The following is a 56,216-nucleotide window of genomic DNA, read 5'->3' on the forward strand; positions in this document are numbered from 1 at the left end:
CCTTCGGGGTGGGTCTGGGCGCGCTTGCGGGTGCTGCGGCGCTGCGGCACTTCAGGCGCCGCGCTTGATGCCCGCGAGCCTGTCAACAGGCGATTTCCCGGCCATTGCTCCCATGTGAACCCCGTGTTACCTGGTGTTCGTGTGGCGCGATTCACGAGGTGAGCGGCCACGCAAAGTCGACAGGGCGACATCCCGTGCGGACGGCGGCGCGGGGCGGGCGGCTCGTATGCGATGGGATTGCCCGGCGGCCCCGCACGTACGCGGGCCCTGCCACTCGTGGCCGCGAGTGGCAGGGCCCATGACACGTACGACGTCGGCTACCCGAGCGTCACCCCACCTTCTCGATCAGCGCACGGCGGATCAGGAACTTGCCGGGCTCGCGGACCTGCTCGAAGGCGGCGTTGTTCAGCAGCGCGCAGCTACCGGAGACCGAGGTGACCTCCACCGTCGTGGACTTGTTGTTGTCCAGGTTGGTCACCTTCAGCTTGGTGCCGGCCGGGAACTGGTTGCTGGACGCGGCCGGAGCCCCGCCCTCGCCGGAGAGCGTGACCGTGGAGCCGTTGCAGACCTGCTGCCCGGAGGCCGCGCCACCACCGGCGTTGCCCGCGTTCCCGGCGTCACCCGCGTTCTGGTCGCCCCCGGCGTTGCCGGTGTTCCCGGCTCCCGCGTTCCCGGCTCCCGCGTTTCCGGCTCCCGCGTTTCCGGCGTTGCCCGCGGGGGCGCTCGGCTGCGCGGCCTGGGAGTCCTGAGCCGACTCCCCGGCAACACAACCGGACGCTTCCTGCTGCACCTTGATCTGCGCGATGACCGCCTCGCGGTTGGCGATCCGGGCCGCGGACTGGGCGTCGGGATTAGCCTTCTGCCCGTCGATGAACTTCTGGTTGTTGCCGAGGGCGGTGGCCAGTCCCTGGCAGACGGTCGAGTCCGCGGCGGACTTGACCGTCGGCGCCTGCGAGGCGTTCGAGGTGCTCGCCATGACGAAGGCGCCGCCACCCGCCACCGTCGCCGCACTGACCAGCAGAGCGATCTTCTTCTTCGTGCCGAGAGTTCTCCTGCGCGACATGCGCGCCTCCTGAGCGGTAGGGGAGCGTACGCCGCTATGTACGAGATACCGAACGGAGTTACTCAGCGGTCACGGGAGTCGCTGAAGTAACGTACGTCACACCGCCCCTGACGGGCACTCAGCTCTTGCGGGACAGGGCGTCCTGGACGGCCTCGTCGGTGCGTCCGACGACGGCCGTACCGTCGTCCGCGGTGATGATCGGCCGCTGGATCAGCTTCGGGTGCTCGGCCAGCGCCTTCACCCACCGGTCGCGCGAACTCGCCTCCCGCGCCCAGTCCTTGATGCCGAGCTCCTTGGCGACGGCCTCCTGGGTGCGGGTGATGTCCCACGGTTCGAGTCCCAGCCGGTCCAGCACCCGGCGGATCTCGTCCTCGCTCGGGACGTCCTCCAGATAGCGGCGCACGGTGTAGTCCGCCCCCTCGGCGTCGAGCAGGGTGAGGGCACTGCGGCACTTGGAACAGGCCGGATTGATCCAGATCTCCATACGGCCCACGGTATCCCGCACCCCCGGGGAACCCTCCGTCGTCCCGGGCTCACGGCATGCCTCCGAAGGGCTCTGTTCGAATTCTCCGCCGCCTCTCGCGCCCCTCTCGGATCGCGGGTGACGAGGTGACAGTTTCGTTGCTGACCTGGGGATTTCATGGCCGTATCAGGTTCGTCGATTGTCAGTGGCGGGCAGTAAACTGTAAGCAGTGTTCGAGAGTGTCGCCGGGCCACCCGGCCGGCGCTCGACCGCGACAGGAGGATGCCTGTGCCCGCTGCCGCACTGAAGCAGAAGCCGATCCGCAAGCCGCTGCCCACCCAGTCCACCGCGAAGCACCCGGTGCTGCTCGACCTGCCGTACGCGCCGGTGGAGAAGCGACCGCTGCCGCCGGGACGCCCGCGCGAGTGGTACGTCACCCACAACCGCCGTCTGAAGGCCATGCGCCTGGCGATAGCGCTGCTCGACTCGGGCGTCTACATGCCGAACCAGGCACGCAACGAGACGATCCGCAGCGCCGCGGAGACGATCGGCGTCCACCCGCCGTCGGAAACGACATGCCACATGGTCCGGGCGCTCATGAGGTACTCGAGGTAGGCCGGAGGCCGGGTGCGCCGCGAGTCGTCGGGCGCGCCCGGTCTCCGCACGGTGAGGGCCGGCTCCGTGCCGAGGGCGCCCGGCGCCCCGCCCTCACCCGACGGCCCTCCTCAGGCCGACAGCTCCTTCTCGACCGGGGTCCGGAACCGAGGCGTCACCCGAGCCGCCCCCACCCACCCGCGCAACCGCTCGGCCTCCACCGCGACGGCCGCCTCGGCCGCGTGCCGTTCGCCGCCGCCGAGTTCCTCCAGCAGCCGCCAGACGATCTCGCCGTCCCCGCGCTGGGCCCAGCCGCCCACGACACGGCCGTTCCACCACACCGTCGGGCCGACGTTGCCGCTCCGGTCGAACAGCGAGGGCCTCAGCTCCGGCGCCAGATACCAGTCGCGCTGCTGCCAGCCCATCGCCGTGGGGTCGAGGCCGGGCAGCAGCGCCGCCCACGGCTCCGCGGGGGAGTCCACCGCAGCGGCGTCCCCCTCGACGACGTACCCCGTCCCCTCGTCCAGCGAGACCGCCTCGGCCCCGATCGCCGTGAGCGCCCGGCGGACCTCCGTCACCTTCCACCCCGTCCACCACTTCAGGTCCGCCTCTGTCGCCGGCCCGCACACACTGAGCCAGCGCCGCAGGAGCCCGGCCTGGGCGCCGGCCGCGTCCAGCTCGGGATGGGCCGGCGCGAGGGCCCAGCGGAACTGGGAGGACGTCCAGGAGCCCAGCGGCCGGCCCCGCACCACCTTTCCCTCGACGCCCAGCACCCGGAGCAGCCGCGTCGAGACGGTGTGCACGCCCTGGTAGCTCTTCCCGGCCGCGTACACGAACTGCTCGCGCAACCGCGGCTCGTCCTGCGCGAGTTCGGCCGCCGTGGCCTGTCCGCGCCGGGCGAGCGCGGCGAGCGCCGAGTCCTCGACGTCCGCCAGCCAGGCCGCGTCCGGCGCCCCGGCCTTCGCCATGTCCTTGATCAGCGAGGCACGCTCCCGGGCGGCGACCGCGAGACCGGTGGAGGCGTGCACCACCGCGGTCAGCTCCGTGGGGAAGACGAACACGGTGTGCCGCATGCCGTGCATCCGGACCAGCGCCCGGTCCTCGTACAGCGCCCGCTCGGTCACGGCGACGGTCTTCGCGGGATCGGCCAGCCGCGCGCCGACGGCCAGGTACACGGTCGCCGGGTCGGAGCCGTGCAGCGCGACCAGCGCGTCGGCGATACCCTCCGGTCCCTCGGCCCGCGCCACGCCGGCCAGCCGGTGCCGCAGCCCCAGCCGGGCCCGCCGCTCCGCCACCCCGATGTACCGCACCCCGTCACCCATCCCGGCCTCCACCCGTCCCACCGTCGCGCCCGCACACCACTGTCCGCATCTTCCCGGACCCCACTGACAACGACCCGTTGCCGCACCCTCCCGTACCGTCCCGTCCGCACGCTCCGCCGTCACCCGAAACGCCTCCCCGACGTGCGATCACTCCCCGCACCGCTTTCACTGCGATCAGGAGGTGGCGGACCGCGCCCCCAACGGGCTGCGCGGCAGCGGGAGGTGCGATGGGCGGACGCGGCGGGCGACAGCCTCAGTACACCTCGGTCGGGCACGGGGCCCTCACCTCATGACGAGCCCGACCACTCCCGCCGACCGGTTCCTGCGGGGCAAGGCCGCCCGCAAGCGCGCCCCGCGTTCCGCGCACGCCGCCTGGATCCCGTCCCTCGACCGCGCCGACCCCGTCGCCGTGCTGGAGCGCCAGGGCCGCGACCGGCTGCCGGAGCTGCTGCCGATCAGATACGGGCGCATGGCGGCGTCCCCGTTCGCCTTCCTGCGCGGCGCCGCCGCCGTGATGGCCGGCGACCTCGCCGCCGCCCCGCACACCGGCCTCACCGTGCAGCTGTGCGGCGACGCCCACCTGCTCAACTTCAGCCTGTACGCCTCCCCGGAACGCGCGCTGCTCTTCGACCTGAACAACTTCGACGAGACGTACCCCGGCCCCTTCGAGTGGGACGTCAAACGGCTCGCCACCTCCGTCGCCGTCGCGGCCCGCGAGAACGGCCACCCCGATCCCAAGGCCGCCCGCGCCGCCCGGGAGGCCGCCGCCGGATACCGCGCCGCGATGCGCCGGCTGGCCCGGCGCGGCGAGCTCGACGTCTGGTACACCCGGATCGAGGCCGAGCAACTGCTGCCCCTGCTCCGCTCCACCCGCCGCCACCACGGCGGCGACGCCAGCCTCGGCCGGGCGCGCCGCCGCACCAGCCTGCGGGCCTTCGGCAAGCTGACCGAGACCGTCGACGGGCGCCGACGCCTCATCCACGACCCGCCGCTCCTCGAACGCGCCGGCACCTCCGACATGGCTGCCCTGCGCAAGACCTTCAGCGACTACCGCTCGACCCTGTCCGAGGAGCGCCGCCTGCTCCTGGACCGCTACCGCTTCGCCGACGCCGCCCGCAAGGTCGTCGGCGTCGGCAGCGTCGGCCTGCGCTGCTTCATCGTGCTGCTCGCCGGACGCGACGCCGGCGACCCGCTGTTCCTCCAGATCAAGGAGGCCCGGCAGTCCGTCCTGGAGGAGCACCTGCCGAGCGGGCCGTACGTCCACCCCGGGCATCGCGTCGTCGCCGGACAGCGGCTGCTGCAGGCCACCGGCGACATCTTCCTCGGCTGGATGTCGGGGCCGCAGGGGCGCGCGTTCTACTGGCGCCAGCTGCGCGAGACCAAGGGCTCCGCGGACGTCTCCTCGATGGGCCCGGACGACCTGTGCCGCTACGCCCGCCTGTGCGGCACCGCCCTGGCCCGGGCCCACGCCCGCTCCGGCGACCGCATCGCCATCGCCGGCTATCTCGGCGGCGCCGACACCTTCGACCGCGCGGTGGCCGACTTCGCGCTCGCCTACGCCGACCAGACCACCAACGACCACACCGCGCTGAGCGCCGCCGTGGAGGCGGGCGTGGTCAGGGCCGTACCGGGCGCCTGACCGGGCTCGGCCGTCCGGCGCAGGACGGCCGGACCCCTCGCGCACGGCGCCGTCGTCAGCCGTACGACCTCGGTGGCAGCCTCGTCGCTCAGCCGCCGGCCACGGGGGTGGCCGCCGGCGGGCCGGCCAGGACGGCTGTCACGAACTCCCTCCGGTCCTCGGGGTGTTCGGAGAACCACCACCCCAGCATGTGCTCCGCGCCGGGCACGTCGAACCGGGTGAACCGCGCGCGAGCGGACAGGGCATCCTGCACCGCCCGCGTCACCTCCGGCGGGATGATCGCGTCCGTCTCCGGCACCGCGAGCACCGCCCGCCCCTCGTACCCCCGCAGCACCTCCAGCGCGGGCGCCCCGCGCCAGCCGTCCGGCCTGCGGATGATCTCGCTGAACCGGCCGTCCCCCTCGCCGAAGGGCACGTCCCACGCCTCCTCGGCGTACACGGCGGGCGCGCACAGCCCCACCGCCGCCACGCGCCCGCCGTAGTGCCCGACGAGATCCGTCACCGTCTGTCCGCTCATGCTGAAGCCGACGACGATCAGCGGCCCGTCCGCCGGCACCCGGGCGTCGATCACCGCGACCGCCTGCTCGAAACGCCGGCGCAGACTCAACTCCCGCAGCTCGCCGCTGCTCTCGCCGTGCCCCGAGAAGTCGAAGGCGAGCCCGCCACAGCCCCGGGAAGCGAACTCGGCGAGCATCGGGAGCAGGCGTTCCTTGCTGCCGATGCCCGCGCCGTGCAGCAGAACGGCGGTGGCCGTACCCGGGTCGGCGGCGCCGCATCCGACCCCGCTGAGGAGTTCGCCGTCGTGGGCGTACGTGAAGGAGGAGAGCTCGGTCATGCCGTCCATTCATTCACACCGGACACCGGCCGAACTCCCGCCCCCGGAAAAGGAGATGCACACGCAGTGACGGGATCCCTACCCTGGACGTGCGTAACGGAGCTGTTCACGCCGCTTCCCGCAGGGAAGGCGTCACCCTGCGGACTCGGTACTACTCTCTACGCACCGACGGACGGTCGCTCCTCCCCCAGCGCCCCGTCGGGGACGTACACGCACCGCTCAGTACCGACCCACGCTCACGGAGGCCCGTGATGGGCACCATCGTCATGTCCGGGACTGTCGTCCTGGTGATCCTCGGATTCGGAAACCACGTCTACTGGCTGGCCGCGGTCGCTGTCCTCTTCCTCTACCTCCAGTACGGCCGGAGCTCCTCCGCGCCGAGCGGCAGGCCCGGGGGAGGGGCCGGCGCAGGGGGCTCGTCCGGGGGCTCCATGCCCGCGGACTACCGCTCCTACCGCGACCGGCGTGACATGCAGGCCAAGTGGGAGCGCCGCTACCGCCGCGAGCGCCCCCTGGAGTCCCGTCGTCAGGAGCGCGAGAAGAGCAAGTGAGACCACCTGGGGTGGTGACCCGAGGTGGAGGGTGCCCCCGGTCACAGGCCGGGGGCGCCCCACACCGGGAACCAGCGGTTCAGGTCCTGCTCGATCCGCAGGTCGTCCCCCAGCGCGGCCTTCACCCGCAGCTCCAGCGGGTTGTCACGCCGCTCCGTCGCGCCGGGCAGCGGCGCGAAGGGGTAGAAGGTGCCGCGCTTGTAGAGATAGACGAGCGCGAGCCGCTGCTCCCTGTCGTCCTCGAACCCCACCAGCGAGCACAGCAGCTGCGGGCCGAAGCCGTTGACCTCCATCGCGCTGTTCACCGCGTGCAGGTCGTTGACCAGGTCCGGCAGTTGATCGGGCGAGCGCCGGGAGACCAGCCACGAGTAGCCGTAGTCGTCCCGCGCGAGACGCACCGGCCGGCCCTCGCGTGCGGCGTCCGCGTCGAGCAGGGCCTGCACCTCGCGGTGCGTCTGGTCGAAGGCGGCGCCCTCGACCGTGGCGAAGCACACCGCCCCGCTGCCCGTCGGGCGGAACCCGGCCGCCGCCTCCAGCGTCACCGCCGCCGACGGCAGCGCGAAGAGCCGGTCGAGATCGGGCGCGACCGGCTTGGTACGGCCCAGCAGGATGTCGAGCAGCCCCATCTCACGCCCCTCCGGGAGTCGCGGCCTCGCCCAGCTCGGCGGAGATCCGCCCCAGCTGGTCGAGCCGCTGCTCCAGGCTCGGGTGGGTGGAGAAGAGCTGCGCGATGCCGGGGTCACGGCCCAGCGCCGGGGTGAAGTAGAAGGCGTTGAAGGCCTGCGCCGTCCGCAGGTCCTTGGTCGGGATCCGGGCGATGTCGCCGGACACCTTGGTCAGCGCCGACGCCAGGGCCGAGGGCCGCCCGGTGAGCAGCGCCGCGGCCCGGTCGGCGGCGAGCTCCCGGTACCGGGACAGGGCCCGGATCAGCAGGAAGCTGATCGCGTACACGGCCGCCGACACCCCGAGCACCATGGCGAAGATCGCGGCGGTGTTCTGGTCCCGGCGCCCGCCCCCGAACAGCTGACTGTAGAAGGCGAACCGCACGATCAGCCCCGCGATCACTCCGAGGAACGAGGCGACGGTGATCACTGCGACGTCCTTGTGCGCCACGTGCGACAGCTCGTGCGCGAGCACACCCTCCAGCTCGTCCGGCTCCAGTCGCCGCAGCAGCCCCGTGGTCACACAGACCACGGCGTGATCGGCGTTGCGCCCCGTCGCGAACGCGTTCGGCATATCCATGTCCGACACGGCGACGACGGGCTTCGGCATGTCGGCGATGGCGCACAGCCGGTCCACGACGCCGTGCAGCTCGGGATACTCCTCCCGCTCCACGACCCGCCCGTGCATCGCGAACAGCGCGACCCGGTCGGAGAACCAGTACTGGGCACCCAGCAGCCCGGCCGCCACGACCACCACGAGCACCCAGGACTTCAGCAGCACGATCAGCGCGGCGACGAACCCCACGTACAACAACCCGAGCAGAAACAGCGTGACCCCCATACGAGCGGTCAACCGCCGGTCACTCCGGAAGCGGCTCTGCATCTTGCACCACCCCGCACTCAGGCACTCGTCCCACTGCCAGTGTGCATCCGCCGAGCCCCATGAAGCGGTCCCGAAGGTCCCCAGGAGCGGCAAAGGGTTGCTATGGATCGGGCCGGGCCGGCGGCTAGTGGGCCGCCCGGAAGTTGATGTACCCCAGCAGCACGATCAGCGCGGCGACGCAGCCGAGGACCAGTGTCGTGGACACCCACGAAGAGCGGCGGCGGGATCCGACGTGCTCCGGGCCGGCGCGGAAGGGCTGCGGCTCGGGCGGGTTCTCCTTCCAGCGGGCGGCGAGCATACGGGCCCGTGCCGAGGGCTCCTTGTGCTCGGCGTTGTCGGCCCACCTCAGATCGAACTCGCGCTCGTGATCGTCCTGTTCGCGCTCAGGCATCCCGTCCACCCCCGTGTCGTCCCACCCGAAGAATAGAACATACGCCCGTGCCCCCGCCGTCGGTACGACAGCGGGGGCACGGGCGCGGTTGCCGCGGTCAGGCGCCGATCACACGTCGAAGTAGAGCTCGAACTCGTGCGGGTGCGGACGCAGCTGCAGCGGCGCGATCTCGTTGGTGCGCTTGTAGTCGATCCACGTCTCGATCAGGTCCGGCGTGAAGACGTCACCCTGGAGGAGGAACTCGTGGTCGGCCTCGAGACGGTCCAGGACCGCCGGGAGGGAGGTCGGGACCTGGGCGACGCCCGCGTGCTCCTCGGGAGCCAGCTCGTAGAGGTCCTTGTCGATCGGCTCGGCCGGCTCGATCTTGTTCTTGATGCCGTCCAGACCCGCGAGGAGCAGGGCCGAGAAGGCCAGGTACGGGTTGCCGGAGGAGTCGGGCGCGCGGAACTCGACGCGCTTGGCCTTCGGGTTGGAGCCCGTGATCGGGATACGCATCGCGGCGGAGCGGTTGCGCTGCGAGTACACCAGGTTGATCGGCGCCTCGAAGCCCGGCACCAGACGGTGGTACGAGTTCACCGTCGGGTTGGTGAAGGCGAGCAGCGACGGAGCGTGCTTGAGGATGCCGCCGATGTAGTAGCGGGCGGTGTCCGACAGGCCCGCGTAACCGGCCTCGTCGTAGAAGAGCGGCTGGCCGCCGGTCCACAGCGACTGGTGGACGTGCATGCCCGAGCCGTTGTCACCGAAGATCGGCTTCGGCATGAAGGTCGCGGTCTTGCCGTTGCGCCAGGCGACGTTCTTCACGATGTACTTGAAGAGCATCAGGTCGTCGGCCGCGGCGAGCAGCGTGTTGAACTTGTAGTTGATCTCGGCCTGGCCGGCGGTGCCCACCTCGTGGTGCTGGCGCTCGACCTGCAGGCCCTGGCGGTCCAGCTCCAGGGAGATCTCGGCGCGCAGGTCGGCGAAGTGGTCGACCGGCGGGGCCGGGAAGTAACCGCCCTTGTAGCGGACCTTGTAACCGCGGTTGTCCTCCAGCGCGCCCGTGTTCCAGGCACCCGCCTCGGAGTCGATGTGGTAGTACGCCTCGTTCTCGGCGGTCTTGAACCGCACGCTGTCGAAGACGTAGAACTCGGCCTCGGGGCCGAAGTACGCGGTGTCGGCGATACCGGTGGAGGCGAGGTAGGCCTCGGCCTTCTTCGCCACGTTCCGCGGGTCACGGGAGTACTGCTCGCCCGTGATCGGGTCGTGGATGAAGAAGTTGACGTTGACCGTCTTGTCGCGCCGGAACGGGTCGACACGCGCGGTGGACAGGTCGGCACGGAGCGCCATGTCGGACTCGTGGATGGCCTGGAAGCCGCGGATCGAGGAGCCGTCGAACGCGAGCTCCTCGGCCGGGTCGAAGGCCGCGGCAGGGATCGTGAAGTGCTGCATCACGCCCGGCAGGTCGCAGAACCGGACGTCGATGAACTTGACGTCCTCGTCCGCGATGAACTTCTTGGCCTCGTCGGCGTTCTGGAACATCCAGCTCCTCCTACTCCCGACCCGTCGTGCCGGGGTGGTATGTCGTTCGTGCGGCCAGTGCGGTGGCACACGCTGCACTCGACCCTAGGGACGGGTGATTTCTCGGGCGTGACCCATTTGTTTCGCACACGTTAACCGGACATCCCACACCTCACCCCTCCTGTCCACATCGCAAAACGGGCACAGTACCGTGGTCGCGTGGACAAGAGGCAAGCAATCGGATCCTGGCTCTCGGGCCCCCGCGCGGCCGCCGAGGACGCCGGTGTCGACTTCGGATACCGGGGTCAGCAGCTCGGCCTTCCGGAGGAGGGGCCGGGCTCCATCGCCCGCCCGGGGCGACGCCTCGGGGCGCTCGCCGTCGACTGGGGTCTGTGCGTCTTGATCGCATACGGTCTCATCACCGACGGCTACGGCCAGGCGACCAGCAACTGGGCCCTGCTGCTCTTCTTCGTGCTGGGCGTCCTGACCGTCGGCACGGTCGGCTTCACCCCGGGCAAGCGCCTCTTCGGCCTGCGCGTGGTCTCCCTGGACACCGGCACGGTGAACCCGCTGCGCGCCCTGCTGCGCACGGCCCTGCTGTGCGTCGCTGTCCCGGCCCTGATCTGGGACCGCGACGGCCGCGGCCTGCACGACCGGCTGGCGCGGACCGTGGAAGTACGCATCTGACGGCGGTACGACGAAGGGGGCGCCCGGTGTGAACCGGGCGCCCCCTTTCTCGTACGGGGTGATCAACTACGGGATGATCAACGGGCCTTCGGCCCGCCCTTCGGCAGCTTCATGCCCTTGGGCATGGGGCCCTTCGGCAACGGCATGTTGCTCATCAGGTCGCCCATGGCCTTGAGCCGGTCGTTGGTGGCGGTCACCTGGGGGCCGGTCAGCACGCGCGGCAGCTTCAGCATCGTGGTCCGCAGCTTCTTCAGCTCGACCTGGCCCTCGCCCGTGCCCACGATCAGGTCGTGCACCGGCACGTCCGCCACGATGCGGTTCATCTTCCGCTTCTCGGCGGCCAGCAGGGTCTTCACCCGGTTCGGGTTGCCCTCCGCGACCAGCACGATGCCGGCCTTGCCGACGGCCCGGTGGACCACGTCCTGGCTGCGGTTCATCGCCACCGCGGGGGTCGTCGACCAGCCCCGGCCGATGTTGTCCAGCACGGCCGCTGCTGCGCCCGGCTGGCCCTCCATCTGACCGAATGCGGCCCGCTCGGCCCGGCGCCCGAACACGATCGCCGTCGCGAGGAAGGCGAGCAGCAGGCCCAGGATGCCGAGATAGATGGGGTGACCGATCAAGAAACCGATCGCGAGGAAGACACCGAAGGTGACGATTCCGACAGCCGCGAGTACAAGACCGATCTTCTTGTCGGCCTTGCGGGTCATCTTGTAGGTCAGAGCGATCTGCTTGAGTCGCCCGGGGTTCGCAGCGTCCGCTGCCGTGTCCTTCCTCGCCATGCCACGAAGTCTACGTGGCCGCACAAGCGCCTTCGACGGCAGCGCCCTCAGAGGCGGGGAGCGGGGGTCTGCTCGAGGACGCGCTCGGCCTCCACGCGGTCCTTCGCGCGGCGGCGGTCCTCCAGGACGGAGGTCCAGGCGTTGCGGCGGGCGGTGCGCTGGCCGCTGCTCATCAGCAGCGACTCGACGGCACGCAGTGCAGTGGTGAACGACGGGATTGCGGTGGCGCGAACCGGCGCGGCCTGCATGGTGGAGGTCCCCCCTCGGGATGGTGGCTTCGGTGAGCGGTGCACGGGGTGTACAACCAGGGTCACTGATTGGTGTTACCAGGGCGTGACCGACCGGTCAAACACCAATGAAGCCTTAATGCGCCGTCCGAAAAACTTGACGCGGCCCTGATGAGGCCCCTATCTGCGGGGACGTCCAGGACCGCGTCGATCGGCCTCCGCCGACGGTCAGGTGCTTGTGCGCAGATTCACATGCGCCGAGTGGCACTCCGTGCCATCAGACGGCCTGGGAGGCGATGTACGCACCACGCTTCTCGACGGCCATCTGGTACAGCCGGCCGGCGCGGTAGGAGGACCGGACCAGCGGGCCGGACATCACACCGGAGAAGCCGATCTGCTCGGCCTCGTCCTTCAGCTCCACGAACTCGTGCGGCTTGACCCAGCGCTCCACGGGGTGGTGGCGCACGCTCGGGCGCAGGTACTGCGTGATGGTCACGAGCTCGCAGCCGGCGTCGTGCAGCTGCCGCAGCGCGTCGCTGACCTCCTCGCGGGTCTCGCCCATGCCGAGGATCAGGTTCGACTTGGTGACCAGGCCGTAGTCGCGGGCCTCGGTGATGACCTTCAGGGAGCGCTCGTAGCGGAAGCCCGGGCGGATGCGCTTGAAGATCCGCGGCACCGTCTCGACGTTGTGCGCGAAGACCTCGGGGCGCGAGGAGAAGACCTCGGCGAGCTGCTCGGGCACCGCGTTGAAGTCCGGGGCGAGCAGTTCGACCTTGGTGCGGCCGCCCTCGCGGCCGGCGGTCTGCGCGTGGATCTGGCGCACGGTCTCGGCGTACAGCCAGGCGCCGCCGTCCTCCAGGTCGTCGCGGGCGACGCCGGTGATGGTGGCGTAGTTCAGGTCCATGGTGACCACGGACTCGCCGACGCGGCGGGGCTCGTCGCGGTCGAGGGCCTCGGGCTTGCCGGTGTCGATCTGGCAGAAGTCGCAGCGCCGGGTGCACTGGTCGCCACCGATGAGGAAGGTCGCCTCGCGGTCCTCCCAGCACTCGTAGATGTTCGGGCAGCCGGCTTCCTGGCAGACCGTGTGCAGGCCCTCGCTCTTCACGAGGTTCTGCATCTTCGTGTACTCGGGACCCATTTTCGCCCGGGTCTTGATCCACTCGGGCTTGCGCTCGATGGGGGTCTGGCTGTTGCGGACCTCCAGGCGCAGCATCTTGCGTCCGTCGGGTGCGACTGCGGACACGACCGGCTCCCTAGCGATTGATTCTTCGGCGTCCTCAAGGGTACGCCCGTGGATTTGAATGCCTGCGTGGGTGTCAGCCCCTCCACGGGCTCGTTTATGCCGCCGGTTCCCTCTCGACCACCCGCGGCTTCAGCTCGGCGTTCTCCAGTACGTCCGTCAGGTGCCGCTCGATGACCGGCAGCACCTCGTCGATGGTGACGTCCCGGCCGAGCTCGGTGGCCAGCGAGGCGACGCCCGCGTCCCGGATCCCGCACGGGATGATCCGGTCGAACCACTTGTTGTCCGGGTTCACGTTCAGCGCGAAGCCGTGCATGGTCACGCCCTTGGCGACCCGGATCCCGATCGCCGCGATCTTGCGGTCCTCGCGGCGCTGGCCGGCGTTGGAGGGCGCGTACTCGGGCCCGTTCAGACGGGGGTCGAACTCCTCGTCGGTGAGGCGGGGGTCGAAGTCCAGGGCGAGGCCGCCGAGCGCGGGGCGCTGCTCCACCGGGTCGCCGAGCACCCACACGCCGCTGCGGCCCTCGATCCGGGTGGTCTCCAGGCCGAACTCCGCGCAGGTGCGGATCAGGGCCTCCTCCAGCCGCCGTACGTGTGCCACGACGTCCACCGGGCGGGGCAGCTTCTGGATCGGGTAGCCGACGAGCTGGCCCGGGCCGTGCCAGGTGATCTTGCCGCCGCGGTCCACGTCGATGACCGGCGTGCCGTCCAGCGGCCGCTCGTTGTCCGCCGTGCGCCGGCCCGCCGTGTAGACCGGCGGGTGTTCGAGCAGCAGCACCGTGTCGGGGATCTCGTCCTCGAAGCGCGCCGCGTGCACCCGGCGCTGCTCGTCCCACGCCTGCTGGTACTCGACCGCCTCCGCGCCGAATCCCATGCGGACGAACCGCAACTCACTCACGGCAAGCGCCTCCCTGGAAGAGCCCAGAACGTCGTAAGGCACGAAGCGTGCCTACGCCACTGTACGACCGGCCTGTTCGAGTGCGATCCCGCGGCCCGCGTCAGCCCGGTGGGGCAATCCTCACACGATCGGATGAATGGGCGCCGAAATGTGCGATCGGCTGCTTACTCTCCGCTACATTCGCGCCGTTCGAGAGGCCAAAATGGCAGCTCACCGGCAATCCGGGCACTCGGCGGCCAGATGGCCCCGCCAGGCCCGAAAGGCAGGAGACCGCACCGCAGATGACGGAACGACCCGCGCAGCGCACTCCCAACCGCCAGCTCGCCGCGCTCATCGCAGAAGCGGGATTCTCCAACGCGGGTCTCGCCCGCCGGGTGGACCAGCTCGGACTCGAACACGGGCTTGATCTGAGATACGACAAGACATCGGTCACCCGCTGGCTGCGCGGGCAGCAGCCGCGCGGCACGACCCCGGCCCTGATCGCCGAGGTCTTCACCCGGCGCCTGGGCCGCCGGCTCACCGCCCAGGACCTGGGCCTCGACGCGTGCGCGCCCGTGTACGCGGGTCTGGAGTTCGCCGCGACCCCCGAGGAGGCCGTCGACATCGTCAGCGGCCTGTGGCGCAAGGACTCCGGCAGCCACGCCGAACTGCGCAAGATCGCCTTCACCCCGGCCGGGCTCGTCGTGCCCAGCCGGGACTGGCTGATCGGCCGCGCCGACGAGAAGGTCGCCCGCGGCGAGCCGCTCGCCCGCATCCCCGCCCAGGCCAGGCCCGGCGTCGTGCCCCGCCAGCGCAACCAGGCCGAGCGCGGCCCCGGGCAGAAGGTCACCGGCGGTGACATCGCCGCCCTGCGCTCGGTCGGCGAGCTGTTCCGCTCCCTCGACGACATGTACGGCGGCGGCCATGCCCGGCAGGCACTGGTGCGCTACCTGGAGCACGAGTGCGAGCCGATGCTGCGCGGCACCTACGGCGAGCAGACCGGGCGGCGCCTGTTCGCGGCCGCCGCGGACCTGACCCGGCTCGCGGGCTGGACGTCGTACGACATCGCGGCGCACGGGCTGGCGCAGCGCTACTTCGTGCAGTCGCTGCGGCTCGCGCAGGCCGCCGGCGACCGTCCCTACGGCTCCTACGTCCTCGTCACCATGAGCCGCCAGGCCGTCTACCTCGGGCACGGCCGGGAGGCCGTCCAGCTGGCGCGGGTGGCCCAGCAGGGCGTGGGCACGAGCGCGCCGCCGGTCGTCCAGGCGCTGCTGCACGCGTGCGAGGCGCGCGGGCACGGCGTCCTGGGCGAGGTGCGCGCCTGCACCGCCTCGCTGGTCCGCGCCGAGCGTTCCCTGGAGACGGCCCGGCCCGGCGACGACGTCCCGTACTGGGCCCGGTTCTTCGACGAGGCGCAGCTCGCCGACGAGTTCGGGCACTGCCACCGGGACCTGCAGCAGTTCCGTGCGGCGGCCCAGCACGCCGAGCGGTCCCTGCAACTGCGCGCACCCGCCTACGCCCGCAGCCGGCTGTTCAGCCGGGTCGTCCTCGCCTCCGCCCGCCTCGGGCTCGGTGAGCTGGACCAGGCCTGTGCGCTCGGGGCGGAGGCGGCGGGCGCTGCCGCGGAGATGCGGTCCGTACGGGCCGTGGAGTACGTGCGGGACTTCGAGCGGAGGCTGGAGCCGTATCGGGATGCGGCGCCGGTGCGGGGGTATCGCGACAAGGTCGCCGCGTTGTTGTAGGGGGCCCGCCGTGACTCCGGCCGGTTGACTGGCCGTGTGCGGGTTGCGTCGTGGCTTGTCGCGCAGTTCCCCGCGCCCCTGAGGGGGCGCGGGGAACCCTGCGGTGTCATGCCGCTGCGCGTAACGGCTCCGCGCGGTGCAGGGAACCGGCCGAACCCAGGTCCGTCAGGATGGCTGCCGCCGCCCTGTGGGCCGAGTGGAGGGCGCCCTGGACCGTGCTGGTGTCGCGGTGGTCGCCGCAGACGTACAGCCCGGCCAGGAGGCGCACCGGCCGGCGCAGGTCGTGCGGTGGGCGCATCGCCGGGACGGCTTCCGGCGTGTGGTGCACCGCGAGCGTCTCCCAGCGTGCCGTGGAGGTGCCGTAGAGACGGGCGAGGTGCATCCGCACGGCCGTGTCGATGTCGGGCGGCGGGGTGCCCAGGACCGTCGAGGAGATGAGGGCCCGGCCCGCCGGTGCGCGGGTCGGGTCGACCTGGCTGATCAGCGCCGTGTGCGAGACCGGGCCGCCGCGGTCGGCGTCCAGGAGCAGGGAGGCGCCGGTCGCCGGCGGCTCGTCGGTGGTGTGGTGGACGACGGTGACCGGGTGGAAGTCGGGTACGCGCAGACCCGGCAGCAGCTCGGCGGCGGTCCGCGCGTCCGTCGCCAGCAGCACGGCCCGGCACCGTATCTCGCCGTGCTCGGCGGTGGTCACGGACGTCGTCGCGACGGACGTCACCCGCACCCCGGTGTGCACCGTGCCCGGCGGCAGCGCGCGTGCCAGGAGCTCCGGCAGCGCCTCGGCACCGCCCTCGGGCACGCACAGGCGTCCGCTCGCGAAGGAGCGCAGCGCCAGATCGGCGCACCGGCTGGACGTCGTCAGCTCGGGGTCGCACAGCAGCGCGGCCAGCAGCGGCCGCAGGAAGCCGTCGACGGTCCGTGCCGGCACCCCTCGTTCCGCGAGCGCCCGTGAGGCCGGCAACTCCGGCCGGGCCAGCAGCCGTTCTACGGGGGAGGAGGCGAGCCGGGCGAGCGCGGCACCCAGCCGGGCCTGGTCGACGGCGCTGCCCAGGGGAGCGCCCGCCCGCACCCTCGGTATGGCGCTCGGGCCCGCGCCGCCCCGCGCGGCCCCGGTCCGAGGGGCGCTTGCCAGGGCGCGCACCGCGTGCAATGCGCCCCTCGCGCGCCGTGCGCCCAACGCGCTCGGTACCGCGCCCGCGCGCTGCCGGCGTCCGTCGCTGTGCAGCAGCACGCCCGGGGTGAACGGGCGCAGCGCGAGTGCGTCGAGACCTGGGGTCAGACGTAGTTCCGGATACGACGTCGACAACAGTTGCCCGATCCGGTCGAGTCGGAACCCGTCGACCTTCTCGGTCGACATGCGGCCGCCCGGGTAAGGGGCGGCCTCCAGGACTGCGGTCGTTACTCCTGCGCTGGTCAGCCGATGCGCCGCGGAGAGTCCGGCGACCCCGGCTCCCACGATGACGACGTCCGCCTGGTACGCGGGCTCAAGCACGTGCCCCTCCTCGAGGTTGCGCGGCCGGTGGAGACGTCATGCCCCCAACAGGCTCCGGGGATACCCGAGTTCGGGACGAGGTTAGGTCTGTGATCGGTCAGGAACAGTCGCGCATCGACAGAGCACGGTCGCACAGTGGTCGCATACGGAGGCCGGCCTGTTACCCCGCGGCCGCCCGGATCGCCCCCTCGATCTCCGGGAAGGCGAAGGTGAACCCCGACTCCAGCAGCCGCTTCGGCAGCACCCGCTGACTGCCCAGCACATCGCCCGCCATCTCGCCGAGCACCGTCCGCAGCACCTGCGCGGGGACCGGGAACAGGGTCGGCCGGCGCAGCACCCGGCCCATGGCCTCGGTGATCTCACGGTTCGTCACCGGCTGCGGCGCGGTCACGTTGAACGGCCCCGACAGCCCGTCGGTGTCGATCAGATGCCGGATCGCGGCCACCTCGTCGTGCAGCGCGACGAACGACCAGTACTGCCGCCCGTCGCCCATCCGCCCGCCGAGCCCCGCCTTGAACAACGGGAACAGCCGTCCCCAGGCGCCGCCCTCACGGGCCACCACCAGCCCCGTGCGCGGGAACACCGTCCGTACGCCCGCCTCCTGGGCCGGGGCCGCCGCGCCCTCCCAGTCGACGACCAGCGAGGGCAGGAAGCCCTCCCCGGCCGGGGCGCTCTCGTCGACGGCGCGCTCACCGGTCTCGCCGTAGTAGCCGATCGCGCTGCCGTTGACGAAGACCCGCGGCCGCTCCTCGGGCTTCAGCGAGGCGATGGCCTGCGCCAGTGCCGCGGTGCCCCGCACCCGGCCGGAGCGGAGCGTCGCCTTGTACTCCTCGGTCCAGCGCCGCGAGCCCACGTTCGCCCCGGCCAGATTGACGACCGCGGCGCACCCGGCGAGCCCCGCCGCGTCCACCGAGCCGTTCTCCGGATCCCAGCGCACCTCGTCCCGGGAACCGGGCGCCCGGCGCACGAGCCGCACGACCTCATGTCCGTCGGCCGTCAGGGAGCGCACGAGGGCCCCGCCGATGAGGCCGGAGGAGCCCGCCACCGCGATTCTTGAAAGTTCCATGACCTCATCCTGCCTCTGACCACATAAAACCCGGATCGGGTTCGCGCCACCGGGACTTAGGGTGGCGCTCATGCACGAGCACCACCAGCCGCCGTACATACGCATCGCGCTGCCGGACGACGAGGAGGAGCTGTCCCTCCTCGACCGTCGCACGTGGTCGACCCTGCACGCGGTCACGCCGCGCCCGCAGCCGCCCCACGCGCCGTTCTTCGACGGGCGCCACACCCCCGGCGACCATCTCGTCGCCGAACTCGACCGCCGCATCGTCGGATACGTCCGCCTCGGCTTTCCCACTCCGCTCGCCTCAAACGCCCATGTGCGCCAGATCCAGGGCCTCGCCGTCGCCGACGAGGCACGCGGGCACGGAGTCGGCCGGGCACTGATCCGCGCGGTCGTCGAGGAGGCCCGCCGCAGGGGCGCACGCCGGCTCAGCCTGCGCGTCCTCGGCCACAACACGCCGGCGCGCAAGCTGTACGAGTCCGAGGGGTTCGTGGTGGAAGGCGTGCTGCCCGAGGAGTTCTTCCTGGACGGCCGCTACGTGGACGACGTGATCATGGGCCAGACGCTGTGACGGCGGGCCGTCGGCTGATCCCGCTCGCGCGCCGCCGGCTTCGGGGCGGGCTCAGGAAGTGACGAGCTCGCCCGTGTCCACCGGTTCGGTCGCGTTCGCCGCGCGGCGGGCGTCGGAGGCGACCTCGGCCGCGGTCAGGACGTAGCCGGTCTCGTCGTCGGAGGTGGAGCGGGCGAAGACCACGCCGAACACCTTGCCGTCGGTGGTCAGCAGCGGGCCGCCGGAGTTGCCGGGGCGGACGGTGGAGCGGATCGAGTAGATCTCGCGGGTGACGGTGTCGTCGTTGTAGATGTTCTGGCCCGTCGCCTGCACGCGGTTGGCGACCGTCGCCGCCTGGAGGTTCAGGTCGCCGTCCTCCGGGTAGCCCGCCACGACCGCCGAGTCGCCACGGGTGGCCTCGTCGTCGAACCGCAGGACGGGGGCGCGCAGTTCGGGGACGTACAGCACGGCCACGTCCCGCTCCGGGTCGAACAGCACCACCCGTGACGCGTACGACCGTCCGACGCCCCCGACACGGACGCTCGGCTCGTCGATGCCGGCCACCACGTGGGCGTTGGTCATCACGTGCTGCGGGGCGTACACGAAGCCGCTGCCCTCGCGGCCCTGGGTGCCCGAGGAGCCCTCGATCTTGACGGTGCTGAGCTTGGCGGCGCTCGTCGCGGCGGCCGTGACGCTGTCGCCGGTGGGCTTGGCGACCTCGGCCGTCGACTCGTTCTCGAACGGGTTGAAGACCTGCGGGAAGCCCGCCTCGGTGAGCGCGGAGGTGGCCCGCGAGAACCAGGCCGGTGTCGTGTCCGGCATGGCGTCCTGGACGGTGCCGAGCAGGCGCGAGTCACGGATCGCCGAGGTCAGCAGCGGCGACGAGGAGGCGGCGAGGACGCTGGCCGCGACCCAGGCCACGATCAGCACGGCCACCGAGTTCGCCACGGCGCCGCCGACGCCGTCGGCCACCCTGAGCGGCCCGCGGTCCAGCTCCCGGCGCAGCCGCAGGGCCAGCCGGCCGGCCAGCTCGTGCACCACCACGGCCGGGACCAGCACCGTGAGCACGGCGGTCACGGTGGCCTCTGTCGTCCCCGGTGTGACCAGGTCCATCATCCACGGCAGGATCCATACGCCGATCACCGCGCCGCCCACGAAACCGGCGAGCGAGACGCAGCCGGCGACCAGGCCGCGGCGGTAGCCGGACGCCGCGTAGGCCAGGATCACCAGCAACAGCAGGATGTCGAGCAGGTCCACAGAGCCGCCTTTCCCTAGGACCTCTTAGTACGCGCGGAAAGCCCCTGTTGATCAGCGCACACGCGGGCGCCGCCCGGAACCGGCCACGCCGCGTGCACCTGGAGAAACGCCCCGGACCGGGACGTTGGTTCCACGGGGTGTCACACCACACATCGCGGGCGGACCGGATCCGTCGGACAGTAGGTTCATGCGTGTCTTCCGACGGGTCACCCGAAGGGTCTTCCGGCGCACACGGGGGAGACGAAGACCTCGCGCCGTACGAATACCGTGGGCTGCGCGGATACCGGGCCTGGGGCGCCCCGCGCAGACAGCCTCCGACGTGTCCCGGGCACCTGCGCGGGACGTGGCCCCCGGGGCCGCGCGCGACGCCGGGACGGAGCGGACGGCGCCGGGTGCAAGGGCGCCCGGGGCCGAGCGGGAGCGGCCGGAACCGCAGGACCGCTTCGTCCTGCGGGACACCCCGACACGGCCCGCCGCGCCGCAGCGGCCGACCGGGCCTCCACAGCGCACCGGCCCGGCCCGGGCGGTTCCGCAGTCACGGCCGCTGGGGTCGGATGACGCGGCTCCGCAGTCACCGCCCCCGGGGCCGGATCGGCCGGCCACGGAGTCCGAGCTTCTCGGGCCGGTCCGGTCGGCCCCGGAGACAGAGCCTCTCCGGCCGGTTCGGCCGGGCCCCCGGACAACGCCCGCCGCGCCGGAGCAGCCGGCCCCGCAGGCGCAGTCCTTCGTGCCGGACCGTTCGGCCGGGCAGAACCAGACCGCCGCGGTCCCACAGGATCGGTCCGCAGTTCCACAGGATCGGTCCGCGGTCCCGCAGGATCGGTCCGCAGTTCCGCAGGATCGGTCCGCGGTCCCGCAGGGTTCGTCCGCCGTCCCGCGGGAGCGGCCCTCCGCGACCCCGGCCGATGCCGGGCGGCGGGCGCGGCGGCGGGTGCTGCGCCGGGGTGGGGAGGCCCCGGAGGAGAGGGTGGCCGGGCGGGGCGAGGGAGCGGCGGTCGCCGGGGAGTCGGCCCGTGCTCGGCGCCGGGAGTCGGCGCGTGCTCGGCGTCGGGTGCGGGCCCAGCGGTGGGACCGGATCCGGCGGCAGGGGCGAGCCGGGGCCGAGGGCCGGGCGGGGTGGTGGCGGGGCGTCGACCGGGCCCGCATCTCCGGTGTGCTCGTCGTGCTGCTCGCCTGCGTGCCCGGGCTCGCCGCCGCGCTGGCCCTGCTGCTGTGCGCCCAGGGCGTCGAGCGGAGTGTCACCGAAGGGGAGCGGCCCGTCGCGGCCCGGCCCGTGGCGGCGTACCACGCGGCCCGGCCGGAGATCGTGCCCCGGTCCGCCTGGCTGGACGACGAGGTCCGGCGCGCCCAGCCGCCGCCGCGCTACGACGACAAGGTCGTCGCCGTCTTCGTCCATCACACCGACTCGCCCAACGGCTACGACTGCGCCGACTCGCCCCGCATCATCCGCTACCTGTACGCGGGCCAGACCGGCTCCCGGGACTGGGACGACATCGGCTACAACTTCCTCGTCGACCGGTGCGGCACGGTCTACGAGGGCCGTGCGGGCGGCGTCGACCGCGCCGTGACCGGCGCCCACACCCAGGGCTTCAACCACCGCACCGCCGGCATCGCCGCCCTCGGCACCTTCACCGCGGGCGTCCCGGTCCCCAAGGCCATGACCGACGCCATCGCGGCGGTCGCCGCGTGGAAGCTGGGGCTCTCCGGGACCGACCCCCGCGCGACGGTGCCGCTGACCTCCAGCAACAGCCTCAGCCGCTACTCCGCCGGCACCACCGCCACCCTCCCGGCCATCGCCGGCCACAACGAGGGCTACATGACGACCTGCCCCGGCGCGGCCCTCAGCGCCCGCCTGCCGGAAATCAGGGAGACGGCCGCCCGGCTCCAGGGCAGATGACGGGCCGCCGGGCCCCCGGCACCCTCACTTGCGCCCCAGGTACATCCCGACCGCCCGCTGCAGCGCCTTCCCCTGGCTGCCCACCGGACGCTCCCACTCCCCGAGGTACTCCACGGCCCGGCCGCCCGCGCCCGTCTTGAACAGCAGCCGCCCGAGCAGCCGGTCCTCGGTCAGGGCCGGCGTGATGGAGCGCAGGTCGTACGTCCGCGCCCCCGCCTGCCGGGCGTCCCCCAGCATCCGCCACAACAGCAGGCTGCTCGGCCGCAGTTCCCGCCCCCGGCGCCCGGATGCGGCATAGGAGTGCCAGACCCGGGAGCCGACGCTGATCATGAGCGCGGCGGACAGCACCTCGCCGTCGTACTCGGCGAGGTAGACCCGCACCCGGTCGCCGTCCACGGCGTTCAGCGCCGCCCACAGGCGCTGGAAGTAGACCAGCGGCCGGGCCCGGAACCCGTCGCGTTCGGCGGTCGCGGTGTACAGCCGGTAGAACTCGGGCAGGTCGGCCGCCGTGCCCCAGGAGACCAGGACCCCCGCCCGCTCGGCGATGCGCAGGGACTGCTCCCAGCGCGGCGCGAGGGCGGACCGCAGCTCGTCCGTCGAGCGGCCCGCCAGCGGCACCTGGCAGCCGTAGCGCGGCTGGCCGAGGCCAAAACCGCGGCCGTTGCCGTCCCCGCACCGCCGCCACCCGAGCCGCCCCAGCCGCTCCGCGAGGTCCAGCGCGTACCCGTCGACGCCGTCCGCGGGCAGGTCGTGCAGATCGCGTACGTCGGGGTCGGCGACGCCCGCCGCGACCGTGTCCGCCTCCCAGTGACGTACGACCAGGGGCGGCCCCATCCGCAGCGAGAACGCCCCGCGCCGCTCCACATGGGCGACCAGGGCGTCCAGCCGGCGGTCCACCCGCGGAGCCTGCCAGTCGATCCCCGGCCCGTCGGGCAGATAGGCCAGGCAGCGCCGGGTGCCGGGCAGCGGGCGGTACAGGACGAGCGCCGACGCGATCAGCACCTCCCCGGCGGGCCCGTCCTCGAACCAGCCGACGCTCTCCGCCCGCCAGTCGGGCTTCACATCGCCCCACTCGGGGATCTGGAGATGGCTCGCGTCGGGATACAGCCGCAGATGGGACAGATGGTCCTCGCGCGTGATCTCCCGTACGTACGGGCTGGTCATGGACTGGATGCTCCTGTTCGGGGCGGCCACCGTAAGCCGCGGATCACGCAACGGGTCAAGAGACGGTGGATGAACCTTCACGTCGCGCCCGGTGACGTGGGTCACCGCGCGGGCGGGTCCTCACAGGTTTCTCGTAGCCGGCTCAGGGATCCCGCCGAGACAGCCTCCCTAGGGTCATGGCCACGCACTGACCGGAGGTGGGGATCATGAGCAGCAGCAACAGCGGGCACGGCGGCAAGCGGGTCTGGACGGTCGTCTGCGCGGTCGCGACCGTCGTCCTGGGGCCGGCCGCCGTCACGGCGTCCGCGCTGGACCAGGCCAACGAGGCGCCGCTGCACCACGCGGTGAAGGCCGATCAGACGCAGGCGTACATCCCCTCGGACCCCGGCCGCAGGCGGGCCGTGGCCTGAGCGCGGCGGCTCAGTCCTTGAACCGCTCCCACAGCCTGGGGAAACGCGTCGCCAGCACGCGCCCGTTCTCGAAGTCCACCGGCGTGCCCTCCGGCTCCGCCGGCGCGGGCGGGATGCCCAGGTCGGGGGCGACCGTGCCGGTGAGCTGTTCGTAGGCCTCGTCCGCGGCGTAGCCGAGCTCCTCGCCGTCGCCGTCGAACTCCTCGTCGAAGTCGTCCAGCAGGTCGGCCAGCGAGTCGGGGTCGTGCACCCCGCCCTCGTACACCTCGCGGCCCTGGCCGATCAGCCAGCACCGGAAGAAGTCGAACGCGTCGTCACTGGCCCCGTCCAGCAGGACCCAGGCGGCGCCCCACAGGTCCCAGGTGTACGCGCGGTTGTAGCGGGCCTCGAAGTGACGGGCGAAGTCGAGCACCGCGTCCGGGTCGAGTTGGAGCAGCCGGTCCACGAGCAGGTCGGCCTGCTCCTCGGGGTCACCCTCGGCGCCCTCACGCGCGCCGTCCACCAGCTCCCAGAACTCCGTCTCGTCCATCACGGGTCAAGCATCGGCCCTGGGCGGGTGGGGCGCACGTGGAGTGTGGCGGATTGTTATGCGGCTACGGCCCCAGGCCGTACCCGTCTACCGCTCCACGCCGTACAGCGCCGCCAGCCGTGTCGCGTCCGCCGCGAAGCGCTCCCGCAGCGTCCGTGGCTCCAGCACCTCGATCTCCGGCCCGAGGGAGGCGAGCTGGGTGTGGGCGACCTCCTCGGACTCCACCGGGAGCGTCAGCGTCACCCAGCCGTCCCCGTCCGGGGCGCCGGCCGCCTCCAGCGCCTGCCGCGCGGACTGCGGATCGACGGTGTACGGCAGCCTGCGCACCCCGCCCGGGGAGACCCGCACCACGACCTCGGCGCGCAGGATGGACCGCGCGAACTGCTCGGCCCGCTCGTCCCAGAATCCCGGCAGGTCGAACTCCTCGTCCCGCTCGAACCGGTCGTCCGCGGCCTCCACGGCCGTGAACCGGTCGATGCGGTACACCCGGTACGCCCCGTGCCCGGCGACCCGGGCGCACAGGTACCAGACCCCCGCCTTCAGCACGAGTCCGTACGGTTCCAGCTCGCGCTCGGCCTCGCCCTCCTCCCGGCGCCGGTACCGGGCCACGATCCGCCGGTCGTCCCACACCGCGTCCGCGACGGCCGGCAGCAGCTCGGGGGTCTTCGGCTCCTTGAACCAGTTCGGGGCGTCGAGGTGGAAGCGCTGGGAGGCCGTACGGGAGGCGTCGCGCAGGGACGGCATCAGCGCGGCGGACACCTTCAGCCGGGCCGCGGACGCGGCGTCCTGAAGCCCCATCTCCCGCAGCGCTCCCGGCACCCCGGAGAGGAACAACGCCTCCGCCTCACTGCGTTCGAGCCCGGTCAGCCGGGTCCGGTACCCGCCGATGAGCCGGTATCCGCCGGCCCGCCCGCGATCCGCGTACACGGGGACCCCGGCCTCGGACAGCGCCTGCGCGTCCCGTGTGACGGTCCGCTCGGACACCTCCAGCTCGCGCGCCAGCTCGGCAGCGGTCATCGAGGGCCGGGACTGCAGAAGCAGCACCATTTTGATCAGGCGGGCAGCACGCATGGGGCCATCATCGTGCGTATTCGGGTGTGGGTGGGGGCCGGTCACGCGGTTCACCGCGCCCCCAAGGAGGGGCGTGCCCGGACGGGCCTGTTCTCAGGGGCGTGGGAACTGCGCGAAAAAAGCCCTCACCGGTCCGCAGTCGACGAACGACCGGGAACCGGTGAGGGCCGCGGGCCTTACAGCCCGTACTTCTCCCGCGCTTCCTTCACGGCGGCCGCCTTGACCTCGCCGCGCTTCGCGAGCTGGGCCAGGGCCGCCACGACGATCGACTCGGCGTCGACGCCGAAGTGGCGACGGGCCGCCTCACGGGTGTCGGAGAGGCCGAAGCCGTCGGCACCGAGCGAGGAGTAGTCCTGCTCGACCCACTGCGCGATCTGGTCCGGGACCTGACGCATGTAGTCGGAGACCGCCAGCACCGGGCCCTCGGCGCCCTGGAGCGCCTGACGGACGTAGGGGACCCGCTCCTCGCCGCGCAGCAGGGCGGCGTCCGCGTCCAGCGCGTCGCGGCGCAGCTCCGTCCAGGACGTCGCCGACCAGACGTCGGCCGCCACGCCCCACTCCTCCGCGAGCAGCTTCTGCGCCCGGAGCGCCCAGTGGATCGCCGTGCCGGAGCCGAGGAGCTGGATACGCGGCGCGTTCGCGACCGGGGACAGGCCCGCCGACTCCGCCGTGTTGAAGCGGTACAGGCCCTTGACGATGCCCTGGTCGACGCCGTCCGCCGCGGGCTTCGCGGGCTGCGGGAGCGGCTCGTTGTAGACGGTCAGGTAGTAGAAGACGTTCGGGTCCTCGCCCGGCGCGGCCTCGCCGTACATCCGGCGCAGACCGTCCTTGACGATCGCCGCGACCTCGTAGGCGAAGGCCGGGTCGTACGTCAGCGCGGCCGGGTTCGTCGCCGCAATCACCGGCGAGTGACCGTCGGCGTGCTGCAGGCCCTCGCCCGTCAGCGTCGTACGGCCCGCGGTGGCGCCGACGAGGAAGCCGCGGCCGAGCTGGTCGCCGAGCTGCCACATCTGGTCGGCCGTGCGCTGCCAGCCGAACATCGAGTAGAAGATGTAGAACGGGATCATCGCCTCGCCGTGCGTCGCGTACGCGGTGGACGCGGCGATGAAGTCGGCCATCGAACCGGCCTCGGTGATCCCCTCGTTGAGGATCTGGCCGTTCTTGGCCTCCTTGTAGTACATCAGCTGGTCGCGGTCGACCGGCTCGTACGTCTGGCCCTTGGGGGAGTAGATCCCGAGGGACGGGAAGAGCGACTCCATACCGAAGGTGCGCGCCTCGTCGGGGACGATCGGCACCCAGCGCCTGCCCGACTCCTTGTCCCGGACCAGGTCCTTGACCAGCCGGACGAAGGCCATGGTGGTGGCCACGTTCTGCGAGCCGGAGCCCTTGTCGAAGGACGCGAACGCCTTCTCGGCCGGAGCCGGCAGCGGGGCCACCGGGTGGACGCGGCGGGCCGGGGCCGGGCCGCCGAGGGCCGCGCGGGTCTCCTGGAGGTAGCGGACCTCGGCGGAGTCGGCGCCCGGGTGGCCGTAGGGGACCTGCCCGTCGACGAACTGGCTGTCCGAGATCGGCAGCTCCAGCAGGTCACGCATCGTCTTGAACTCGTCCACCGTCAGCTTCTTCATCTGGTGGTTGGCGTTCTTCGACGCGAAGCCCTCGCCGAGGGTGTGGCCCTTGACCGTCTGGGCCAGGATCACGGTCGGCGCGCCCTTGAACTCGACGGCGGCCTTGTAGGCGGCGTACACCTTGCGGGCCTCGTGGCCACCGCGGGAGAGGTGGAAGCACTCGAGGATCTTGTCGTCGCTCAGCAGCTTCGCCATCTCGACGAGCGCCGGGTCCTTGCCGAAGAAGTCCTCGCGGATGTAGGCGGCGTCGCGCGTCTGGTACGTCTGCACCTGAGCGTCGGGTACCTCGCGCAGCCGGCGTACCAGCGCGCCGGTGGTGTCGAGCTGGAACAGCTCGTCCCAGGCCGTGCCCCACAGCGTCTTGACGACGTTCCAGCCGGCGCCGCGGAACTGCGCCTCCAGCTCCTGCACGATCTTGAAGTTCGCGCGGACCGGGCCGTCGAGGCGCTGGAGGTTGCAGTTGATGACGAAGGTCAGGTTGTCCAGACCCTCGCGGGAGGCCAGGGCGAGTGCCGCCGTGGACTCCGGCTCGTCCATCTCGCCGTCGCCGAGGAAGGCCCAGACGTGGGAGTTCGAGACGTCCTTGATGCCGCGCGCGGTCAGATAGCGGTTGAAGCGCGCCTGGTAGATCGCCGACAGCGGGCCGAGGCCCATGGAGACCGTCGGGAACTCCCACAGCCAGGGCAGCCGGCGCGGGTGCGGGTACGACGGCAGGCCGTTGCCGCCCGCCTCCTGGCGGAAGTTGTCGAGGTGAGCCTCGGTGAGGCGGCCGTCGAGGAAGGCGCGGGCGTAGATGCCGGGGGAGGCGTGGCCCTGGATGTAGAGCTGGTCGCCCGACCCGTCGGCCTCCTTGCCGCGGAAGAAGTGGTTGAAGCCGGTCTCGTAGAGCCAGGCCGCGGAGGCGAAGGTGGCGATGTGGCCGCCGACGCCGTATTTGGAGCCGCGGGTCACCATCGCGGCCGCGTTCCAGCGGTTCCACGCGGTGATGCGGCGCTCCATCTCCTCGTCACCGGGCGCGGACGGCTCGGCGGCGGTCGGGATGGTGTTGACGTAGTCGGTCTCGAGGAGCTTCGGCAGCGCGATGCCGCCCGCCTCGGCCCGCTCCAGCGTGCGGCGCATCAGGTATGCGGCGCGGTGCGGACCGGCCGCCTGGGCGACCGCGTCCAGCGAGGCCTGCCATTCGGCGGTCTCCTCCGGATCACGGTCGGGGAGCTGGTCGAGCGCGCTCGGCTGGATGGCGTTGGGGTCGGTCATGTCGCCGCCTTCCTCAGTCGAAGGGGGTTCCCTCATCGGTAAGGGTTCGGGGGTGCCCTAGGTCTTTGGCAGGACAGGGCGGAGGGCCTCGGTGCGGTGACACCATGCGGCGTTTGCCGCGTGGCCCGTCGGCGACAATAACTCGCTGATCGATGATCGATCAAAGGGTTGAGGGCGAAAACCTCTTGATCACGAGAAAGTCGGCACGCGGTGCCTTTCGGACAGGCACCGGGTGCCGCGTTTTACCCGGGTTTTCGCAGGTGAGGCTACGTTTGAGCGGGGGCGCGCTCAGGCCTCGTGCCGCGGGGCGCAGCCCAGTACGTGCGCCTTGACGATCTCGGCGATCCGGGGGTCCCGGCGCCGGAAGGCCGCCACCAGCTCCTCGTGCTCCTCCGCGTACGACTGCTGCACGGTCCCCAGCCAGCGGATGGACAGGGCCGTGAAGACCTCGATGCCGAGGCCCTCCCAGGTGTGCAGCAGCACGGAGTTGCCGGCCGCGCGGACCATCTCCCGGTGGAAGGCGACCGTGTGCCGTACCTGGGCCGTGCCGTCGGAGTTGCGGTCGGCGTCGTAGAGCGCGGTGACGTGCGGGTCGAGGGCGGAGCAGTCCTCGGCGAGGCGCTCGGCCGCGAGCTCCGCGGCGATGGCCTCCAGGCCGGCCCGGACCGGGTAGCTCTCCTCCAGGTCGGCGGCGGTCAGGCTGCGGACGCGCACGCCCTTGTTCGGCGCGGACTCGATCAGCCGCAGGGACTCCAGCTCGCGCAGCGCCTCCCGTACGGGGGTCTGGCTGACCTCCAGCTCGGTGGCGATGCGTCGCTCGACGATCCGCTCTCCCGGCTGCCAGCGACCGCTGATGATCCCCTCCAGGATGTGCTCGCGGATCTGTTCGCGCAGCGAGTGGATGACGGGGGCGGTCATGAGGGCTCCTTAGGGCGCGTTGACGTTTAGACAATACGGCGGGTGCGCTCCGCTGGGAGGGCCGACAGGGGGGCTTTGGTGCAGGTGAGACGAGACTTACACGGGGTGCGGGGTGGGGGCGCCCAGTGGGGTGGGGGATGTGTCGTTCGGCGGGTGCGGGTCGGTTGTGGCTGGTCGCGCAGTTCCCCGCGCCCCTGAAGGTGGGTGCAGTGGACGCCCCTGAAGGGGCGCGGGGAACCGCGCGACCGGCCCACGACCACCCGCACCCGCCCGACAACCCCGCACACCGAGCTCTCCGGCGCCCCAAAAGCGCGGCGCCCCGTCCGGAGAAGTTCCGGACGGGGCGCCGTACTGCCGATCAAGAGGTGATCAGAGGCCGAGCTCGACCTCGAACTCGCCCGCCTCCAGGATCGCCTTGACCGCCGTCAGGTAACGGGCGGCGTCGGCACCGTCCACCAGGCGGTGGTCGTAGGAGAGGGTCAGGTACGTCATGTCGCGGACGCCGATGACCGTGCCCTCCTCGGTCTCGATGACCGCCGGGCGCTTGACCGTGGCACCGATGCCGAGGATCGCGACCTGGCCCGGCGGCACGATGATCGTGTCGAAGAGCGCGCCGCGCGAACCGGTGTTGGAGATGGTGAAGGTCGCACCGGAGAGCTCGTCCGGCGTGATCTTGTTGGCGCGGACCTTGCCGGCCAGCTCCGCCGTGGCCTTCGCGATGCCGGCGATGTTCAGGTCGCCCGCGTGCTTGATGACCGGGGTCATCAGGCCCTTCTCGGAGTCCACCGCGATTCCGACGCTCTCGGAGTCGAAGTAGGTGATCGTGCCCTCGGCCTCGTTGATCTTGGCGTTGATGACCGGGTGGGCCTTCAGCGCCTGGGCCGCCGCCTTCACGAAGAACGGCATCGGGGAGAGCTTGACGCCCTCGCGCGCGGCGAAGGAGTCCTTGGCCTGGGCGCGCAGGCGCATCAGGCGGGTGACGTCGACCTCGACGACCGAGGAGAGCTGCGCCTGCTCGTGCAGCGCCTTGACCATGTTGTCGCCGATGACCTTGCGGATGCGCGGCATCTTGACGGTCTGGCCGCGGAGGGGGGAGACCTCCAGGGCCGGCGCCTTCTTGGCGGCCGGAGCGGCGGCAGCGGCCGGAGCCGGGGCGGCAGCGGCGGCCTTCGCGGCCTCGGCGGCGGCGATGACGTCCTGCTTGCGGATACGGCCGCCGACGCCGGTGCCCTTGACGGAGGCCAGGTCGACGCCGTTCTCGGCGGCGAGCTTGCGCACCAGCGGGGTGACGTAGGCGCCCTCGTCGGTCGGCTGGGCGGCGGCCGGAGCGGCCGGAGCCGGGGTGACCGGGGCCGGAGCGGCCGGCGCGGGAGCCGGAGCGGCGGGCTGGGCCGGAGCCGGGGCGGCAGCGGCGGGCGCGGCCGGAGCGGCGGGGGCAGCCGGAGCCGCGGGAGCGGCCGGGGCGGCCGGAGCCGGGGCAGCGGCGGCGGGAGCCGGAGCCGCCGGGGCCGGGGCGGCCGCCGGAGCGGCACCCGCGACGCCGATGACGGCCAGCTTGGCGCCGACCTCGGCCGTCTCGTCCTCGCCGACCACGATCTCCAGCAGCGTGCCGGAGGCGGGGGCGGGGATCTCGGTGTCGACCTTGTCCGTCGACACCTCCAGCAGCGGCTCGTCGGCCTCGACACTGTCGCCGACCGACTTCAGCCAGCGGGTGACGGTGCCCTCGGTGACGGACTCGCCGAGCGCGGGCAGGACCACGTCCGTGCCCTCGGCGGAGCCGGCGCCGGCGGCGGACTCGGCGGTGGGCGCCGGGGCCGGGGCGGCCTGCTCGGTGGACGGGGCGGCGGCCTGCGGGGCCGGCTCCGGCTCGGCGGCCGGGGCGGGCTCGGCGGCGGGGGCCGGGGCGGCGGCGGCCGCGCCCGTGCCGTCGTCGATGACGGCCAGCTCGGCACCGACCTCGACCGTCTCGTCCTCGGCGACCTTGATGGAGGCCAGGACGCCGGCGGCGGGGGAGGGGATCTCGGTGTCGACCTTGTCGGTGGAGACCTCGAGCAGCGGCTCGTCGGCCTCGACGCGCTCGCCCTCGGCCTTCAGCCAGCGGGTGACAGTGCCCTCGGTGACGCTCTCGCCGAGCGCCGGAAGGGTTACGGAAACCGCCATGGTTTCGGTTGCTCCTAACGAATTGCGGAAGTCTGTGTCGTCGCTTCGTCGACCGAGGGTCAGTCGTGCGAGTGGAGCGGCTTGCCGGCCAGGGCCAGGTGGGCCTCGCCGAGCGCCTCGTTCTGCGTCGGGTGGGCGTGGATGAGCTGGGCGACCTCGGCCGGCAGCGCCTCCCAGTTGTAGATCAGCTGGGCCTCGCCGACCTGCTCGCCCATACGGTCGCCGACCATGTGGACGCCGACCACCGCACCGTCCTTGACCTGGACGAGCTTGATCTCGCCCGCGGTGTTGAGGATCTTGCTCTTGCCGTTGCCCGCCAGGTTGTACTTCAGAGCGACGACCTTGTCCGCGCCGTAGATCTCCTTGGCCTTGGCCTCGGTGATACCGACGGAGGCGACCTCCGGGTGGCAGTAGGTCACGCGGGGGACACCGTCGTAGTCGATCGGGACGGTCTTCAGACCGGCCAGACGCTCCGCAACCAGGATGCCCTCGGCGAAGCCGACGTGCGCGAGCTGGAGCGTGGGGACCAGGTCACCGACGGCGGAGATGGTCGGGACGTTGGTACGCATGTACTCGTCGACGAGGACGTAGCCGCGGTCCATGGCGACGCCCTGCTCCTCGTAGCCGAGGCCGGCGGAGACCGGGCCGCGGCCGACGGCGACCAGCAGGACCTCGGCCTCGAACTCCTTGCCGTCGGCGAGGGAGACCTTGACGCCGTCCTGCGTGTACTCGGCCTTCTGGAAGAACGTGCCCAGGTTGAACTTGATGCCGCGCTTGCGGAACGCGCGCTCAAGAAGCTTGGAGGAGTTCTCGTCCTCGACCGGGACGAGGTGCTTCAGGCCCTCGATGACGGTGACGTCGGAGCCGAAGGACTTCCACGCCGAGGCGAACTCGACGCCGATGACGCCGCCGCCCAGGATGATCGCGGACTTCGGCACGCGGTCCAGGACGAGGGCGTGGTCGGAGGAGATGATCCGGTTGCCGTCGATCTCCAGGCCCGGCAGCGACTTCGGCACGGAGCCGGTCGCCAGCAGGACGTGGCGGCCCTGGACGCGCTGTCCGTTGACGTCGACGGAGGTCGGGGAGGACAGCCGGCCCTCACCCTCGATGTACGTCACCTTGCGGGAGGCGACGAGACCCTGGAGGCCCTTGTACAGGCCGGCGATCACGCCGTCCTTGTACTTGTGCACACCGGCGATGTCGATGCCCTCGAAGGTGGCCTTCACGCCGAACTGCTCGCTCTCACGAGCCTGGTCGGCGATCTCGCCCGCGTGAAGCAGGGCCTTGGTGGGGATGCATCCCCGGTGCAGGCAGGTGCCGCCGACCTTGTCCTTCTCGATCAGGGCGACGTCCAGGCCCAGCTGCGCCCCGCGCAGGGCCGCGGCGTAACCACCGCTACCACCGCCGAGGATCACTAGGTCGAAAACGGTGCTGGCGTCGTTCGCCACGTCACGTCCTCCATGCATGTGCGCCGTACGCCGGTCAGCGTTGACCGGGCGGCGGCTGGTGTCCGGCCGCTCTTTCTTCGGCCCTGTGGTGGGGGCCCTGTCCTGCCGAGCCCCATCTTCGCACTTGTCCACACCGAACGAGACGCCGGGCCGGTGTGTGAGACGTCCCACGTTCAGCTGAGCGCACGCGAGAGGCGGGCATGGAAGAGGGGCTCCGCCCTACCCGCGCGCGGAGCCCCCCTCACCTACGACGACGTCAGCCCAGGTCGCCCGCGGCCGTCAGCTCGGCGAGCCGGACCAGGGTGCGCACCGCGGACCCCGTGCCGCCCTTGGGCGTGTACCCGAAGGGGCCGCCCTCGTTGAACGCCGGGCCCGCGATGTCCAGGTGCGCCCAGGTGATCCCCTCGCCCACGAACTCCCGCAGGAACAGACCGGCGACCAGTCCGCCGCCCATGCGCTCACCCATGTTGGCGATGTCGGCGGTGGGCGAGTCCATGCCCTTGCGCAGGTGCTCCGGCAGCGGCATCGGCCACGACGGCTCCCCGACCTCCTCGGCGGCCTCCACGATCGCCGAGCGGAACGCGTCGTCGTTGGCCATCACACCAAAGGTGCGGCTGCCGAGCGCCAGCACCATCGCGCCGGTCAGCGTCGCCACGTCGACGATCGCGTCCGGCTCCTCCTGCGAGGCCGCCCACAGCGCGTCGGCGAGCACCAGCCGGCCCTCGGCGTCCGTGTTGAGCACCTCCACGGTCTTGCCGCTGAACATGCGCAGCACGTCACCGGGACGCACCGCGGAGCCCGAGGGCATGTTCTCGGCCAGCGCCAGCCAGCCGGTGACGTTCACCTGGAGCCCGAGACGCGCGGCGGCGACCACGGCGGCGAACACGGCGGCCGCGCCGCTCATGTCGCACTTCATCGTCTCGTTGTGCCCGGCCGGCTTCAGCGAGATGCCGCCCGAGTCGTAGGTGATGCCCTTGCCGACGAGCGCGAGGTGCTTGCTCGCCTTGGAGTGCGTGTACGTCAGCTTCACCAGCCGCGGACCGGCCTGCGAGCCGGAGCCGACGCCGAGGATGCCGCCGTAGCCGCCCTTGGTCAGCGCCTTCTCGTCGAGCACCTGCACCTTGATGCCGTGCTCCTTGCCGGCCGCCGTGGCGATCGCGGCGAACGACTCGGGGGTGAGGTCGTTGGGCGGGGTGTTGATCAGGTCGCGGGCGCGGTTGAGCTCCTCGGAGACGGCGGTGGCACGCTCGATCGCGGCCTTGTGCTCCTTGTCGCGGGGCTTGCCGCCGAGCAGCGCGGCCTCGGCGAGGGGGGCCTTGCCGTTCTTCTTGCCCTGGGCGCCGGAGTCCTTGCCGTTCTCCTTGTAGACGTCGAAGGCGTACGCCCCGAGCAGCACGCCCTCGGCGACGGCGCCGATGTCGGCGGAGTCGCCCAGCGGCAGCGCGAACGCGGCCTTCTTGGCGCCGGCGAGGGCGCGGGCGGCGACGCCGCCGGCCTTGCGCAGCACCTCGGCGTCGTAGTCGGAGTCCTTCTCGGGCTCGGCGCCCAGCCCCACCGCCAGCACGAGCGGAGCCTTGAAACCGGCGGGTGCGGGGAGCTTCGTCACCTCGCCCTCGGCGCCGGAGGCACCGAGGGTCTCCAGGACGCCGGCCAGCCTGCCGTCGTACGCCTTGTCCACGGCCTCGGCGCCCGGTGCGACGACGAGTCCCGCGGACTTGGACGCAGCGCCCTTGGCGACACCGATCACGATCGCGTCGGCCCGCAGGCCGGGCGCCGCGGCGGTGCTGAGAGTGAGAGCAGTCACGGTGGTGAAATCTCGCTTCCGATGTGAAGTTGCGTTGGCCGAATAGTGTGGGTCGACCGGGCCCGACGGCCGACCCTAGTTCCGACCTAGGGGTGCGGTGGCAGCGGGGCCTTCCCCGGTACGGCGAACACTCGGGACGAGCCTACGCTCGTGTGAGCGTTCGCTCATTCCTACGGACGTTCACCTGTCAGTGGCGTCGCGGTCGTTTCCTGATCCCCGGCACCGGTGAGCTGAGTCACACTCGTCTGGTTCCGGCGAGCCGCTCGCTTGCCGCTTTGCATGATTTCCACGGATCCTCCGCCGATTCATCGCAATCGGCCGCAAGGGGACCTTCTGGGGGGAAGGGCATTCAATGGCGCACACTGCGCACAGATGGAGAAACGCGGCTTCGGTCGTCACGGCCGCCGGTCTGCTCACGCTGGGCGTCTCGGTACCCGGCGCCGCGGCCGCCGAGGAACCGCGCGTCGACCTGAGGGTGCTGGTCGTCGACAACGGCGGCAGCCCCGTCCGGGCCATCACCGACCAGCTCAAGAGCACCGGTATCCCGTACACCACCGTCGACCTGAACGACGCCGCCCGTCCGGCCATCACCGGCGCGTTCCTCAGCGACACGGTGAACGGACGGCCCCGCGCCAGATTCCAGGGCGTGGTGCTGCCCAACGAGGCCCCGTTCGGGGCGGGTTCCGCCGAGCAGACCGCACTGGAGACCTACGAGCGGACCTACGGCATCCCGCAGGTCGACGCCTACACCTGGGCCCACCCCGGCGTCGGCCTCGACTACACCAGCGAGGGCGGCTGGGCCGGCAGCCTGGACGGGTACCAGGCGTCGGTGACGACCGACGGCAGGGCCGGGGCCTTCGGCTACCTCGACGGCGCCTTCGCCTTCGAGGACAACGACCCGTCCGTCTCCGAGAGTTACGGCTACGTCGCCCGGCCCCGCACCGGCTTCACCAGCTATGTCGACGTCCCCGTGGCGGGCGGCTCCGGGCGGGGCAGCCTGGTCGGCGAGTACAGCCACGACGGCCGCCGCGAACTGGTGGTGACGTTCGCCTACAACCAGTACCAGCAGCAGTTCCGCCTCCTGGCCCGCGGCATCGTCGAGTGGCTGACCCAGGGCATCCACCTCGGCCAGGCACGCAACTACTTCGCGGTGCACGTCGACGACGTCTTCGCACCCGACGCCCGCTGGGACACCGAGCGCAACTGCACGCCCGGTGACATCGACTGCGTGGGCGGGGGCGGCGAGGAGACCGCGCCGATCCGGATGACCGCCGCGGACGCGGTGTACGCCGCCCAGTGGCAGCGCGAGCACGGCTTCAAGCTGGACATGGTCTACAACGCCGGCTCCGGCGAGGAGTGGAAGAGCGAGAACGGCGGCACCGACGCCCTCGCCGACCGGCTGCTCGCGGACAAGGCGCAGTACCGCTGGATCAACCACACCTACACGCACCCGTTCCTCGGCTGTGTCCAGGACACCTCGACCGTGCCGTGGAGCTGCGCCGCGAACGCCGACGGCTCGACGCGTTACATGAGCCGCTCGGAGATCTCGGCGCAGATCAGGAACAACCACAACTGGGGTGTGAGCAAGGGGCTCCCGCTCGACCGCACGGAACTGGTCACCGGCGAGCACTCGGGCCTGAAGACCCTGCCGCAGCAGCCCGCCGACAACCCCCACCTCGCCGGCGCCCTCGCCGACAACGGCGTCAAGTGGATCGCCTCGGACAACTCCCGTGAGCCCGCCCAGCGTTCGGTCGGCGCGGCCCTCACCGTGCCCCGGTACCCGATGAACGTGTACTACAACACGGGCACCGACGAGGAGATGGCCGACGAGTACAACTGGATCTACGCCTCGGCGGCCGACGGCGGCAGCGGCGTCTGCGAGACCAACCCCGCCTCCACCTGCCTGGCCGAGCCGCTGGAGGTCGCCACGGGTTACGACGAGTACATCGTGCCGCAGGAGGCCCGCATCGCCCTCGGGCACGTGATCGGCAACGACCCGCGTCCGCACTACGCCCACCAGTCCAACCTGGCCGAGGACCGGACGCTGTACCCGGTCCTGGACAGGGTGCTCGCCGACTACCAGGCACTGTTCGCCGCCAACACCCCGGTGGAGAACCTGGCGCAGAGCGCCATCGGCACCGAGCTCCAGCGCCGGGCCGCCTGGCAGAACGCCGTCGCGAAGGGCTCTGTCACGGCGTACCGCATCGGCAGGACCGTGACCGTCAACGCCCCGTCCGGGACACAGATCCCGGTGACCGCGCCGGACGGCACCGTCAAGCAACTCGTGCTCGGCACCTCCGCGTTCGGGACGCCGTACGCGGGCAAGCGCTCGGCCTGGACCACGCCGGCGCTGCTGCAGTCGGCGCTCACGCTCAGACTGCCGTAGCGGCAGAGCCCCGGAAAGGGGCGCGGGGAACTGCGCGACCAGCCACGACGAACCCGCATTCGGTGTCATGGCCGCAGTTCCCCGCACAACATCCGCATCACAGGGGGGAGCCGCGCAGCGATGCGCTCAGGCCGTCATGTCACCATGCTCACCGAAGGCACCTATCCGCATGTCCACGGCGGCGTCAGCACCTGGTGCGACCAGCTCGTCAAGGGCATGCCGGAGGTCGACTTCCATATCGTCTCGCTCACCGGAACGGGCCGTGAACCCGTCACCTGGGAGCTCCCGCCGAACGTCCGGCGGCACACCTCCGTGCCCACCTGGGGCCCGCGTCCCGGAAGCGGCCGGGCGCCGTACGGCAGGGCCCGCCGGCGGTTCACCGACTCCTACGAGCGGTTCCTGCTCTCCTTCCTCGACCCCGAGGCCCGGTGCCGCTTCGGCGACGCGCTGGACGAGCTGGCCGAACTCGCCCGCGCCGGACGCCTGTCGGCCGCCCTGCGCTCCGAGGCGGCGCTCAGATCGCTGATGTGGATATGGACGATGCCGCATCTGCCGACCGCCGCCGCCCGCCCCACCGTGCACGACGCCCTGACCGCGACCGACCTGCTGGAGCACGCCCTGCGCCCGCTCGGGGTCCGCGTCGACGAGGACTGTGTGGTCCACGCCGTCAGCAGCGGCCTGGCGACCCTCCCGGCGCTCGCCGCCCGCCGGCTCGACGGCGTGCCCTTCCTCCTCACCGAGCACGGCATCTATCTGCGCGAGCGCTACCTCGGCTACCGCAGCGACGCCCAGCGCTGGCCCGTGAAGGCGTTCATGCTCGGCTTCTACCGCGAGCTCAACTCGCACGGCTACCGCACGGCCGACCTGATCACCCCGTGCAACCAGTACAACCGCCGCTGGGAGGAGCGCGGCGGCGCCGACGCCGGGAAGATCCGCACCGTCTACAACGGCGTCGACCCGCACGCCTTCCCGCACGCCGGGCCCGAGCCCGAGGTCCCCACCCTCACCTGGTGCGGACGCGTCGACCCCATCAAGGACCTGGAGACCCTGCTGCGGGCCTACGCCATGGTCCGCGCCGAACTCCCCGAGACCCGGCTGCGGCTGTTCGGCCCGGTCCCGCCCGGCGGCGAGGCCTACCGCACCAAGCTGGAGAAGCTCGCCGCCGAACTGGGCGTGACGGACGGCCTGACCTTCGAGGGCCGTATCAGCGAGGTCTGGCGCGCCTACGCCGCAGGGCACCTGGTGATGCTGTCGTCGATCTCCGAGGGCTTCCCGTTCTCCATCATCGAGGCCATGTCCTGCGGCCGCACGACCGTCTCGACGGACGTCGGGGGAGTGCGCGAGGCCGTCGGCGACACCGGACTCGTCGTCCCGCCGCGTGAGCCGGAGAAGATGGCCGCGGCCGCCCTCGCCCTGCTCAAGGACGACGAACGGCGCCTGGAGCTGGGGGAGTTGTCCCGTCAGAGGGTCATCGACCGGTTCACGCTGCGCCGCTCCGTGGACAACTTCCGGACCATCTACGAGGAACTGGCGGGCAGCGCCGACGTGTACGAACCGACGCTGGAGACGGTCGCCGACTGGACCCGCGAACTGCGCGACCCCTGGTACGAGAAGGTCGCGACGGACGGGACCGACTGGTGAGCGGAAGCCTCTGGATGCCGCCCGGCTCCCGCACCGACACCCTGGCCGAGATGCCCCGCCGGCGCCCCGGTCCCGGCTGGGCGCGGCCCGACCCGGTCGACGAACTCGCCGATCGCCTCGACGACTTCACAGCCGCCGCCGTCCACCCGGACGAGATCGCCGCGCTCCTGGAGTCCGACGGCCTCTCCGACGACCAGATACGCCGGCGCTACGGCGTGAAGAACTCCTTCGCCCTCGCCGAGGAACTGTACGAACGCGTCGAGCGGCGCTACCCGGAGCCGGACCGCCCCGCCCACGATCCCTGGCGGGCGAACCTCCTCGGCTGCCTCCTACGGGGCCTGCTCTACGCCCTGCCCGGCCTCGGCTACGTCCTCGGCGCCCCGCTGCTCGCCGGCCCGCGCGACGACTTCGGCCTGCCCACGGGCACCGTCCCGCTGCTGGCCGGCGCCCTGGTCGGCTGGACCTGGAACCAGGGGCTGGCCCATCGGGCCTACGCCTGGCTGGGGTTGGGCGATCGTGCCGCCGCCCGTCGGACCCTGCTCATCGGCGCCCCGGCCGGTGCACTGCTCGGCGCCCTGGTCGCGCTGACCGTCGCGGGCACGTCCGGCACCACGGCCGTCGCTTTCGCCGCCGCGCAGTCCTGCTACCTCGGCGCCGCCACGATCCTGCTCGTCATGGGCCGCGAACGCGCCCTGCTGGCGGCCTTGTCGCCGATGACGGCGGGCGCGGTCGTGTCGTTGGTCCACTCCGTGCCGGACACCGCGAGACTGACCCTGCTGCTGGGATCACTGATGGTGGTGACCCTCCTCGGCCTGCGTGAAGTCGCACCCCGCAAGGGGCGCGGGACCGCTCCGAACCTGCCGCCGCGTGAGCGCGACAAGCCACGACGCACCCGCAGCCGGCACACGGCGACGGCCCCCCTCCTCTCGTCCTCCCTCCCGTACGCCCTGTTCGGCCTGGCCACCGGCGTCCTCGTCCTGTGCACGGCCCTCGAGGACACGCTCGCGGGCGAGCAGCGCGGCGCCATGGCACCCGCGGCCGTCGCCCTCACCCTCAGCATGGGCCCCGCCGAATGGCTTCTGTACCGCTTCCGCAGCGGCACCCTGACCGGCCTGCGCTCCACCAGCACCGCACGGGCGTTCCGGCGGGCGACGATGCGCACGGCCGCGGGGTGCCTGACCGCCTACCTCGCCGCCCTGCTCGTCCTCGTCCTCGCCACCTCGGCCGGGTGGCCCGGAGCGCCGGCCGTCACCGGCGTCCGACTCGCCGGACTGCTCCTCCTCGGCGTGGTCCTGTGGACGGGCCTGCTGCTCCAGTCCTTCGGCGCGGTGCTGGGCACGACGGCGATCTGCTGCGCGGCGGCCCTCGCCCAGACGTTCGCGCTGGTCACGCACACCGGCAGCCCGCACTGGACCGGCCCGGTCGTCCACGCGGCGGCGGCACTGGCCCAGGGCGTTCTCGTCTGCGTCCTGCTGGGGAGGGCGACCGCCCACCGATGAACGACCTGTTGATCCCCTACTACGAGCACCCGTCCGTCCGCCCCGCCGAATGGGACGCGATCGTCGCGGCCGCGCCCCGGCTCCACGGGGTCGTGCTGAACCCGGCCAGCGGCCCCGGCGACGCGCCCGACGCGGCGTTCGCCGAGGTCGCCGCCCGGCTGGCGCGTGCGGCCGTACCGGTGCTCGGCTACGTCGACACCGACTACGGCCGCCGGCCGCACACCGAGGTCGTCCGCGACATCTCCCGTCACCGCGACTGGTACCGGGCCGACGGCGTCTTCCTCGACCAGGTCTCCGCGAGCCGCACGGAGTTCGCGTACTACCAGCGGCTCGCCACGGCCGCCTGGGGCGCGGGCTGCGGCACCCTCGCCCTGAACCACGGCACGGAACCCGACCCGTCCTACGCCAGGATCGCCGACCTCCTGGTCACCTACGAGGGCCCCTGGGCGTCGTACACCCGGCAGGTCCGCGAGCACCGGCGGGAGACCACCGGCGTGCGGCTGTGCCACCTGGTGTACGGCGTGCCGGCGGGCGTCGACCTGACGGAGACGGCCCGGTCGCTCGGCGCCTCGGTGCACTGCGCGGTGCCGGGCGGGGGCGACCACCCCTGGGGCACGCTGCCGCACGCCGTGCGGAGCCCGGGGTGAGCCGGTGTGATCGCGGTCAGCCCAGGCAGATCACGACCAGGGCGGTCGTCGCCGCCGTCTCCGCGAGGCCGCCGAAGACATCGCCGGTGACTCCGCCGAAGCGGCGGACGCAGTGCCGCAGGAGCAGTTCGGCGGCGGCCGACGCGGCGAGGACCGCGAGCGCGGTGTGGGCGGCGTCGTCCGTCCCGAGCAGTGCTCCCGCCGCGGCGGCGGCCACCGTCACGGCCACGGCTACGGCCGCGGCGGCCCGTACCCGAACCACCCCGGCCACCGCCGCCCCCAGCCCCTCCGGCCGGGCGGCGGGCACGCCAGCGCGCGCGGCGAGCGTGAGGGCCAGGCGGGCGGCGACGGCCGAGACCACCGTGGCCAGCGCCCCCCGGGCCCAGGAGTCGTCGTACAGCCGTGCCAGCGCGGCCACCTGCGCGAGCAGCACGAACACGAGCGTGATGACGCCGAACGGCCCGATGTCCGACTGCTTCATGATCCGCAGGGCGTCCTCGGCGGGCTTGCCGCTGCCGAGGCCGTCGGCGGTGTCGGCGAGCCCGTCGAGATGCAGCCCCCGGGTGAGCACGGCGGGGACGGCGGCGGCCGCGACGGCGGCGAGGAGAGGGCCGGCACCGAGGAACAGCAGGACCAGCGCGAGCAGCGCGGCACCGCAGCCGATGACCACGCCCACCAGCGGGGCGTAGAGCATTCCACCGCGCGCCGCCGCCCGGTCCCAGCGGCTCACCCGGACGGGGAGGACGCTCAGGGTGCCGAAGGCGAAACGGAGACCGTGCAGGTGCGGCGGGGTCATGGACACGCCCGCAGGGTAGCCCGGACGCCGTCTCCGCCAGGCAGCCCACCCCTGCCGGGAAGACACTGAGTACATGGGTGACTGGTGGCAGCGCAACATCATCGAGCCGGGCAAGCTCCCGCTGCTCCTCGCCCTGACCGCCTTCGTGGTCACCTTCCTCGTCACCCGCCTCATCACGCGCATGATCCGCGCGGGCAAGGGGCCCTTCCGCAACATCGAGACCGGTGCCGTCCACATCCACCACGTCGTCCCCGGGATCGTCCTCACGATCATCGGCGGCTTCTGCGCGGTCGCCGGCGGTCAGCACGGCTTCGGCTCGGCGGCGGCCGCCGTGATCTTCGGGGTGGGCGCGGGCCTGGTCATGGACGAGTTCGCGCTGATCCTGCACCTCGACGACGTCTACTGGAGCGAGGACGGCCGCAAGAGCGTCGAGGTGGTCGTGCTCACCGCCGCCCTGGTCGGCCTGCTCCTCCTCGGCTTCGCGCCCTTCGGGGTCAACGACCTCGACGAGAGCGAGACGGAGGGCCGCGGCACCTTGCTCACCACGATCGCCGGGAACTTCCTGCTCGCGCTGATCGCGCTGTTCAAGGGCAAGTTCCGGATGGCGCTCTTCGGGGTGATCATCCCCTTCGTCGCCCTGTTCGGCGCCGTCCGGCTGGCCCGTCCGACCTCCCCCTGGGCGAAGCGTTTCTACCGTCGGCGCCCCCGGGCCCGCGCCAAGGCGCAGCTGCGCTCCTACCACCACGACAAGCGCTGGCTGGGCCCCAGCCGCAAGCTTCAGGACTGGATCGGCGGCGCCCCCGACGTGGAACCGGCCCGGGCCCTGGAACGCCGCTGACGCACCGTCGACACCCCGCACAGCACCAGCACCGCCGCGATGGCCGCGAGGTGCTCCTTCCCGGAGAGGTTCGGCTTCAGGGCGACCTCGGCGACCATCGCCGCGATCACCACACCGGCGGTGACGTACGCCCCGTACCGCCAGCCGAGGAACACGGCCAGCCCGACGACCGCGGCCGAGGGCCCGGTGTCCACGACCCGCGCGTCCGAGGCGGGCAGCCCGAACGGACTGTCCGGGCCGACCGCGATGGCCACGCGCGCGTACAGGGTGCCGGCGAGGGTCGCGACGTAGGCGACGACCAGGGTGCGCCACCGGCCCAGGCACATCTCGGCGATCCCGAACGCGATCAGGACCTGCGCGAGCGCGCCCCACACCGGCAGATCGAGGGCGGGCACGAACAGCGACAGCGGCGTCCGCAGGAGCGCCGACCACAGCGGGTCCTCGGCCCGTACGGCACCGAGGTCCTGGACGATCCGGTACCCCCAGGACTGGTTCTGCACGACCTGGGTGAGCCCGGTCAGACACACGGCCCCGACGGTCATGGGTGCGGCCCGCCACCGCCGCTCCGTCACGGTTCTCCGCACGGCGAGACACAACGCCCCCCACTCGGCACGGGCCCAGCGACGGAGGGTGTCAACTGTCACAAGTTGTGATCATATGTCCACCCTCGCCCGGATTCCCCCCGTGCCGCCGGGGCGGCCCCCTATCCGGCTTCCGGCGCCTCGGCGTCCTCGGCCATCACCGGCTCCTCGGCCTTCACCGGCTCCTCCGGGAGCTCCTCCGGCTTCTCCGGCAGCTCCGCCGCCAGTGCCGCCGCGGCCTGCACCGTCGGCAGCGCCAGCAGACCGCCCGCACCCTCGCCGACCCGTACGCCCTGGTCGAGCACTGGCTCCAGGGCCATCCGGTCCAGCGCCTTGGCCTGACCCGGCTCCCCGCTGTCGTGCGCGGCCAGCCACCAGTCCGGCGCCCGGAACGCGATCCGCTGTCCCACCAGCGCACAGGCGGCCACCACGACGCCGTCCAGCACCACCGGGAGCTTGCGCACCGCGCTCTGCAGCAGGAACCCGGTGATCGCGGCCAGGTCGGCACCGCCGACCGTCGCCAGCAGCTGCAGCTGATCGCCGAGCACCGGACGGGCCCGCCGCAGCGCGTCCCGGATCGCCGCGCACTTGCGCATCCACACGATGTCGTCGATGGCGAGGCCGCCCCGCCCGGTCACCACGGAGGCGTCGGTCCCGCACAGCGCGGCCACCAGTACCCCCGCGGCCGTGGTCCCGCCGACGCTCACATCGCCGAGCACCACGAGATCCGTGCCGGAGTCCGCCTCCTCGTCGGCCACCGCCACGCCGGCCCGGAAGGCCGCCTCGGCCTCCTCGAGCGTCAGCGCGTCCTCGATGTCGATACGGCCGCTGCCGCGCCGCACCCGATGCCGTACGACCGCCTCCGGCAGCGACTCCGGGTCGCAGTCCAGCGCCATGTCGACGACCCGCACCGGAACCCCGAGCCGCCGCGCGAGCACCGACACGGGACGGCCGCCCGCGAGGATCTCCCGCACCAACTCCCCGGCGCCGCCCGCGGGCCGCGCCGACACGCCCAGCTCCGCGATGCCGTGGTCACCGGCGAACAGCACGACCCGAGGCCGCTCGATCGGCCGCACCGGCACCGCGGACTGCGCCGCCGCCAGCCACTCGCCCAGTTCGTCGAGGCGGCCCAGCGCCCCGGGCGGCACGATCTGACGCTCACGGCGCGCCTCGGCGTCACGGCGCACCCCACCGTCGGGGCGCTCGATCAGGTCGGAGAAGTCGTCGAGATTAAGCGAGCTCATTCGCCGAACAGTACCGGCACCGGTCGAACAGAACGCCGCCACATGGCCACCACCGGCTTCGCCACGTCACCCCCGTATGACCGCGACGTCGTTGCACCCAAGATCCTCATCCCATACGTTCCGTTTTGCAGTGGATTGTCGGGGCATGCTCGGACCGTCTCGCACCGCCTGTGCCGTACGCCCCCTCTCGTACGCCCCCACGCCCGGGAGCCGCCATGACCGCGACCGCACCCCCCGAACGCCCCCGCGCCGACTGCGCGTTCACCCCCGCCGGATGCCGGGAGCACACCTACGTACCGCTCCACCTGGGACTCACCCGGCGCGGGCCGCGCCGGCTGCGCGCCGCGGCCCGCGTGGCGCTCCCCCTGCCCGAGCCGGAGAGCTGGCTGGACGTGGGCACCGGGTACGCCCGCTTCCCGGAGACGGCGAAGGAGGTCTTCCCCTACACGTCGTTCGACGGCCTGGACCCGACCTACCGCGTCCTGCACGGGCGGGTGGCCGAGCGGGTCGAGGAGGCCCACGTCGGCAGCCTCACCGACCCGCGCGTCACGGCCCGGCTGCGCGACCGCTACGACGTCGTCAGCATGTTCCGCCATCTGGAACACGCCCCCGACCCCCGCGAGGAACTGCGCGCCGCCCTCACGGTCCTGCGTCCGGGCGGCCACCTCCTGCTCGAACTGCCCAACCCCCGCTGCCTGTTCGCCGGCCTGCTCGGCAGACTGTGGGTGCCGCACAGCCCTCCGGGTCATCTGCATCTGCTGCCGCTGGACACCCTGTGCGAGGAACTCCGGGCCCAGGGCTGCACGATCGTCGCGACGGGCCACCGCACCGCGCACATCCCCTACGACCTCGCGGCCGCCACCTCGCTGGTGCTGTCGTACCTGCTGCCGTCGCTGCTGGCGCCCCTGGGCTCCCCCCTGGTGGCCGTCGCCTGGACCCTGGACCACCTCCTGGCCCCGTTCCTGCGCGCCACCCGCTTCTCGAACGCGTACCGGGTCATCGCCCGCAAGGAGCCGGCCTGACATGTGAAGGTCCGCCGGCCGAGGCGCCCCTGAAGGGGCGCGGGGCCGTTTCGATTTGCGGCTCCGCCGCGTGGGCGCGACAAGCCACGACGAGGCCGCAGACGCACGACGACGATCCGCGGCACGCTCCTCGGCGAACCCGGCGAACCCGGCGAACCCGGCGAAGTCACCCGCGCAGCACGACCGCCTGCCCCGCGACCACCAGGACCACCTGCTCGCACTCACCCGCGAACGCGGCGTTCAACCGCCCCAGCTCATCCCGGTACCGCCGCCCCGACGCCGTGGCCGGCACAATCCCCGACCCCACCTCGTTCGACACGGCGACAACGGTCCGCCGAGTGCCCCGCACCGCCTCCAGCAGCTCACGCACCCGATCCCGCAGGGCCCGCTCCCCGCGTTCCGCCCACACCGCGTCGTCCCAGGCCCCCACGGAGTCCATCGCGTCCGTCAGCCACAAGGACAGACAGTCGATCAGCAACGGCGCCCCCGCCTCGGCGAGCAGCGGCACCAGATCGCACGTCTCCTCCGTACGCCACGACCCCGGCCGCCGCTCCCGGTGCACGGTGACCCGCGTCGCCCACTCGGTGTCCCCGCCCCGCGTCCCCCCGGTCGCGACGTACAGCACGTCCGGGAAGGACTCCAGCCGCCGCTCCGCCTCGACCGACTTGCCCGACCGGGCGCCGCCCACCACCAGGGTCCGCCGCGGCACGTCCGGCACGTCCTCGTACGCGCCCACCTCCAGCGTCGTCCCGTCCGGCACGGCCCGCGCGCCCGCCGCGGCCAGCCGCCGCCGCAACTCCGCGCCCGGCGCCGCGTCATGGTCCAGATGGACGGCGACGACGTCCGTCGTCGGCCCGACGGCGCCCACCGCCCGCAGCTTGGCCAGGGCGTCCGGCCGCGCCACCACATCGGCGACGACCATGTCGTACATCCCGTCGGCCCCGTTCTCCAGCCCGGCCGGCGCGCCCCCCGGCGGCAGATACAGCAGCCGCTGCCCGTCCGGCCCGGTCACCGCGTACCCGGTGCCCGGCGCGTCCATCGCCACCGCCCGCACCCGATGCCCCGTCAGCAGCGCCAACTCCCGCCCGTCCGGCACCCGGCCGGGCTGCGGCAGCCCGGCCGGTACCTCGACGGCGGGCCCGTCGTGCGGATGCGACAGCAGCACCTGCCGTACGTTCCCCAGCGAACGCCCGGCACGTGCCGCCGCGAACGCCGCGCCCGGCGTCAGATCGAGCAGCAGCGCCCCGTCCACGAGCAGCGCGGTGGCCGCCCGCGCGTCACCACCGAGCGCACTGGCACACGCCGCGCACGGACAGTCGGGGCGGGGGAGTCCCGCGGGGGCACCGGTGCCGAGGAGAGTCAGTTCCACGCACTGATTTTCGCCGCTCGCCGCTCGTCCCGCGTGATGGAGGCCCCCTAAGGAGCAGACGCACACGAACCGCATACGCTGGTGCACTCAACGTGCTGACACCTTGGAGGCGTACATGGCGGCATGGACGTGGCGGTTCGAGAAGGCCGACGGGGCGGAGACCCAGCCCGCGGTGCAGCCCGAGGAGTTCACCACCCAAGGGGACGCCGAGTCCTGGATCGGGGAGCACTGGAAGGCACTTCAGGAGGGCGGCGCGGACCAGGTGCGGCTGTTCGAGGACGCCACGGAGATCTACGGGCCGATGAGCCTGCACGCCGAGGCGTGACCGGACGGGGGGCGAGGGGCGTACCGCGTCCGGGTTCCCTTCGCCCCCGTCACTGCTCGCCCAGCGTCACATCGGTCTTCTTCCGGTCACCGTCGCGGGTGTACGTCACCGTCGTCTCGTCCCCCGGTCTGTCGTCCGCCAGTGCCTCCGACAGCGAGGTGATGGTGGTGATGTCCGTGTCCCCCAGCCGGGTGATGATGTCCCCGGGCCGAAGGCCGGCCTCGTCGGCCGCCCCGCCCTCCTCCACCTCGACCACGGCCACGCCCGCCGCCTGAAAGTCGTCGTCGACGACCGTACGGCCGGTGATGCCGAGCGCTGCCCGGCCCGAGTCGGTGACCCTGCCGTCCTTGACGATCTGGTCGGCGATGTTGCGCACGGTCGACGCCGGGATCGCGAACCCGATGCCGGGTGCCGCGCTGTTGCCGACGTCGGGGTCGACGGCGGCCAGGGTCGGCACGCCGATGACCTCGCTGTCGAGATTCACCAGGGCGCCGCCGCTGTTGCCGGGGTTGATGGCCGCCGACGTCTGCACCATGTTGGCGATCGTCGCGCCCGTGGCGCCGTCGGCGGCGCCCTCGGTGACGGTCCGTCCGGTCGCCGAGACGATGCCCTGCGTCACGCTGGACGACAGCCCGAGCGGCGAGCCCATGGCGAGCACGATCTGCCCCACCTCGACCTGCGAGGAGTCCCCGAACTTCGCCGCCTTCAGCCCGTCCGGCGGGTCCTGCAGTTTCACCACGGCGAGGTCCTGCTGCGGATAGGAGGAGACCAGCTGCGCGGTCAGCTCGTTCTCGCTGTTCGCGGTCGTCACACGGAAGGTCTTCTCATCGCCGACGACATGCGCGTTGGTGACGATGTGCCCCTCGTCGTCGTAGACCACGCCCGATCCCAGGTCCCGGCTGCCCTGGATCTGCACGACCGACGGCAGCACGTCCTTGATCACCCGCAGGTAGCCGTCCTGGAGGTCGTCCACCGCCCGGACCGTCCTCGGCAGGGCGGCCTGGGTCGTCGAGTCCTCCCGGTCCCGCGACGCCGGCGCGGCGGAACACGCGGCGAGGAGGCCGAGGCAGCACAGCAGCGCGAGGACCGCGACAACCGGACGCCGGGTACGCAAACGGCGAGCATCCATGCCCCGAGTCTCGCCGCGGGGCATGCGTCCGGCGCGTGCTGCTCACCCGAACGGGATCAGCCGCGCACTCCGCACAGATGCAGCAGCGCCGCCACGCTCCGGTAGGGATCGGCCTTCCCGGCCCGCTCCTCGACCGCCAGCAGCGCCTCGACGTCCGCCGGGATCCCGGCCCCGTCCGCCACCGTGTCGGTGAACACCCGCACCCCGTACCAGGCGTGCAGCGGCGCCCCGATCCCGGCGAGCGTCGCCGTGAGATCCGACAGCCGGTCGGCCCGCACGTCGACCCCGGGGCGTACCGGGCTGCCGCCGTCGTCCGAGGTGGCTCGCGGATGGGGCAGGTGGGCCGTGGCGTCGAAGGCGGACAGTGCCGCGGACCAGTCCCCGGACAGCCCGGGCCGCATGGCGAGCGCGTCGCCGTTGCACACGAGCAGCGACAGCAGTCCGCCCGGGGCGAGCATCCGGGCCAGCCCGGCCAGCATCGGGTCGGGCTCCTCGATGTACATCAGCACGCCGTGGCACAGCACGACGTCGAAGCTGCCCGGCAGGAAGTGGACGCCGGTGTCCCGCCCGTCGCTCTGGACGAGCCGCACCCGCTCCCGGATCCCCTCCGGCTCACCGGCCAGCTCCTCGCGGACCGCGGCGATCAGCGTCGAGTCCTGCTCGACACCGGTCACCTGGTGCCCGGCGCGGGCCAGCCGGAGCGCCTGCGCGCCCCCGCCCATCCCGACGTCGAGCACCCGCAGCCGCTGCCCGACCGGGAAGCGCCCGGCTATCTGCTCGTCGAGCTGCCGGGCCACCAGCTCCTGTCGTACGACGTCACGCAGCCCGCCCGGCCCACTGAGCCGGGCATCGGCGGCACCCCCGGGGACAGCGGCAGCGCTCAGGGCCGCTCTCCGCGCTTGACCTGCGGCTTCGGCAGCCGGAGCCGGCGCATCTGGAGGGAGCGCATCAGCGCGTAGGCGACGGCGCCGCGCTTGTTGTCGTCGGGGAAGCGCTCGGCGAGCCGCTTCTTCATCCGGAAACCGGTGACGATCGAGTCCAGCACGATGAGGACGATCACGATCAGCCACAGCAGCAGCGCGATGTTCTGCAGCGCGGGCACCTGCACCAGGCTCAGCACGAGGATGACCACGGCCATCGGCAGGAAGAACTCCGCGATGTTGAAACGCGAGTCGATGAAGTCACGCGCGAACTTGCGGACCGGGCCCTTGTCACGGGCCGGCAGATACCGCTCGTCGCCCCCGGCCAGCGCCTGGCGCTGCTTCTCCAGGGCGGCACGGCGCTCCTCACGCCCGCGCTTGGCGGCGTCCTTGCGCGTCGTCGGCGTGTTGGCCACGCTGCGACGCTGCGACTGGGCCGCACTCCGCTTGGGCGTGGGGCGGCCCTTGGGGGCCTCGGGGTGACGGGTCTCGTTGGAGTCGGTCACCAGCGCCTTGTCGGCGGCCTGGGCCTTCTCATCCTTCGCACGGCTACGGAACACAAAACCCAAGGGTACGGGGTGCCAGGGGTTGGACCCCAGCCCCATGGGGAACGATCCGGCAACACCAGTCGTCGTAGGGGGACAGAGGGGACGTTGCAGACGGTTCTTCCGGCGGCCACGGAGCAGGCACGCGGGCGGCACCGGGTGGGCACCCGGGGGTCACCTACTCCTCACGCCGGAGCGGGAGCGTCAGCAGTCGTCCTTGGGGATGAGCGCATCCGTCCCCGAACAGTGCGTCAATGGATGCAGGGCCCGTACTGTGGGTTCTGTCGCAGAGCTGGAGCTGGACGTCAGAAGGGGGCGCGCGAAGCCCATGAGCGGTGTCATGAAGCGTATGGGGATGATCTTCCGCGCGAAGGCGAACAAGGCCCTTGACCGGGCCGAGGACCCGCGCGAGACCCTCGATTACTCGTACCAGAAGCAGCTGGAGCTGCTCCAGAAGGTGCGCCGTGGTGTCGCCGACGTCGCCACGTCGCGCAAGCGTCTGGAGCTCCAGCTGAACCAGCTCCAGCAGCAGTCGTCGAAGCTGGAGGACCAGGGCCGCAAGGCGCTCGCGCTGGGCCGCGAGGACCTGGCCCGCGAGGCGCTCTCGCGCCGCGCCGCCCTCCAGCAGCAGGTGACGGACCTGGAGACCCAGCACGCGACCTTGCAGGGCGAGGAGGAGAAGCTCACCCTCGCGGCCCAGCGGCTGCAGGCCAAGGTCGACGCCTTCCGCACCAAGAAGGAGACGATCAAGGCCACGTACACCGCGGCCCAGGCCCAGACCCGGATCGGCGAGGCGTTCTCCGGCATCTCCGAGGAGATGGGCGATGTCGGCCTGGCGATCCAGCGGGCCGAGGACAAGACGGCCCAGCTCCAGGCCCGCGCCGGTGCCATCGACGAGCTGCTCGCCTCCGGTGCCCTGGACGACCAGTCCGGCATGCACAAGGACGACATCCAGGCCGAGCTGGACCGGCTCTCCGGTGGTACGGATGTAGAGCTGGAACTGCAGCGCATGAAGGCGGAGCTGGCGGGAGGCTCGTCGGCCGGCCAGCAGGCCATCGAGGGCGGCTCGGGCCAGCAGTCCCAGCAGCAGCCGCAGGACACCCCGCGCTTCGACAAGCAGTAGCCGACGGCCGGGGCCCACGCCTAGGAGGGCGCGATGGGCGACATGATCGTCCGGATCATGGGCGAGGGGCAGGTGAAGCTGTCCGACAGCCATCTGCCCGAGCTCAACAAGCTCGACGACGAGCTCCTCGTGGAAATGGAGAACGGCGACGGCCCCGGCTTCCGCCGCACCCTCACCGCACTCCTGTCCAAGGTCCGTGAGCTGGGCGCGCCCCTGCCCGACGACTCCCTCGAACCCTCGGACCTGATCCTGCCGTCCCCGGACGCGACGCTGGAGGAGGTCCGGGAGCTGCTCAGCGACGACGGTCTGATCCCGGGATAGGTGACTCAGCCGTCCGGCGTTCGAGGACGAGGCCCGTTCCGGGCCGACGCGGGGGCCCGGGGGCGGCTGCCGCATGGACGCAGGCCGCGGCGTCGCGCGCGAGACGTGCGGAACCTCAGGTCCACCCCCGTTCCAAGCCCCGCGGGGACGCCGTACCGTAAATCAGCGTGAGCACCCTCGAACGCGCCAGGCGGCATCTCAAGGCGCACCCCATGGCGCTGGACGCGGCACTGGCGGTGGGTGTCCTCGCCTGCACGGTGGCCGGTTCCTTCGTGGACCCGCACCGGGAGAACGGCGTCACCTGGGCCCTGCGCACCCCGGACGCGCTCAGCATCGTGCTCATGGTCATCGGCGCCGCCGCCCTGGTCTTCCGCCGCCGCGCCCCCATGACGGTCCTCGCCGTCACCGGCACCGTCTCCCTCGTCGAATGCGTCAGCGGCGACCCGCGCGCACCGGTCGCCATGTCCGCGGTCATCGCCCTCTACACGGTCGCCTCGACCACCGACCGCACCACCACCTGGCGCGTCGGCCTGCTCACCATCACCGTGCTGACCGGTGCCGCCATGCTCGCCGGCCCGCTGCCCTGGTACGCCCAGGAGAACCTCGCGATCTTCGCCTGGACGGGCATCGGCGCCACTGCCGGCGACGCGGTCCGCAGCCGCCGCGCCGTCGTCGCCGCCATCCGTGAGCGCGCCGACCGGGCCGAGCGCACCCGCGAGGAGGAGGCCCGCCGCCGCGTCGCCGAGGAGCGGCTGCGCATCGCCCGGGACCTGCACGACGTCGTCGCCCACCACATCGCCCTGGTCAACGTGCAGGCCGGCGTCGCCGCCCACGTCATGGACCGGCGGCCCGACCAGGCCAAGGAGGCACTCGCCCACGTACGCGAGGCGAGCCGCTCCGCCCTGAACGAGCTGCGGGCCACGGTCGGCCTGCTGCGGCAGTCCGGCGACCCCGAGGCGCCCACCGAACCCGCCCCCGGCCTCGACCGCCTCGACGAACTCGCGGGCACCTTCCGCAGCGCCGGGCTCCCGGTCGAGGTAGCCCGCGCCGACCAGGGCACCACCCTGCCGGCCGCCGTGGACCTGGCCGCCTACCGGGTCATCCAGGAGGCGCTCACCAATGTGCAGAAGCACGCGGGCACGGACGCCAAGGCGGAGGTGAGCGTCGTGCGCGTGGGACCGAACGTCGAGATCACGGTCCTCGACGACGGCGCGGGCGACGACGACACCGTCGAGGGCGGCGGCCACGGCCTGCTCGGCATGCGCGAACGCGTCACCGCCCTGCGCGGCACCCTCACCACCGGCCCCCGCTACGGCGGCGGGTTCCGCGTCCATGCGATCCTGCCGGTCAAGAGCCGGACCCGCGCCGCGGAGGACGCCGTATGACGACGCCGCGGAACTCAGGAGCACCCCGCGGCAGTTGTCGTACCGGTAGACCGTCCACCCGCCGCACCGCCGAGGACTTCGCATGACCATCCGCGTCCTGCTCGCCGACGACCAGGCCCTGCTGCGCAGCGCCTTCCGGGTGCTGGTCGACTCCGAGCCCGACATGGAGGTCGTCGGTGAGGCGTCCGACGGGGCGGAGGCGGTGCGGCTGGCCAGGGAGCGGGCCGCGGACGTCGTCCTGATGGACATCCGCATGCCCGGCACCGACGGCCTCGCCGCCACCCGCATGATCAGCGCCGACCCGGCCCTCGCCCATGTCCGCGTCGTCATCCTCACCACCTTCGAGGTCGACGACTACGTCGTGCAGTCGCTGCGCGCCGGCGCCTCCGGCTTCCTCGGCAAGGGCTCCGAACCCGACGAACTCCTCGCCGCCATCCGCGTGGCGGCCGGCGGCGAGGCACTGCTCTCCCCGGCCGCCACCAAGGGCCTGATCGCCCGCTTCCTCGCCCAGGGCGACGGCACCGACGACGACCGCGACCCGGCGCGTGCCGAGCGGCTCGAGGCCCTCACCGGCCGGGAGCGCGAGGTCCTCGTCCAGGTCGCCGGCGGGCACTCCAACGACGAGATCGCCGAACGCCTGGAGGTCAGCCCGCTGACCGTGAAGACGCACGTCAACCGGGCCATGTCCAAGCTCGGCGCCCGCGACCGCGCCCAGCTCGTGGTGATCGCGTACGAGTCCGGGCTGGTACGTCCAAGGGTGGAGTGAACCCGACCGCGCATACTGCGCCCGGAGTATGCGCCGTATAAGGAAATGGACCTGGGGCCTACGAAACGGGGCTTGCCGATGGCTCAGGGTGTAGAGGCGGGCGCTCATGTGCGTCACATACGCGTGCCGCAGGCCGCGCCCGCGTGCCACAGACGCCCTAGCCGCTTCTGCCGCTCACAGAAGAGAGACCCTCACCCATGTCCTGGCTGTCCCGATTCAGCCTCGCCCAACGCGCCCTGATAGGCCTGATCTCGATCATCGCGATCGCCTTCGGAGCGATCGCGATACCTCAGCTCAAGCAGCAGCTCCTGCCCTCCATCGAACTGCCCATGGTGTCCGTGCTCGCGCCGTACCAGGGCGCGTCGCCGGACGTGGTCGAGAAGCAGGTCGTCGAGCCGATCGAGGACAGCCTCGAAGCCGTCGACGGCATCACCGGAGTCACCTCCACCGCCAGCGAGGGCAACGCCGTGATCATGGCGTCCTTCGACTACGGTCCCGACACCCAGCAGCTCGTCGCCGACGTCCAGCAGGCCGTCAACCGGGCCCGCGTCCAGCTGCCCGACGACGTCGACCCGCAGGTCATCGCCGGTTCCACGGACGACATCCCGACCGTCGTCCTCGCCGTCACCTCCGGCAAGGACCAGCAGGCCCTGGCCGACCAGCTCGACCGCACCCTCGTGCCGGACCTGAAGGACATCGACGGCGTCGGCCAGGTCACCGTCGACGGTGTGCGCGACCTCCAGGTCACCGTCACGCCCGACGACGCCAAGCTGGCCAAGGCCGGCCTGACCTCGCAGTCCGTCTCCCAGGCCCTGCAGGCGGGCGGCGCCACCGTGCCGGCCGGCTCCTTCGACGAGGACGGCAGCAACCGCACCGTCCAGGTCGGCGGCGGCTTCACCTCGATCGAGCAGATCGAGGACCTGATGGTGAAGGGCGAGCCCGGCTCCGGAAAGCCGGTCCGCCTCGGCTCCGTCGCCTCCGTGAAGCAGGAGCAGGCCCCGGCCGACTCGCTCACCCGCACCGACGGCAAGCCGTCCCTCGCGGTCGCGGTCACCATGGACCGTGACGGCAGCGCGGTCGCCATCTCGGACGCCGTCGAGGACAAGCTCCCGGAGATCCGCAAGGACCTCGGCTCGGACGCCACCCTCACCGTGGTCAGCGACCAGGGCCCGGCCGTGAAGAAGTCCATCGACGGTCTGACCACGGAGGGCGCCCTCGGTCTGCTCTTCGCGGTGCTGATCATCCTGGTCTTCCTCGCGTCGATCCGCTCGACGCTGGTCACCGCGGTGAGCATCCCGCTCTCCGTCGTGCTGGCCCTGATCGTCCTGTGGACCAGGGACCTCTCCCTGAACATGCTGACGCTCGGCGCGCTCACCATCGCGATCGGCCGCGTCGTCGACGACTCGATCGTGGTCCTGGAGAACATCAAGCGGCACCTCGGCTACGGCGAGGAGCGCGAGGACGCCATCATCAAGGCCGTCCGCGAGGTCGCCGGCGCGGTGACCTCCTCGACGCTCACCACGGTGGCCGTGTTCCTGCCGATCGGTCTGGTCGGCGGCATGGTGGGCGAGCTGTTCGGCTCGTTCAGCCTGACCGTGACGGCAGCGCTGCTGGCGTCCCTGCTGGTCTCGCTGACGGTCGTCCCCGTCCTGTCGTACTGGTTCCTGCGCGCCCCGAAGGGCACCCCCGAGGACGCCGACGAGGCCCGCCGGATCGCCGAGGAGAAGGAGGCGAAGAGCAGGCTCCAGCGCATCTACGTCCCCGTCCTGCGGTTCGCGACGCGGCGCCGGCTGACCAGTGTGCTGCTGGCGATCGTCATCCTCGTCGGCACGTTCGGCATGGCGCCGCTGCTGAAGACGAACTTCTTCGACCAGGGCGAGCAGGAAGTCCTCACCGTCAAGCAGGAGTTGAAGCCCGGCACCAGCCTGGCCGCGACCGACGAGCAGGCGAAGAAGGTCGAGCGGCTGCTCGCCGACACCAAGGGCGTCAAGGACTACCAGGTCACCATCGGCTCGTCCGGCTTCATGGCGGCCTTCGGCGGCGGCACCGACACCAACCAGGCGTCGTACCAGGTGATGCTGGAGGACTCCGCGTCCTACGACGACGTCCAGGACCGCATCGAGGCGGGCCTGAAGAAGCTCGACGGCGTCGGCACCACCACGATCGCCGCCGGTGACGGCTTCGGCGCCCAGGACCTGAGCGTCGTCGTGAAGGCGGCCGACGGGGACGTGCTGCGCAAGGCGTCCGAGCAGGTCCGCGAGGCGGTCGCCGGACTGGACGACGTCACCGACGTCACCAGCGACCTGGCGCAGAGCGTGCCGCGTGTCTCGGTGAAGGCCAACGACAAGGCGGCCGCGGCGGGCTTCGACGACCAGACCCTCGGTCTCGCCGTCGCCCAGGCGGTGCGCGGCAACACGGCGGCCCAGGCGACCCTGGACGACACCGAGCGGGACATCGTCATCAGGTCGGCGAAGCCGGCGACGACCCTGAAGCAGCTTCAGGCCCTGCGCCTGGGCCCGGTGAAGCTGGGCGACATCGCGGACGTGAAGCTGGTCGACGGCCCGGTCTCGATGACCCGGATCGACGGCCAGCGCGCGGCCACCATCAGCGCGAAGCCGACCGGCGACAACACCGGCGCGGTCAGCGCGGACCTCCAGTCGAAGATCAACCAGCTGACGCTCCCGGCGGGCGCGACGGCCTCGATCGGCGGTGTCTCCGAGGACCAGGACGAGGCGTTCGTCAACCTGGGCCTGGCGATGCTGGCGGCCATCGCGATCGTCTTCATGCTGCTGGTGGCGACGTTCCGCTCGCTGGCCCAGCCGCTGATCCTGCTGGTGTCGATCCCGTTCGCGGCGACCGGCGCGATCGGTCTCCTGCTGGCGACCGGCACCCCGATGGGCGTCCCCGCGATGATCGGCATGCTGATGCTGATCGGCATCGTGGTGACGAACGCGATCGTGCTGATCGACCTCATCAACCAGTACCGCAAGCAGGGTTACGGCGTCGTCGAAGCGGTGATCGAGGGCGGCCGGCACCGGCTGCGCCCGATCCTCATGACCGCCCTGGCGACGATCTTCGCCCTGCTGCCCATGGCCCTGGGCGTCACCGGCGAGGGCGGCTTCATCGCCCAGCCGCTGGCCGTGGTGGTGATCGGCGGTCTGATCACGTCGACCCTGCTGACCCTCCTGCTGGTGCCGACGCTCTACGCGATGCTGGAACTGCGCAAGGAGCGCCGGGCGAAGAAGCGCGCGGCGAAGCGGGCGAAGAAGGCGGGGCTCGCCGAGCAGCCGGTGCAGGACGCATCGGACGACACGGAGCCCGCGTCCGTGTGACCTGGTGACCGGGTGAACCCAGGTGGCCGGGTCCCGAACCGCACAGAGCGGTTCGGGACCCGGCCACCGTCGTTTCCCGTTACGTATCCTGAGCCTCGGACTGCATCACGGGGGAGGGGTACCGGGCGTGCCGCTGCACAAGGACGATCCGAAGTCGCTCGGGGGGTACAAGCTCGTCGGCCGGCTCGGGTCCGGGGGCATGGGCGTCGTCTACCGGGGCCGGGCCCGCTCGGGGCGCGAGGTCGCCGTCAAG

General features: G+C 72.2%; 51 protein-coding genes (1 of these 51 running past the window's edge). 21 read left to right on the top strand and 30 right to left on the bottom strand.

Features of this window, described 5'->3' with window-relative positions; all coding sequences use genetic code 11:
• Window positions 1-328: 328 nt before the first annotated feature.
• Complete coding sequence (locus ACGFW6_RS14005) at window positions 329-1,063, bottom strand: hypothetical protein (RefSeq protein WP_393508014.1); 735 nt, start codon at window positions 1,061-1,063, stop codon at window positions 329-331.
• Between the two features lie 118 nt (window positions 1,064-1,181).
• Window positions 1,182-1,547, bottom strand: coding sequence for an arsenate reductase family protein (locus ACGFW6_RS14010; protein ID WP_393508016.1), 366 nt, complete (start codon window positions 1,545-1,547; stop codon window positions 1,182-1,184).
• A 267-nt stretch (window positions 1,548-1,814) separates the two neighbouring features.
• Here ACGFW6_RS14010 and ACGFW6_RS14015 point away from each other — a divergent pair, with 267 nt between their 5' ends.
• The gene (locus tag ACGFW6_RS14015) at window positions 1,815-2,141 is read left to right on the top strand and encodes a hypothetical protein (RefSeq protein ID WP_393508018.1); all 327 of its coding nucleotides are present in this window, start codon (window positions 1,815-1,817) and stop codon (window positions 2,139-2,141) included.
• A gap of 110 nt (window positions 2,142-2,251) precedes the next feature.
• Here the strand turns inward: ACGFW6_RS14015 and ACGFW6_RS14020 are convergent, their stop codons facing one another.
• Window positions 2,252-3,442 (bottom strand): winged helix DNA-binding domain-containing protein, encoded by a 1,191-nt coding sequence (locus tag ACGFW6_RS14020; protein WP_393508020.1) that lies wholly within the window; start codon window positions 3,440-3,442, stop codon window positions 2,252-2,254.
• A gap of 289 nt (window positions 3,443-3,731) precedes the next feature.
• Here ACGFW6_RS14020 and ACGFW6_RS14025 point away from each other — a divergent pair, with 289 nt between their 5' ends.
• Window positions 3,732-5,081 (top strand): DUF2252 domain-containing protein, encoded by a 1,350-nt coding sequence (locus ACGFW6_RS14025; RefSeq protein ID WP_393508022.1) that lies wholly within the window; start codon window positions 3,732-3,734, stop codon window positions 5,079-5,081.
• A gap of 88 nt (window positions 5,082-5,169) precedes the next feature.
• Here the strand turns inward: ACGFW6_RS14025 and ACGFW6_RS14030 are convergent, their stop codons facing one another.
• On the bottom strand, window positions 5,170-5,916 hold the full coding sequence (locus ACGFW6_RS14030) for an alpha/beta hydrolase (RefSeq protein ID WP_393508024.1): 747 nt from the start codon (window positions 5,914-5,916) through the stop codon (window positions 5,170-5,172).
• Window positions 5,917-6,167: 251 nt separating this feature from the next.
• On the opposite strand from ACGFW6_RS14030, the gene ACGFW6_RS14035 reads away from it, so the two are divergent.
• The gene (locus ACGFW6_RS14035) at window positions 6,168-6,467 is read left to right on the top strand and encodes a hypothetical protein (RefSeq protein ID WP_393508026.1); all 300 of its coding nucleotides are present in this window, start codon (window positions 6,168-6,170) and stop codon (window positions 6,465-6,467) included.
• Window positions 6,468-6,508: 41 nt separating this feature from the next.
• On the opposite strand, the gene ACGFW6_RS14040 is transcribed toward ACGFW6_RS14035, so the two are convergent.
• The 4 genes from ACGFW6_RS14040 to glnA form a co-directional block, all read right to left on the bottom strand.
• A complete protein-coding gene (locus tag ACGFW6_RS14040; protein ID WP_393508028.1) occupies window positions 6,509-7,093 on the bottom strand; it encodes a hypothetical protein in 585 nt (194 codons plus the stop codon).
• 1 nt (window position 7,094) lies between these two features.
• Window positions 7,095-8,012: a zinc metalloprotease HtpX gene (htpX, locus tag ACGFW6_RS14045; protein WP_393508029.1), complete on the bottom strand. Its 918-nt coding sequence runs from the start codon at window positions 8,010-8,012 to the stop codon at window positions 7,095-7,097.
• Window positions 8,013-8,136: 124 nt separating this feature from the next.
• Window positions 8,137-8,403: a hypothetical protein gene (locus ACGFW6_RS14050; protein ID WP_393508031.1), complete on the bottom strand. Its 267-nt coding sequence runs from the start codon at window positions 8,401-8,403 to the stop codon at window positions 8,137-8,139.
• Between the two features lie 108 nt (window positions 8,404-8,511).
• A complete protein-coding gene (gene glnA / locus ACGFW6_RS14055) occupies window positions 8,512-9,921 on the bottom strand; it encodes a type I glutamate--ammonia ligase (RefSeq protein WP_380865094.1) in 1,410 nt (469 codons plus the stop codon).
• Between the two features lie 198 nt (window positions 9,922-10,119).
• Here glnA and ACGFW6_RS14060 point away from each other — a divergent pair, with 198 nt between their 5' ends.
• Window positions 10,120-10,587: an RDD family protein gene (locus ACGFW6_RS14060; RefSeq protein WP_393508033.1), complete on the top strand. Its 468-nt coding sequence runs from the start codon at window positions 10,120-10,122 to the stop codon at window positions 10,585-10,587.
• Window positions 10,588-10,664: 77 nt separating this feature from the next.
• Here the strand turns inward: ACGFW6_RS14060 and ACGFW6_RS14065 are convergent, their stop codons facing one another.
• The 4 genes from ACGFW6_RS14065 to lipB form a co-directional block, all read right to left on the bottom strand.
• Entirely contained in the window at window positions 10,665-11,366 is a 702-nt protein-coding gene (locus tag ACGFW6_RS14065; RefSeq protein ID WP_393508035.1) for a DUF4191 domain-containing protein, read from the bottom strand.
• Window positions 11,367-11,413: 47 nt separating this feature from the next.
• The gene (locus ACGFW6_RS14070; RefSeq protein WP_107906968.1) at window positions 11,414-11,614 is read right to left on the bottom strand and encodes a hypothetical protein; all 201 of its coding nucleotides are present in this window, start codon (window positions 11,612-11,614) and stop codon (window positions 11,414-11,416) included.
• Window positions 11,615-11,870: 256 nt separating this feature from the next.
• Window positions 11,871-12,836 carry a lipoyl synthase gene (gene lipA / locus ACGFW6_RS14075; RefSeq protein WP_393508037.1) on the bottom strand — a complete coding sequence of 322 codons (966 nt, stop codon included), beginning with the start codon at window positions 12,834-12,836 and terminating at the stop codon, window positions 11,871-11,873.
• Window positions 12,837-12,930: 94 nt separating this feature from the next.
• Window positions 12,931-13,731 (bottom strand): lipoyl(octanoyl) transferase LipB, encoded by an 801-nt coding sequence (lipB, locus tag ACGFW6_RS14080; RefSeq protein ID WP_393508039.1) that lies wholly within the window; start codon window positions 13,729-13,731, stop codon window positions 12,931-12,933.
• A 281-nt stretch (window positions 13,732-14,012) separates the two neighbouring features.
• On the opposite strand from lipB, the gene ACGFW6_RS14085 reads away from it, so the two are divergent.
• A complete protein-coding gene (locus tag ACGFW6_RS14085) occupies window positions 14,013-15,452 on the top strand; it encodes a regulator (RefSeq protein ID WP_393508041.1) in 1,440 nt (479 codons plus the stop codon).
• Window positions 15,453-15,558: 106 nt separating this feature from the next.
• Here the strand turns inward: ACGFW6_RS14085 and ACGFW6_RS14090 are convergent, their stop codons facing one another.
• Together ACGFW6_RS14090 and ACGFW6_RS14095 are read right to left on the bottom strand one after the other, a co-directional pair.
• Window positions 15,559-16,941, bottom strand: coding sequence for an NAD(P)/FAD-dependent oxidoreductase (locus tag ACGFW6_RS14090; RefSeq protein WP_393508043.1), 1,383 nt, complete (start codon window positions 16,939-16,941; stop codon window positions 15,559-15,561).
• 160 nt (window positions 16,942-17,101) lie between these two features.
• Complete coding sequence (locus tag ACGFW6_RS14095) at window positions 17,102-18,007, bottom strand: TIGR01777 family oxidoreductase (RefSeq protein WP_393508045.1); 906 nt, start codon at window positions 18,005-18,007, stop codon at window positions 17,102-17,104.
• A gap of 70 nt (window positions 18,008-18,077) precedes the next feature.
• Between ACGFW6_RS14095 and ACGFW6_RS14100 the strand changes: the two genes are divergently transcribed.
• Window positions 18,078-18,578 carry a GNAT family N-acetyltransferase gene (locus tag ACGFW6_RS14100; protein WP_393508047.1) on the top strand — a complete coding sequence of 167 codons (501 nt, stop codon included), beginning with the start codon at window positions 18,078-18,080 and terminating at the stop codon, window positions 18,576-18,578.
• Window positions 18,579-18,629: 51 nt separating this feature from the next.
• Here ACGFW6_RS14100 and ACGFW6_RS14105 read toward each other — a convergent pair whose 3' ends face one another.
• Window positions 18,630-19,814, bottom strand: a complete 1,185-nt coding sequence (locus ACGFW6_RS14105) for a MarP family serine protease (RefSeq protein WP_393508049.1) — start codon at window positions 19,812-19,814, stop codon at window positions 18,630-18,632.
• 1,153 nt (window positions 19,815-20,967) lie between these two features.
• Between ACGFW6_RS14105 and ACGFW6_RS14110 the strand changes: the two genes are divergently transcribed.
• The gene (locus ACGFW6_RS14110; protein ID WP_393508800.1) at window positions 20,968-21,711 is read left to right on the top strand and encodes a peptidoglycan recognition protein; all 744 of its coding nucleotides are present in this window, start codon (window positions 20,968-20,970) and stop codon (window positions 21,709-21,711) included.
• A 24-nt stretch (window positions 21,712-21,735) separates the two neighbouring features.
• Here the strand turns inward: ACGFW6_RS14110 and ACGFW6_RS14115 are convergent, their stop codons facing one another.
• Complete coding sequence (locus tag ACGFW6_RS14115; protein WP_393508051.1) at window positions 21,736-22,875, bottom strand: lipid II:glycine glycyltransferase FemX; 1,140 nt, start codon at window positions 22,873-22,875, stop codon at window positions 21,736-21,738.
• A gap of 206 nt (window positions 22,876-23,081) precedes the next feature.
• Between ACGFW6_RS14115 and ACGFW6_RS14120 the strand changes: the two genes are divergently transcribed.
• Window positions 23,082-23,285: a hypothetical protein gene (locus tag ACGFW6_RS14120; RefSeq protein WP_393508053.1), complete on the top strand. Its 204-nt coding sequence runs from the start codon at window positions 23,082-23,084 to the stop codon at window positions 23,283-23,285.
• A gap of 10 nt (window positions 23,286-23,295) precedes the next feature.
• Here the strand turns inward: ACGFW6_RS14120 and ACGFW6_RS14125 are convergent, their stop codons facing one another.
• From ACGFW6_RS14125 to ACGFW6_RS14155, 7 genes are all read right to left on the bottom strand, one after another.
• Window positions 23,296-23,814: a DUF4240 domain-containing protein gene (locus ACGFW6_RS14125; RefSeq protein WP_393508803.1), complete on the bottom strand. Its 519-nt coding sequence runs from the start codon at window positions 23,812-23,814 to the stop codon at window positions 23,296-23,298.
• 87 nt (window positions 23,815-23,901) lie between these two features.
• On the bottom strand, window positions 23,902-24,885 hold the full coding sequence (locus ACGFW6_RS14130) for a helix-turn-helix transcriptional regulator (RefSeq protein ID WP_393508055.1): 984 nt from the start codon (window positions 24,883-24,885) through the stop codon (window positions 23,902-23,904).
• Window positions 24,886-25,061: 176 nt separating this feature from the next.
• A complete protein-coding gene (gene aceE / locus ACGFW6_RS14135) occupies window positions 25,062-27,764 on the bottom strand; it encodes a pyruvate dehydrogenase (acetyl-transferring), homodimeric type (RefSeq protein ID WP_393508057.1) in 2,703 nt (900 codons plus the stop codon).
• Between the two features lie 288 nt (window positions 27,765-28,052).
• Window positions 28,053-28,682 (bottom strand): GntR family transcriptional regulator, encoded by a 630-nt coding sequence (locus tag ACGFW6_RS14140; RefSeq protein ID WP_393442264.1) that lies wholly within the window; start codon window positions 28,680-28,682, stop codon window positions 28,053-28,055.
• Window positions 28,683-29,051: 369 nt separating this feature from the next.
• Window positions 29,052-30,842, bottom strand: a complete 1,791-nt coding sequence (gene sucB, locus ACGFW6_RS14145; RefSeq protein WP_393508059.1) for a 2-oxoglutarate dehydrogenase, E2 component, dihydrolipoamide succinyltransferase — start codon at window positions 30,840-30,842, stop codon at window positions 29,052-29,054.
• Between the two features lie 59 nt (window positions 30,843-30,901).
• Window positions 30,902-32,290 carry a dihydrolipoyl dehydrogenase gene (lpdA, locus tag ACGFW6_RS14150; protein WP_393508061.1) on the bottom strand — a complete coding sequence of 463 codons (1,389 nt, stop codon included), beginning with the start codon at window positions 32,288-32,290 and terminating at the stop codon, window positions 30,902-30,904.
• 256 nt (window positions 32,291-32,546) lie between these two features.
• Window positions 32,547-34,094: a leucyl aminopeptidase gene (locus ACGFW6_RS14155; RefSeq protein ID WP_393508063.1), complete on the bottom strand. Its 1,548-nt coding sequence runs from the start codon at window positions 34,092-34,094 to the stop codon at window positions 32,547-32,549.
• A 352-nt stretch (window positions 34,095-34,446) separates the two neighbouring features.
• Between ACGFW6_RS14155 and ACGFW6_RS14160 the strand changes: the two genes are divergently transcribed.
• The 4 genes from ACGFW6_RS14160 (at window position 34,447) to ACGFW6_RS14175 (ending at window position 40,267) form a co-directional block, all read left to right on the top strand.
• Window positions 34,447-36,480, top strand: coding sequence for a hypothetical protein (locus ACGFW6_RS14160; protein ID WP_393508064.1), 2,034 nt, complete (start codon window positions 34,447-34,449; stop codon window positions 36,478-36,480).
• Window positions 36,481-36,600: 120 nt separating this feature from the next.
• The gene (pelF, locus tag ACGFW6_RS14165) at window positions 36,601-38,121 is read left to right on the top strand and encodes a GT4 family glycosyltransferase PelF (RefSeq protein WP_393508066.1); all 1,521 of its coding nucleotides are present in this window, start codon (window positions 36,601-36,603) and stop codon (window positions 38,119-38,121) included.
• Entirely contained in the window at window positions 38,118-39,620 is a 1,503-nt protein-coding gene (locus ACGFW6_RS14170) for a hypothetical protein (protein WP_393508068.1), read from the top strand. Before pelF ends, ACGFW6_RS14170 begins: the two co-directional genes overlap by 4 nt.
• Complete coding sequence (locus ACGFW6_RS14175) at window positions 39,617-40,267, top strand: spherulation-specific family 4 protein (protein WP_393508071.1); 651 nt, start codon at window positions 39,617-39,619, stop codon at window positions 40,265-40,267. Before ACGFW6_RS14170 ends, ACGFW6_RS14175 begins: the two co-directional genes overlap by 4 nt.
• 16 nt (window positions 40,268-40,283) lie before the next feature.
• Here the strand turns inward: ACGFW6_RS14175 and ACGFW6_RS14180 are convergent, their stop codons facing one another.
• Window positions 40,284-41,063 (bottom strand): adenosylcobinamide-GDP ribazoletransferase, encoded by a 780-nt coding sequence (locus ACGFW6_RS14180; protein ID WP_393508806.1) that lies wholly within the window; start codon window positions 41,061-41,063, stop codon window positions 40,284-40,286.
• 73 nt (window positions 41,064-41,136) lie between these two features.
• On the opposite strand from ACGFW6_RS14180, the gene ACGFW6_RS14185 reads away from it, so the two are divergent.
• Complete coding sequence (locus tag ACGFW6_RS14185; protein WP_393508074.1) at window positions 41,137-41,901, top strand: hypothetical protein; 765 nt, start codon at window positions 41,137-41,139, stop codon at window positions 41,899-41,901.
• Here ACGFW6_RS14185 and ACGFW6_RS14190 read toward each other — a convergent pair.
• Together ACGFW6_RS14190 and cobT are read right to left on the bottom strand one after the other, a co-directional pair.
• Window positions 41,841-42,473, bottom strand: coding sequence for a hypothetical protein (locus tag ACGFW6_RS14190; RefSeq protein ID WP_393508077.1), 633 nt, complete (start codon window positions 42,471-42,473; stop codon window positions 41,841-41,843). The two genes, ACGFW6_RS14185 and ACGFW6_RS14190, sit on opposite strands and share 61 nt — an antisense overlap.
• Window positions 42,474-42,604: 131 nt before the next feature.
• Window positions 42,605-43,726, bottom strand: coding sequence for a nicotinate-nucleotide--dimethylbenzimidazole phosphoribosyltransferase (gene cobT / locus ACGFW6_RS14195; RefSeq protein ID WP_393508079.1), 1,122 nt, complete (start codon window positions 43,724-43,726; stop codon window positions 42,605-42,607).
• A 215-nt stretch (window positions 43,727-43,941) separates the two neighbouring features.
• On the opposite strand from cobT, the gene ACGFW6_RS14200 reads away from it, so the two are divergent.
• The gene (locus ACGFW6_RS14200) at window positions 43,942-44,748 is read left to right on the top strand and encodes a class I SAM-dependent methyltransferase (RefSeq protein ID WP_393508082.1); all 807 of its coding nucleotides are present in this window, start codon (window positions 43,942-43,944) and stop codon (window positions 44,746-44,748) included.
• A 166-nt stretch (window positions 44,749-44,914) separates the two neighbouring features.
• On the opposite strand, the gene ACGFW6_RS14205 is transcribed toward ACGFW6_RS14200, so the two are convergent.
• A complete protein-coding gene (locus ACGFW6_RS14205) occupies window positions 44,915-46,117 on the bottom strand; it encodes a bifunctional adenosylcobinamide kinase/adenosylcobinamide-phosphate guanylyltransferase (RefSeq protein WP_393508085.1) in 1,203 nt (400 codons plus the stop codon).
• A 115-nt stretch (window positions 46,118-46,232) separates the two neighbouring features.
• On the opposite strand from ACGFW6_RS14205, the gene ACGFW6_RS14210 reads away from it, so the two are divergent.
• Window positions 46,233-46,442 carry a hypothetical protein gene (locus ACGFW6_RS14210; protein WP_393508088.1) on the top strand — a complete coding sequence of 70 codons (210 nt, stop codon included), beginning with the start codon at window positions 46,233-46,235 and terminating at the stop codon, window positions 46,440-46,442.
• Between the two features lie 49 nt (window positions 46,443-46,491).
• Here ACGFW6_RS14210 and ACGFW6_RS14215 read toward each other — a convergent pair whose 3' ends face one another.
• The 3 genes from ACGFW6_RS14215 to ACGFW6_RS14225 form a co-directional block, all read right to left on the bottom strand.
• Window positions 46,492-47,571, bottom strand: a complete 1,080-nt coding sequence (locus ACGFW6_RS14215; protein WP_393508091.1) for a S1C family serine protease — start codon at window positions 47,569-47,571, stop codon at window positions 46,492-46,494.
• Between the two features lie 56 nt (window positions 47,572-47,627).
• Window positions 47,628-48,368: a class I SAM-dependent methyltransferase gene (locus ACGFW6_RS14220; protein ID WP_393508094.1), complete on the bottom strand. Its 741-nt coding sequence runs from the start codon at window positions 48,366-48,368 to the stop codon at window positions 47,628-47,630.
• An 83-nt stretch (window positions 48,369-48,451) separates the two neighbouring features.
• A complete protein-coding gene (locus tag ACGFW6_RS14225) occupies window positions 48,452-49,096 on the bottom strand; it encodes a DUF3043 domain-containing protein (protein ID WP_393508097.1) in 645 nt (214 codons plus the stop codon).
• 295 nt (window positions 49,097-49,391) lie between these two features.
• On the opposite strand from ACGFW6_RS14225, the gene ACGFW6_RS14230 reads away from it, so the two are divergent.
• The 6 genes from ACGFW6_RS14230 to ACGFW6_RS14255 all read left to right on the top strand — a co-directional run.
• Window positions 49,392-50,159, top strand: a complete 768-nt coding sequence (locus ACGFW6_RS14230) for a PspA/IM30 family protein (protein ID WP_393508809.1) — start codon at window positions 49,392-49,394, stop codon at window positions 50,157-50,159.
• Between the two features lie 42 nt (window positions 50,160-50,201).
• Window positions 50,202-50,480 carry a hypothetical protein gene (locus ACGFW6_RS14235; RefSeq protein WP_393508812.1) on the top strand — a complete coding sequence of 93 codons (279 nt, stop codon included), beginning with the start codon at window positions 50,202-50,204 and terminating at the stop codon, window positions 50,478-50,480.
• Window positions 50,481-50,647: 167 nt separating this feature from the next.
• On the top strand, window positions 50,648-51,865 hold the full coding sequence (locus ACGFW6_RS14240) for a sensor histidine kinase (RefSeq protein WP_393508100.1): 1,218 nt from the start codon (window positions 50,648-50,650) through the stop codon (window positions 51,863-51,865).
• A gap of 82 nt (window positions 51,866-51,947) precedes the next feature.
• Window positions 51,948-52,631 carry a response regulator gene (locus ACGFW6_RS14245; RefSeq protein WP_393508102.1) on the top strand — a complete coding sequence of 228 codons (684 nt, stop codon included), beginning with the start codon at window positions 51,948-51,950 and terminating at the stop codon, window positions 52,629-52,631.
• A gap of 197 nt (window positions 52,632-52,828) precedes the next feature.
• Window positions 52,829-55,963, top strand: a complete 3,135-nt coding sequence (locus tag ACGFW6_RS14250) for an efflux RND transporter permease subunit (protein ID WP_393508105.1) — start codon at window positions 52,829-52,831, stop codon at window positions 55,961-55,963.
• Window positions 55,964-56,090: 127 nt separating this feature from the next.
• A protein-coding gene (locus ACGFW6_RS14255; protein WP_393508108.1) for a protein kinase crosses the window boundary here: on the top strand, window positions 56,091-56,216 show its 5' portion. 2,115 nt of this gene lie beyond the right edge of the window; only the first 126 of its 2,241 coding nucleotides appear in the window; the start codon lies at window positions 56,091-56,093; the stop codon falls past the right edge of the window.

This window comes from Streptomyces sp. Y7 (assembly GCF_043195415.1).
GTDB lineage: Bacteria > Actinomycetota > Actinomycetes > Streptomycetales > Streptomycetaceae > Streptomyces.

Excerpts from the sequence above, each read along its gene's own strand:
- ACGFW6_RS14100 (WP_393508047.1), top strand. The coding sequence starts at position 18,078 with ATGCACGAGCACCACCAGCCGCCGTACATACGCATCGCGCTGCCGGAC.
- ACGFW6_RS14180 (WP_393508806.1), bottom strand. The coding sequence starts at position 41,063 with ATGACCCCGCCGCACCTGCACGGTCTCCGTTTCGCCTTCGGCACCCTG.
- ACGFW6_RS14235 (WP_393508812.1), top strand. The coding sequence starts at position 50,202 with ATGATCGTCCGGATCATGGGCGAGGGGCAGGTGAAGCTGTCCGACAGC.
- ACGFW6_RS14210 (WP_393508088.1), top strand. The coding sequence starts at position 46,233 with ATGGCGGCATGGACGTGGCGGTTCGAGAAGGCCGACGGGGCGGAGACC.
- ACGFW6_RS14065 (WP_393508035.1), bottom strand. The coding sequence starts at position 11,366 with ATGGCGAGGAAGGACACGGCAGCGGACGCTGCGAACCCCGGGCGACTC.
- ACGFW6_RS14025 (WP_393508022.1), top strand. The coding sequence starts at position 3,732 with ATGACGAGCCCGACCACTCCCGCCGACCGGTTCCTGCGGGGCAAGGCC.
- ACGFW6_RS14070 (WP_107906968.1), bottom strand. The coding sequence starts at position 11,614 with ATGCAGGCCGCGCCGGTTCGCGCCACCGCAATCCCGTCGTTCACCACT.
- ACGFW6_RS14185 (WP_393508074.1), top strand. The coding sequence starts at position 41,137 with ATGGGTGACTGGTGGCAGCGCAACATCATCGAGCCGGGCAAGCTCCCG.
- pelF (WP_393508066.1), top strand. The coding sequence starts at position 36,601 with ATGCGCTCAGGCCGTCATGTCACCATGCTCACCGAAGGCACCTATCCG.
- htpX (WP_393508029.1), bottom strand. The coding sequence starts at position 8,012 with ATGCAGAGCCGCTTCCGGAGTGACCGGCGGTTGACCGCTCGTATGGGG.
- ACGFW6_RS14115 (WP_393508051.1), bottom strand. The coding sequence starts at position 22,875 with ATGACCAGCCCGTACGTACGGGAGATCACGCGCGAGGACCATCTGTCC.
- ACGFW6_RS14010 (WP_393508016.1), bottom strand. The coding sequence starts at position 1,547 with ATGGAGATCTGGATCAATCCGGCCTGTTCCAAGTGCCGCAGTGCCCTC.
- ACGFW6_RS14020 (WP_393508020.1), bottom strand. The coding sequence starts at position 3,442 with ATGGGTGACGGGGTGCGGTACATCGGGGTGGCGGAGCGGCGGGCCCGG.
- ACGFW6_RS14030 (WP_393508024.1), bottom strand. The coding sequence starts at position 5,916 with ATGACCGAGCTCTCCTCCTTCACGTACGCCCACGACGGCGAACTCCTC.
- ACGFW6_RS14120 (WP_393508053.1), top strand. The coding sequence starts at position 23,082 with ATGAGCAGCAGCAACAGCGGGCACGGCGGCAAGCGGGTCTGGACGGTC.
- ACGFW6_RS14050 (WP_393508031.1), bottom strand. The coding sequence starts at position 8,403 with ATGCCTGAGCGCGAACAGGACGATCACGAGCGCGAGTTCGATCTGAGG.
- ACGFW6_RS14085 (WP_393508041.1), top strand. The coding sequence starts at position 14,013 with ATGACGGAACGACCCGCGCAGCGCACTCCCAACCGCCAGCTCGCCGCG.
- ACGFW6_RS14225 (WP_393508097.1), bottom strand. The coding sequence starts at position 49,096 with ATGGGGCTGGGGTCCAACCCCTGGCACCCCGTACCCTTGGGTTTTGTG.
- cobT (WP_393508079.1), bottom strand. The coding sequence starts at position 43,726 with ATGAGCTCGCTTAATCTCGACGACTTCTCCGACCTGATCGAGCGCCCC.
- ACGFW6_RS14040 (WP_393508028.1), bottom strand. The coding sequence starts at position 7,093 with ATGGGGCTGCTCGACATCCTGCTGGGCCGTACCAAGCCGGTCGCGCCC.
- ACGFW6_RS14250 (WP_393508105.1), top strand. The coding sequence starts at position 52,829 with ATGTCCTGGCTGTCCCGATTCAGCCTCGCCCAACGCGCCCTGATAGGC.
- ACGFW6_RS14035 (WP_393508026.1), top strand. The coding sequence starts at position 6,168 with ATGGGCACCATCGTCATGTCCGGGACTGTCGTCCTGGTGATCCTCGGA.
- ACGFW6_RS14175 (WP_393508071.1), top strand. The coding sequence starts at position 39,617 with ATGAACGACCTGTTGATCCCCTACTACGAGCACCCGTCCGTCCGCCCC.
- ACGFW6_RS14215 (WP_393508091.1), bottom strand. The coding sequence starts at position 47,571 with ATGGATGCTCGCCGTTTGCGTACCCGGCGTCCGGTTGTCGCGGTCCTC.
- sucB (WP_393508059.1), bottom strand. The coding sequence starts at position 30,842 with ATGGCGGTTTCCGTAACCCTTCCGGCGCTCGGCGAGAGCGTCACCGAG.
- ACGFW6_RS14095 (WP_393508045.1), bottom strand. The coding sequence starts at position 18,007 with ATGGAACTTTCAAGAATCGCGGTGGCGGGCTCCTCCGGCCTCATCGGC.
- ACGFW6_RS14160 (WP_393508064.1), top strand. The coding sequence starts at position 34,447 with ATGGCGCACACTGCGCACAGATGGAGAAACGCGGCTTCGGTCGTCACG.
- ACGFW6_RS14140 (WP_393442264.1), bottom strand. The coding sequence starts at position 28,682 with ATGACCGCCCCCGTCATCCACTCGCTGCGCGAACAGATCCGCGAGCAC.
- ACGFW6_RS14230 (WP_393508809.1), top strand. The coding sequence starts at position 49,392 with ATGATCTTCCGCGCGAAGGCGAACAAGGCCCTTGACCGGGCCGAGGAC.
- ACGFW6_RS14005 (WP_393508014.1), bottom strand. The coding sequence starts at position 1,063 with ATGTCGCGCAGGAGAACTCTCGGCACGAAGAAGAAGATCGCTCTGCTG.
- aceE (WP_393508057.1), bottom strand. The coding sequence starts at position 27,764 with ATGACCGACCCCAACGCCATCCAGCCGAGCGCGCTCGACCAGCTCCCC.
- ACGFW6_RS14200 (WP_393508082.1), top strand. The coding sequence starts at position 43,942 with ATGACCGCGACCGCACCCCCCGAACGCCCCCGCGCCGACTGCGCGTTC.
- glnA (WP_380865094.1), bottom strand. The coding sequence starts at position 9,921 with ATGTTCCAGAACGCCGACGAGGCCAAGAAGTTCATCGCGGACGAGGAC.
- ACGFW6_RS14245 (WP_393508102.1), top strand. The coding sequence starts at position 51,948 with ATGACCATCCGCGTCCTGCTCGCCGACGACCAGGCCCTGCTGCGCAGC.
- ACGFW6_RS14125 (WP_393508803.1), bottom strand. The coding sequence starts at position 23,814 with ATGGACGAGACGGAGTTCTGGGAGCTGGTGGACGGCGCGCGTGAGGGC.
- ACGFW6_RS14130 (WP_393508055.1), bottom strand. The coding sequence starts at position 24,885 with ATGCGTGCTGCCCGCCTGATCAAAATGGTGCTGCTTCTGCAGTCCCGG.